Here is a 47,958-nt window from a genome sequence, read left to right as displayed (position 1 = left end):
AGGCGTGCGGCCAGCGCTAATCAGGGCGGACCTCCTGAATGAGGTGGGTCTGAGCGGGAGAAATGTGGCGCTAACCTTCCTCAAATTCTACCCATGAGAGATTCCGTGGGGGTATTATGCGCTCACAAGATGATTTCCTGGCTCGAAAATCTATTATTGACATGTTGTATTTCGGCCCACCCCACCGGGGGTTGTGCAGTCGGAGAGTGAAAAATTCCTCAATAAAATCAATATCCCGGCCAGGGTTTGTTCAAATATTTTTGTGGTGAAATCAGGAAGGCAACTCCAGCGAGCGCTGCATATTGACGGTGATTCGGCAATTGGTTAATAAATTGTTAATGTAAGCGAAACAATTGGCTCTACCGGTCCAAGACCCGCCGGTTTGCCGTGTTAAAAGGTGACAGAGGCAGTGCTACAATCCTTAGATATCTCCGCGGATGACACTTCCCCATCTCCCGCTACTGCCAGACCCGTTAAACTGAACGCAGTGGTGACCAAAGGGAAAATTCGCGTGGTTCCCAAACCCAGATTGCAGGTGGTTGAACCCGTCACGATCGAGGGTGAAGATCGCGCGCCGCCAATGCCGGAAGACTGCCAGGCCGCGCCTGAACGCACTGACCCAGATGAAGCTGCGCCTGGTGTGCAGCCTGCCGCCCCGGCACCGTGGAACCAAGGGTTCTCTGAAGCCCGCAATGACCCTCAAACGATCGATTCTGAACTTTTGCCGCCGCAGGGACCACCTATGAAAATGATCAAACTTATCGCTGCGGCAGCCGTTTTGGGTATCGCTGCCATCGCCCTGACCTTTTTGCAGTTTTCCGGATCAGATACTGCGGGCCAGAATGACGCTTTGGCAGCGGACCAGGGCTTTAGTCCGGTTATCGCTGCAGCTGATGCCAGCACCCTGCCGACCGCCTCTGCTTTGTTGACCGCGCCACAGGCAGCCGGGGACAATGCAGATATCGTGGCTCAGATCACGGCTGGCACACTCCAAGCGCTGCGCAATGGCTCCGAAACGGTCGCCACTACGACGGCAAGCTCTGCTCCGACGCAGCCCGCCGCCGCCACAGGGGAGGCCAATGGGCTCTATGCAATGGTGTTAACTGCGCTGCAGCAGGGGCAATCACGACAATACATCGATCAGATGGTCAACGAGGCGCACCGCGCACAACAAGTGACGGTGCCTGCGGTGCTGCTGACAAATTCGGGCGAGGTCAATACCAGCGCCTTGCTAACACTGTTCGGCGGCCAGTAGGTCACCGGCAGTTCCTGCGCATCCTCCCTGGTGGAGGCGCTGACACCGCGCGGCGCAGACCAATCAACATCCAATAAAAATATGACAGATTTGACCGGGCTCACACCAAAAGCGTGACACTGATGGCAGGGACCGGGACCTTTGCATCCCTGGGGGGGAACCACATGAAGAATATGCTTTTGGTCGCAACTCTTGCAGTTGCCGGCCTATTTTCAGCACAGACAACCGCCGCCGAGACCTGTGGTGGGTATTACACCGTGAAGTCCGGAGACAGCCTGTCCCTGATTGCTGATCGTCTGTACAAAGATGTCGGCACCTGGAGTACGATCCATTCGCAGAACATCGATGCAATCGGTCCCAAGCCCAATGCAATCCGCGTTGGCATGAAGCTGCGAATGCCTTGCCTCAATGGTCTGCCAACTGGGCTGGAGGGCGGTACTGAAGCCTCCCGTGCGGTTCCGGTTGCGGCCGCCCCTGTGAAAGTGACCCCAGGCAATGCCTCGGTGCGGCAAAAAATCAACCTGCTTACTGGTGACGACTATGCGCCTTTCACCTCCAAGGCTTCGCATAACGGTGGGTTGATTACGGATGTCATGGATGCGGTGATGACATCGGCGGCACCGCAGGAAGGCTATGCCATCCATTGGGTCAACGACTGGGGTTCACATTTTGATCCACTGCTCTCCAATGCCCTGCTGGATGTGGGCTTTCCCTGGTACCGACCCGATTGTGACAGTATGCCCGACAGCTATCGCTGTGTGAATTTCCTGTTCTCGGAGTCGATGTTTGAAACGCTGATGCTGTTGTTTGTCGACAAGGACCGCCCCTTCACCTTTGAAGATGATGCCGACATCCTGGGCAAAACCCTATGCCGTCCCAATGGCTATCTGACCTTTGATCTGGATGGATCTGGCCGCCGCTGGATTGCAGATAACAAGATCACACTAAAGTCCCCCCACACCGTCAAAGACTGTTTTGACATGGTGGCCAAGGGTGAGGCCGACGCCGTGGCGATCAACGAATTCACCGGCCGTAGCGTGATGAAGGAGCATGATCTGGCTGGTCAGTTCAACGTTCTGCCGCAACCTCTTTCGGTGCTCGGCATTCATGCGGTGGTGCACAAAACCCACCCCCGCGCCGAAGAAATGATGGCGCTGGTTAGCGAGGGCCTGAAGAACGTGCGCGACGATGGCACCTATCAGCGCATCATCGAAGACCATCTTTCCCGTATCTGGGCTGAGTTCTAGGAGGGGATGTCATGCTGAAGAAGCTATCAATCTATCTGACCCTGGTTCTGAGCGTGATGAGCCCGGCAGCGGCCTGGGCCATCTGCGACGTAGACTACCGGGTGCAGCCCGGTGATACCCTGTTCTCTATTGCCGAGCATCACTATGGTGATCGAGGCCGGTGGACCCTGATCTACTACGGCAACCAAAGCCGTCTGACAGGGCCGGTCGCTGAACCAGGCAAGGTGCTGCACATTCCCTGCGCCAAGGGAGTTTCGGCCCCCGATGCAACACCTCTGCGCCGCGATGATGCTGAAATGAAGCTGCTGACCGGTGGCGGTTTTGCTCCTTTTACGGATCAGAACCTGCCGGGCCAGGGCTTGATTACTGAGCTGGTCAATGCCGCGATGGAGCTGACGCCCTCGCCAGTGTCATACTCCATCACCTGGGAGAACGACTGGTCCAAGCATTTGTTTCCAAAGCTCAATGACAAAGAGTTCGATATGGGCTTTCCCTGGTTCAAACCGGATTGCGACACCACACCTCAGGACGACCGCTGTGTGAATTTTCATTTCTCCGAACCGTTGATCACCATCCCGATCATGCTGTTTGCCCGCGCCGATGCGGGTTTCGTCTTTACGCAGGACAGCGATCTGGAAGGCAAGACTCTGTGTCGCCCCAAGGGCTATTTCACCCATGACCTGGATCGTCCCGGCCGTCGTTGGCTCAGCGAAGACAAGATCACATTGGTTCAGGCCGAAACCCCTGCAGCCTGTTTTCATCTGGTGAACGAAGGGCGGGTAGATGCGGCCTCAGTAAATCTGTTCCTGGGCGCCAACACCTTGATTGCAGAAGGTCTGCGCGACGCCATCCTGCCTGTAGAACGCCCGCTGTCCGAAGAGGGGCTCCATGTGGTGATTTCCAAGCGTCACTGGCGCGGCACCTCGCATCTCTATCGCATCAATGCAGGGCTGAAGGCGCTCAAGAAGGAGGGGCGGTTTGAAGAAATCGTTGCCCGCCACCTGGAGCTGTTCTGGGCGCAGCTGCAATAGCAGCGAGTGGCACACAGGTGCCACGGGAAGACACTAGACCGCATTTTGAGCCCCCGCTTGCTTCTGTTGGGGGCTCGAATTGATAACAAACCTGCTCTCGTATCTCAGATAGATGAGCCGCCAATCAAGCCTTTGGGTCTAAGATGGGTCCGTGTCCCAGATGCGCTAGGCCTCTGTTTGGGGGGTGCCGCTGACATCGCTGCGGGCAATGGCTACGGATTTGACCACAGCGTAACAGGCAGCGCCTGGGGCAAGATCCAGCGCCTGGGCTGAACGACGGGTGATCCGGGCAAGCACCCGGCCGGCCTCCGTTTTTAGCGACACCATTGCGCCAGGTCCGGTGCCGCTGCGGATCTGTTCGACCTCGGCGGGCAGGATGTTCAGGGCCGACAACCCCTCGGGCTTTTGCCGGGACAGGATCACATCCTGTGCAAGGATACGGACTCTGAGCAGGCTGCCGGGATCTTGTTGGACCCTTGGCAGGAACAGGGAGAGACCCCCGGCGTCCAATTCGCTAAGCCCATCCAAATGGTGGCGCAGCACACGGGCCTCCAACAATGCGCCCGCGGCGCGAACCCCCGTCGGCATGACCCGGTCATCGCCGAGAACCTCGGTGGCGCTCCCCTGTCTTTGCACCTTGCCGTCTTTTAGCACCACTACCGATGTGGCCAGCCTTGCGACTTCGGCCGCCGAGTGACTGACGTAAAGCATCGGGATCTTTAGTTCGTCTCGCAGGCGCTCAAAATACGGCAGGATCTCTTCTTTGCGCGCCTCATCCAAAGCGGCAAGCGGCTCATCCGCCAGGATCAGATCGGGGCTGGATAAAAGCGCTCGACCGATGGCAACCCGCTGTTTTTCGCCTCCCGACAGCGCCGCGGGATGGCGCTGCAACAAGGACCCGATGCCAAGCATGGAAATGATCCGATCCAAATCCTCACGCGCTGCGCCACGCGGGGCAAACCAGCGGCCAAACAACAGGTTTTGGCGCACCGTCATATGAGGAAACAAGCGCGCTTCCTGGAAAATATAGCCCAGCCGGCGGCGGTGGGGCGGCAGCCAGACACCCTGTTTCACATCAAACAGCAGCCGGTCCTGCAGCGCCACACGACCGGTTTCGGGACGCATTAACCCGGCGACAGCATTGATCACGGTGGTTTTGCCCGCGCCTGAGCCGCCAAACAGGACCGTCACCCCTGCCGGGGCTTCAAAGGACAGATCCAGCGTGAAGTCGGCCAGAGGTTGACGCAAAGCAACCTTGAGCATCACAGCCCCCCCAACCGCCGCGCAGCCCTGCGTGCCAACAGTTCTGAGAGGATTAGGGCGCCCATAGCAACGGCAACGGAAACCACCACCAGTCGAAGCGCCGGGGTTTCGCCGCCAGGCACCTGTAGAAAGGCATAGATTGCGGAGGGCAGAGTCTGGGTTTGACCGGGAATGTTGGAGACAAACGTGATGGTGGCGCCGAATTCCCCCATGGCTTTTGCAAAGGCGAGAATAGTCCCAGCAATGATCCCTGGCAGGATCAGGGGCAGAGTTACGCTGACAAAGCTCCAAAAGCGGTTGGCACCGAGGGTCGCGGCGGCGTCTTCCAATTTGGGATCCACAGCTTCGATGGACAGACGAATGGCGCGCACCATCAGGGGAAACCCCATGATTGCAGCCGCAAGGGCTGCGCCGGTCCAGCGAAAGGCAAAGCTAATGCCGAATTGCTGCAGCAGGCTGCCTAGACCAGCCTGCGGTCCAAAGGTGAGCAGCAAAAGATAGCCGGTGACAACCGGGGGCAGGATCAGTGGCAGATGAACCAGCCCGTTGACCAGTTGTTTGCCGGGAAAGTGCCAGCGCGCCAGAGCATAGGCCGTAAAGATTCCAAAGGGCAAAGTCAAAAGACTGGCCCAAAGCGACACCTTTAGCGAGAGTGCAACCGCTTGCCATTCTTCAGGTCCAAGCCAGCTCATTCGCCTTTACTCCGCAACCATGGAAAAACCAGCTGAGACAAAGGTTTCTCGGGCGTCTGGGCCTTGCAGATAGTCAAAAAACGCCTCGACTGCTCCGCCTCCTGCCCCCTGAATTTGCGCCATTGGATAGCGGATCGGGGTATGAGATTTGACCGGGAATTCGACCAGAACGGTCACACGCGGATCTGCCTGGGCGTCACTGGCATAGACCACCCCTAGCGGAGCCGCCCCGGAGGCGACCAAGGCCAAGGCGGCACGCACATTATCGGTTTGCGCAACATGCGGCGCCAGATCCTGCCAAAGCCCCAGAGCCTCGAGCGCGGACTTGCCGTAGATCCCTGCCGGCACCGCTTCGACTAGGGCCATGGACATTTTGCCCTGTCCCAACTGCGCAAACAGCGCCGGATCGTCAAAGCCGTCGATCGGCTGCGCGCTCTGATGGGGGGCCACAAGCACAAGCCTGTTGCCGAGAAGGTCACGGCGGCTGCCTGGCACCAAGCGGCCCTGCTCTTGCAGGTAATCCATCCATTCCGTACTGGCAGGTAGGTAAATATCTGCTGGTGCACCCAATGCGATTTGCCTTGCCAAAAGCGAAGATCCTGCCAGCGACAGGGAGACGCTATGGCCGGTGTCCCTCTCAAATTTTGTGGCAATGTCGTCCAGGGCGGTCTTGAGGCTGGCCGCAGCAAAGACCGTGACATCCACCGCCAAGGCGGCTGTAGCCCATGCCAGGCAACCAGCAAAGCTCAGCGCTGCCAGAAAACATCGGATGCAGGATAGGATATCAAAGCCTCCCCGGGCCTGTTGCGATTGGGTTCCTTTTGGGTAGCCTTGGCTCCCCCTGAGAGGCAAGTCAAATATATAGGGCGAGCTTGGCTCAAATCCGCGCGGAAATTGGCCCTAAGCCAGAGCAAAAAACCCACCCCGGACCGGAACCGGGGTGGGTTTTTTGCTCTGTAGGCAGGAATCAAAAGAGGGTCAGGCCACCTGGGTCGGCTGCGGCGGGTGCTGGCTTTGGTGCCGGACGTGCGGCAGCCATTTCCTGTTCACCCAAGCGCCGGTCATTTTCCACCCGGGTCTGCTGGGCACTGCCTGAAACTGCATGGAACCGCACCCGGCGGGCAGAGGTGCCACCAACACTGGAGGAGATCACGGGAATGCCTTCATCATAGAGAAACTGCTGTACAAAAGCGGAGTTGGAGGCACCAATATCGGACAGGTTTGCGGACATTTTGGCACCGCCGAACACCTTGGCCTTCAGGTTCCGCCTTTGGGCCCCCTTTTTCATAATGCCGTTGATCAAAAGCTCCATTGCATGGATCCCATAACGCGCACTGACACCCCCGCCGCTGGCGTTGGCCAGTAGGAAATGATTCATCCCACCGACACCATTTTCAGCGTCATAAATACAGGCCGCAATACAGGAGCCAAGAACTGTGGAAAATACCACTTTGGGATCTGTCGAAACCCTGTACTCACCCTGCAAAACCGTGACCGATGTGGTATTGGCAAAAACTGTTGTCACAGTACACTCCTTATCAAAAAATCAGACTTTTGCAGCCTGTAGTATCGCCCCGGCCATCCGGGCCAGGGAAACTTGTTTTTCTGCAGCCCCGGTTTCCCAGGCAACACGCGGCATGCCATACACAACCGAGGATTTTTCATCCTGGGCAAATGTTGTTGCCCCTGCATTGCGCAGGGCCAAAAGCCCCTTGGCTCCGTCCTGGCCCATACCGGTTAGAATGGTTGCAACTACCTCTTTTCCATATGGCACGGCAGAGGTGAACAATGCGTCAACAGAGGGAATATGACCGGAAATTGGTGGCCCTTCTTTTAACCGCAAGCGCATGGGTTTGCGTTGTGTCATACCCATATGGCGCCGTTGTCCCGCAGCGACATAGACATGGCCGGGCTCCAGCTTCACGTTGTCCTCGGCCGGCACAACTTTGGCCGCACAGATTCGGTCCAAAAGAGAAACCAGTCCCTGGCCAAAGTTCTTGCCGGTATGCTGCACGATCAAGGTCGGTGGACACATGGCAGGGAAGCCGACCAACACACTGCGAAGGGCCTCTACCCCGCCGGTGGAAGAGCCGATCAGGATGATCTTCTTGAAGTCCGAGGCCGAGCCACTTGCGGCGGCCCCGCGCCTGCCAGCCCCGGTTTGGTCGCGTCTGGGGGCTTTGACCATCATATCGAAATACTGCGAGAATTGCTGCGGTGTATCCGTCTTGGTCAGTTCAAAGATCCCGGCGCCGACGTCCAGCAGGGGCGAAGATTTACGGGCAGGTGTTGCCCCGAGGCTGTCCATGACGGCAACCCAGCGGGTGTCCAGCGCCGAGAATAGCGCCAGCATCATTTCGAATTCCGGCAGTTTGGTAAAACCGTCCTCAACAAAGGCAAAAACCGGTTGTGCTGCCTCTGCCTGATTGTAGGCCATCATCAAATTGTTGGCCAAAAGCACTTTCATACCAGGGTAGCTGGCTTCCATGTGGCTTTGAATGGAGCGGGCAAAGGCCCGGTCAGTTGTAATGATCAATATGTTCTGAGACGGCAATGTGTCACCCTGTCAGGTTGATCGGTAAAAACCGAAGATTACGGTTGCCTCGGGGCAGTGCCTGCCCCGAGAAGGGCTACTCAAAAGTCCTGCCACAGATCCTTGGCGGCATTGCCATCCGTGGCGCCAGTCGCGCCAGAGGGAGCAGGAGTGATCTCGTCGAGATCCCAATCGTCAGTTCCATGGGCGGAGGCTGGTTGGACCTCTGCGGCGGGCGCCGCAACATCCGTTGACATCTGCGTCAGGCCTGCGCCATCCTTGATGCTAAAGCCTGAAACCAGTTGCGCCAGCTGCGTGGAATCGGTCTTGAGCAAATGGCCAGCGGCCGTTGCCTCTTCGACCATCGCCGCGTTTTGCTGGGTTACCTGATCCAGTTGCATCACGCCGGTATTGATTTCGTTGAGACCAGTGGATTGCTCCACAGCCCCTTCGGCAATGCCCGACACCAGTTGTGAGATATGGCTAACCCGCGAGACGATGTTGTTGAGGGCCTCGCCTGCTTTGCCAACCAGATCAACACCGCGTTCAACCTGTTTGGAACTGTCGCTGATCAGGGTCTTGATCTCCATCGCCGCATCCGAGGACCGCTGAGCCAGGGCCCGGACCTCTGAGGCCACAACCGCAAAGCCTTTGCCTGCTTCACCTGCACGAGCCGCTTCGACCCCCGCATTCAGAGCAAGAAGGTTGGTCTGGAAGGCAATATCATCGATCACCGAAATGATCTGACCAATGTGGTTCGAACTTTCTTCGATCTCGGTCATTGCCGAGACCGCGCTTTGAACAACTTCTCCAGTGTTTTCAGCTTCTTGCTTGGCCTCACCCATTGTCGATTCGACGCTGCGCGCACCATCCGCTGCGGATTTCACGCTGGCGGTCAGCTCGTCCAGGGCTGCGGCGGTTTCCTCGAGCGTTGCGGCCTGGCTTTCGGTCCGGGTGGACAGGTCATCCGACGCGCGGCTGATTTCCGTGGCCCCATTGCGAATGGAGCTGGAGGCATCAATCACTTGCGACACTGTCGCGCTGAGAGTCTCGATGGTCTGGTTGAAGTTTTGACGCAGCTTTTCATGCTCCCCCGAGAAGGCTTGGTCGATGGGCAGGGAGAAGTCCCCCTTAGACAGGCGCACCAGACCGGCACTCAGGTTTTCGACTACGATTTGCTGTTCATGCTGCAACTCTGCACGCTGTTCTTCGGCGATGCGAGCCTGTTGCAGGTCTTCCTGCATCGACACCAGAGTCTTGCCGATTTCGCCAATCTCGTCGCCGCGCTCGGCATCGGGGACCTCGGTTTCCAGGTCTCCGGAAGAGACAGCATCCATGTTCCGGCAAATCCGGTTCAGGGGATTGGTAATTCGGCGGGCGAACAGCCAGCCAAAAACGGACATGATGGCTGCACCCACAAGAGAGGCAATCAGCAGAACATTTAGGTCCCGGTACACCGGTGCCATCAGCTCTTCGAGATCCTGCTCGATTGCGATGACCCAGGTGCCATTGGTCAGTGGAATGTCTTCGGCATAGGAAGCGACAGGCTGCCCGCGCAGGCCGGTTGCCTCGGTGGTGAAGGTGCCATTGCCTTCCAAAGCCTGTGTCAGATATTCGCTGGGCGGCAGCTGATCCAAAACGGCATGACCATCTTCAAACCGAGAGCTCGACCGCGCCGTGAGGTCAGATGCGGCCAGGAAAATCTCAACCGAGTCGCCGATCCCCTGGGCGTCATTCATAATCGTGTTGATCATATGCATGGGGATCTGCAACGCCAGAACGCCCACCGTTTGGCCTGAAGGGGCAATCACCTTGGTCGCGGCAAAAGCAGCCGGGACATTGGCGCTTGGCGCATATGGGGTCACATTAGAAAAGATCACTTGGCCGGCTTCGGCTTCCAGCGCTTCTCTAAAAAGCAGCCCCAGATCACTATCCTTATAGGCGCCATTCATCAGATTGGTGCCAAAATCATCTTCTTTGTACACGCTGTAAATCACGTCACCGGGCATGCTGATCAGGAAGGCATCATAATAGCCCTTTGCCGTCAGCAGTGTGCGGAATGCAGGATGGAACTTAGAGTGATGAATATTGTAGGGAATCGTTTGCTTGCCACGATCCAAATTGTGCCTCTCACCCACAGGAAAGGGATTTTCCGTGATATAGGCCTTGCGCGTGACTTCGGGGGCGTCAGCTCCCAAATTGCTCCAGGCTGCAGACAACCGCTGAATTGCTGTTGAAGTCGATGGGGTGCTCGACAGGGTCAACAAGTCAGCATTCACCCCTCTCAGAAGCGACTGAAAGGCAGTTTTACGACCCGCGACCAGCGATTCGAAATGGTCTTCTGCTTGATGAAAGGCGCTTTTTTGGAAGTTGATCGTACTGATCGTGACAATTATGGCGGTCAGCAACACACCAAACCCCACCACAAATAGCGGAAGCTTGTAGGCAATCTTGAGAGATTTGAGACCCTGCATTTCTTTCTCCTGCGGTATTTTCGCGGCAAACCGCGTCGTGACTGGCGGCCAGATTGCAGAAGAGGGGTTAATTTGCCGCTTACGCAGCCCCTTGATACTTCCAATTTTAAAAATCTAAGGTCACTTTTTCACGGAAATTTTCTTGGCTGGGCGCGAGAGCACTTCCCAACAGACAGGTCATTTTCGTGACAGCAAAATGCGGCCTATATATACGGTCTCCTTGACCGCTCCTGTGCATCAGCGCTTTTTGACAGGTTCCTGATTTTTAAAGCTAGCTTGCCAGGTAAGCTGAAAACTTTAGGAAAATGCGCAGATTTCCCGTCTTTGCAAAAGTACAAAACCGCTTTTCCCATGGTTCGTGGCAATCAATTGTTAAGCCGAACGGCCTAACTATGGAGCTACCGAATACACACATGTCACCGACAATGGGGGTGAGAATCGCGGAAGATGACCACGGAAACGCAAAAACACCTTTTGGAATTGCCAAATGCATTTGCTGAATTGAGTCCGCTCACAGCATTTCTGAGAGGGGCTCGCTCCGCCACAGTGGAGATCGACTGTAGCAATGTCGCAGCCATGCCATCGCGCTGCCTGCAAATGTTGCTCAGCGCAGAACAGCAATGGCGCTCTGAAGAACTGGGGTTCGCGGTAACCCATATTAACGAATCCTGCCGCAAATCCCTTACGCTCTTGGGTCTTGAGCCCAACCGATTTGAAGACGAGGTACCAGCATGAAAACCAAAGTATTGGCAATCGACGATTCCCGCACCATCCGGAATCTGCTCGCCGCCACCCTAGAAGAGGCCGGCTTCGAGTATGTAAGTGCGGTCGACGGCCGTGAAGGCGTCGACATGTATGACGATGTCGCCCCCGATGTTGTCATCACCGACATCAACATGCCCAACCTCGATGGTTTTGGCGTAATCGAAGAGCTCCGCGGCACCGATATTAACTCTAAAGTGCCAATCCTGGTTCTGACCACGGAAAGCGCCCCGGAAATGAAAGCCCGTGCCCGCAATGCCGGCGCCACCGGTTGGATCACTAAGCCTTTTGACGACGCCTCGCTGATTTTCGCGCTCAAGCGCGTAACTGGAGCTGCGGCATAAAATGTCCGGATCTATCCAGGATACCTTCTTTGAGGAGTGCGAAGAACTCCTTGAAGCAACGGATGAGGGTCTGAGCGCCATCGAAGGAGGCGATCACGATCCAGAGGTAGTCAATGCCGTTTTCCGTGCAGTTCACTCGATTAAGGGTGGCGCGGGCGCATTTGGCTTGGACGAGTTGGTGGCCTTTGCCCACAGGTTCGAGACTGTTTTTGATGAAGTCCGAGCCAATCGGATGGAGTTGGATGAACCGCTGATCCAGCTGCTGCTGCGTTCTTGTGATCACCTGTACAATCTGGTCGCTGTCGCTCGTGACGGTGGCGAGACCGATCAGGCTCATCACAACATGCTGATTGAGGCACTGGACAAGTATATTCCTGAAGAGGAAGAGGATCTGACCTTTGAGCCCATGGGGCTTGGCGGCCCGATGGATGTCAGTGCGATTGATATTCCTCAGGCACCGACTGAGGAAACCTATCAGATCCATTTCCGTCCGCTCAAGGACATGTACAGCACCGGCAACGAGCCAATCTTCCTGTTCCAAGCGCTTCAGGAAATGGGTGAGCTGACAATCGTCTTGGACGATTCCGAGCTGCCTGGCTTTGATGGTATGGATCCAGAAGAAAGCTATCTGAGCTGGAACTTGACGCTTGTCACCACCGAGGCACGCGCCACAGTAGAAGCGGTTTTTGAATTTGTTGAAGGCCTCTGCGAACTTTCGATCGAAGGTGCCGGTGACGCTGATGCGGATGCTGCAGCCCTTGCTGCACTAGAAGCCGCGTTTGGTGGTGCCCCAGCCGCAGAGTCACCGCCCATAGTGGAGCCAGCAGCCATGGTTGAAGAGACCCCCCCAGCCCCTTTTGAACAGCCGGCCCCCGCACCAACACCGGAGGTAAAACCGGACGCTTCCGGCAGTAAGCCTGCGGCCCCAAAAGCCGAGAATTCAAAAACGGAGCAGCGTGGGCCAAATCCAACACTGCGAGTGGATCTCGAGCGGGTGGACCGGCTTATCAACGCTGTTGGGGAGCTTATTATCAACCATTCGATGCTGGCGCAGCAAATTGCCAATCTCGATGTGGCCGATGTGCGGGACGTTGAAACCGAACTGGAGGGCTTTAAGAACCTGGCCCGTGATATCCAGGAAGGTGTCATGTCCATTCGTGCGCAGCCGGTCAAGCCGCTGTTTCAGCGGATGGCCCGGATTGTCCGCGAGGCTTCCAGCGCCACGGGCAAATCCTGTAAGCTGGTGACCGAGGGCGAAAACACCGAAGTCGATAAAACGGTGATCGAACGCTTGGCAGATCCTCTGACGCATATTCTGCGCAATGCGGTCGACCACGGCATCGAAAAGCCCGAAGATCGTGAAGGGACAAACAAGGACAAAGTAGGCGAGATCCGCCTCACTGCCTCGCACCGCTCTGGCTCGGTCTGTATCGAAGTCAAAGATGATGGCGCAGGAGTCAATCGTCCCCGCGTGAAACAGATTGCGATCGAAAAAGGTCTGATCCCTGAGAATGCCGAACTGACGGACGCCGAGATCGACAACCTCTTGTTTGCGCCCGGCTTTTCCACTGCTAAAGAGGTCTCTAACCTCTCAGGCCGCGGCGTCGGCATGGATGTGGTGAAAAATGCTGTGACTGGCCTGGGTGGCCGGATCAACATTTCCTCGTCGCCTGGCAAAGGCTCGACCTTCACGATCATTCTGCCCCTCACCCTTGCGGTTATGGATGGTATGGTTGTTTCGGTCGCAGATCAGACAATGGTGGTTCCGATCACCTCGATTGTCGAAACAATGCGTGGCAACGACGACATGATCAACAACCTGGGCGCAGATGGCACGTTGCTGTCGATCCGCGGCAGTTTTGTCCCGATCTGTGATGTCGCCGGCGCCCTGGGCCTCGAAAAGAAAGATGACCAACCACCCGGTGTCTATCTTTTGGTGGAAACCGAAACGGGCCAGCGCAGTGCCCTGGCAGTGGATGACATCCATGACCAACGACAGGTTGTGATCAAAAGTCTGGATGGTGTCTGCGGGGAAATTGCCGGCGTCGCAGCCGCCACCATCCTGGGGGACGGCAAGATCGCGATGATCCTTGACCCTGAAAGCATCCTGGCAGCCTCGCCTGCGGTGGGAGCCTTTGATACCGAGCGGAGAATGAGCAATGCAAGCTGAAGTAAAAAGTAATGACCAAGAAGTTAAGCACGCTCAGTTTAGCGAGTTTGTCAGCTTCACCGTCGCCGGACAGGCCTTCTGTCTGAAAATCACTCAGATCCGGGAAATCCGGCGCTGGTCCCCAGTCACCATCCTGCCCCATGCGCCTTCGGACGTTTTGGGAGTGATGAACCTGCGGGGCGCGGTGATCCCAATCTACGATCTGTCGGCTCGTTTTGGCCTGGAAACAACCGAAGCCAGCGAGCGCAACGTTGTGATCGTGGTTTCCTCTGCTGGTAAACCTGTCGGACTTCTAGCGGAATCTGTTTCTGAGATCATTTCGATCAATCCCGAAGAGATCCAGGAAACGCCACCGGTCGATAGTCGCAACACCATGGAATATATCCAAGGTATCATCTCACATGATGAAACTATGGTGCGGATCATCAATCTTGATGCTGTGATCTCAGTTCCGGAGCAAGTACTGTAATGATGGCTGCTGGCTCTATTGAACCCAATAGCGACGGGTTTACCCTGACCGACCAGGATTTCGAGGCAATCGCTGATTTTGCCTACAAGCACTTTGGGCTGGCGATGTCGAGCAGTAAGAAGCCTCTGGTTTCTGCTCGGCTTGCCCGACAATTGAGACAGCAGAAAGTCGTCAACTTCAAAGAGTATCTGGCACGTTTGAATGGCAAAGACAGTGACCAGGAGCGCAGCAAGCTGCTGTCGCTTCTGACAACAAATGTCACTCATTTCTTTCGTGAGCCACATCACTTTGAAACCCTGCGCAAGGATGTGCTGCCTCCGCTGATTGAAAAAGCACGCAATGGTGGGCGGGTTCGAATCTGGTCTGCCGGTTGTTCCAAAGGGCCAGAACCCTTCACCATGGCGATGATCATACACAATATGTGCCCCGACATTGGGCGCTATGACTTTAAGATCTTGGGCACGGATATCGACCCGCAGGTGGTCCAATTCGCCAAAGCGGCAAAATATCCGCAGGAAGAGCTCGATCAGATCCCCTCTGAGTACCGCAGCTTGGTTCCAAAGATGGAAGCTGGTGGGCGCATGCCTGAACACCTGAGATCGATGATCACCTTTGGGGTATTGAATTTGATCGAACCTTTCCCGTTCAAGGGCAAGTTTGATGCAATTTTCTGCCGCAACGTGGCCATCTACTTTGACACGCCCACCCAACAAAAGGTCTGGCAAGCCTTTCAACAGAATTTGAACCCAGGTGGCTATTTGTTCATCGGTCATTCCGAACGCATGTCCGGGCCAGCCGAAGCAAAGCTGACAACATCTGGGATCACGACCTACATCAACACTCCCCCAGGAGGCGGTGCTCAGTAAAGGGCACCATGAGCAACACGAGGAAAAAGACATGAGCCTTAAAGACTCTCTACGCGTCATGGTTGTTGACGATATGTCCACAAGCCGCGGTATCATTACCCAGTGTTTGGACGAGCTCGGCATCAAGAACTACATGGTGGAAAACAACGGCCAGTCGGCCTTTCAGAAACTGACCACCACCCCGGTTCACCTGGTACTGTCGGACTATAACATGCCTGGCATGGATGGTCTGGGCCTACTGCAGGCCGTGCGCGGCCATCAGGTTACCCAACGGCTCGGCTTCATTCTGGTGACCGGCAAACCGACACCAGAAATCATCGAAGTGGGCAAGAAGCTTGGGTTGAACAATATCATTCGCAAACCCTTTACCGTGGCAACAATGAAACAGGCGATCGAACAGGTCGTCGGGCGGCTGTAATCATGCAGGGACAGCACGAAACCATTTCAGGGCTTAGTGCCATTTCTGCGCGGGAGATGCGTCAACTGTATTCCAAGGTACAAACCCTGGAAGACGTGGTGCATGACATCTTTGATCGTGGGACCAAGCCAACCCGTCAGGAAACGCAGTCTCTGCAAGATTTTGATCTGGTCATGCAGACACTTGCCGGGATGGCGAGTTTTTATGAACGGGTTGAAGCACAGGTCATGGACACGGGTGAGGCCGATATCCAAGCCGCGACAGACACCGTCACGCTGCAAAAACTGCGGGAACGTCTGCGCGAAATTGGCAGCTTTGTTCCAAACTAAGCTTCCTGCTGCGGCGCGTATGTGATCCAACTCGCTCCCTTAAGCCGTTCAAGCAAAATGCTTGAGCGGCTTTTTCTCTTTCTTTGCTGTCGCAGCGCGTTAGATTACCAATAGTTTTGGTTTGTTCCCAATGGTATTGGCATGGTTCGTTTTGTAAAAATCCTGACAGCCCTAGTCTGTCTCACTCTCCCCCAGATCGCAGAAGCGGCACGGGATCGCATTGCCTTGGTTATCGGCATGGCTGAGTATCAATATTTGCCCCCCTTGGAAAACACCCATAACGACGCCAATGGCATGGCGCAAACTCTTGAAACCATTGGTTTTGATGTCACTCTCTCACTGGATGCAACCACTCAGGATATGGTTGGACTTCTGGAGGATTTTGCCTTCCGCTCCGAGGTGGCAGACCTGGCTTTGATCTATTTCGCCGGCCACGGAATCGAAGTGCAGGGCGAGAACTTTCTCATCCCTGTGGATGCCAATGTTACCAGCAACCGGGATGTGCAGCGCCAATCCGCTTCGTTGAAACAATTGCTTTCAGCGGTGGACAGAGCCCGAAAGATGCGGGTTGTCATCCTCGACAGCTGCCGGGACAACCCATTGGGAGACTCCATCGCGCTAGACCAAAGCTCGACCTCGAATGCCAGCTCGGAGCAGACCCGCAGCAGTGGCGACGGCGGGCTGGCCGCCGTGGATCCTGACCGCGGAACCCTGGTGGCCTTTGCCGCTCGCGACGGACAGGTTGCGCTGGACGGCAGCGGGTCAAACAGTCCCTATGCGCAGGCCTTGATGCAGAAAATGGTGCAACCAGGTCTGGAGATCAGCCTGATGTTCCGTCAGGTCCGCGATCTGGTTCTGGAAAAAACGGGCAATCTGCAAGAACCCCATACCTATGGATCCCTGACCGGGGTCCCCTATTATTTTGCATCAACCGAGGTTACCGGCGCCGATGCCATCCCTGCAGGCACCTCTGAGGCTTGGTCTGCGGTAAAGCCTGATCAAGAAGAACAGCTATTGGCGCTGGCGGAGCTCGGTGATACCCGTTCGATGCTGGGCCTGGCCTATATGCGGCTCAACCCAAGTGGCGGACGGTTTGATCCTGCCGAAGCCGTTGATTTCCTGCAACGTGCGGCGGATGCAGGCGCCCCGGAAGCCCAGTTTGAACTGGCCAAACTCTATGAGCGCGGCACCGGCGTCGCCCCAAATCCACAAAGGGCGCTTCAGCTCTATGAGGCCGCCGCAGGGCAGAACTTTGCCGATGCCATCAATGATCTGGGTTTCCTTCACCATCAGGGCGGCCTAGGCCTGCCTGCCAACCCACAAAAAGCCTATGGGTTCTTCCAGCGTGCGGCTGAACTCAGGCATCCGCAGGCCCAGTTCAATTTTGCCGCCTTGATAGACGATGGCCTGGTCCCAGGCAAAGGCCCCCAGGATGCGGCCCATTTTCTTTACGCAGCATTGCGTTCCGGCAGTGCGGATGTGTTGGACCTGCTGAGCAAACGCCCGACAATGTTCACATTGGACACTCGCAGAGCGCTGCAGGATAAACTCAAGGAAAACAAGTTTTACCAAGGCTCAATTGACGGTGATTTTGGACCCGGTACGCAGCGCGGTATTCGCCGTGCTTATGGGCTAGATGGATAGGTAGCCAGGAGCGCTATCATTAGGTTTTAGGGGGTATTAATGTTTCAAATTTCTAGGAACTTGTTTGGTTGGGGTCTGGCTATTTTGCTCACTGTAACAGTCCCAGCATCAGCACAGGAGACAGGCGGCACCGGAAGTTATGGGGGCGACACCGGCCCGTCGGACCACGGGTCGCCTACAGGGAGATCACCGACGACCCAAGTCACGACCGTACCCCAGCTGTCGACACGGCTGGCGCAGATGAAAACTATGTGCGCAGCGGCCGGAAGCTATGTCGCAGACTGTCTGGCAGAACGTCTTGCTACACTGAGCCAGGACGCCGCAAGGTTGGACGGTCACAGCGAAATGAAGCAAATCTTACGCGAAACCGCTGAAGAACTGCGCCTTTTGGTGCGTAAAAACAGCGACCCCGAAGCGCCACGCGCTCGCATCAACAGCGCTGATGGTCAGCGCTCCGCCCGCCCGTTGGTGGCTGTTCCCGCGAGCCGACGCCCCAGCGTTCATAGGCAGGCCATTGCCATTCTCGAGGAAGCTGAAACCCAACTGCTGCGCTCCTCAACACAGTCTGCGGCGCGCGCCAGCCAGTACCAGCAGGTGGCCGAGGCTTTGGGCTCAAACAAGGTCTTGCTCCGCTCCTAGAACAAGGGCGCAGGTTTTCCAGGAGGCCCGCCTATAGGCGGCCTTCCGAGATCCAAGCATCCAACTGGCGGCGGCTGATTTCAAAATGCATGCTGTCTTCGCGCCGAAACCCGGCGCCCCATACCCAGCCTTCATCATAGAAAAAATCTGCCATGATAGTCAGACCCAGTTGCGTCTTCCCATCGGTGAAATTATCCAGCTGACCGTCGATATTCAGATCAACCGCCAAGCCATAACTATGGGTGGACAGGGAATTGGTTGTGCCGCGAATGCGCCGCACACAAAGCGCCCCGGCGGTATTGATGCGGTTGTAAAGATCCGGGTCGGCCTGACGGATGTTTTCAAACACCACTTTCAGACTTTCGATTGCCGGGCGCAGCATGCTCACCCGGATTGGCCCAACCTGTTCCGTCACCAGTTTTTCCTTTAACTCGGGATTGGTCATCGGCTGACAGGTATCGTTCAAAGTCTCGCGTGGGCGACCCAAGCGCTCGGTCAGGTATTTGCCACCTGTCACCCGAAGGCCGCGATTGACATTCAGACGGTCGGCAATCAGCACGACCTGCGCATAGTCGAGATCCGCGCCTTCGGTCTGATCCCAAATTTCCCGCTCTGCCTCGGCGGTAGAGGCCTCTGGAGCCAGTTGCCCCGCATTGGCAAGAGGTAGGCGCGCGACCTCGTTTTGAACATCCGATAAGCGCAGTTGCAGATCCTCGATCTGTTGGCGCAGCATTTCGATTTCGATTCGGGCCGTCGAATCAACCGAAGCCCCCTGGAAATCCTCTTCGGACAGCAGCCATTTCAGGCCAATCCAGACCGCAGGCGCCAAAAGCAACCCAACACAGATAATAATCGCCGGTAGAACCCGCATAACACCCTCAACTCAATACCAGACCATTCAAGTCCCAGCCGCGCTGCGAGTAAAGTCTTTTATCCAGAAATTATACTTCGATCCACAACGCTCTTGGGCCCATCCTGCCCATTGGCAGAACCAATCATGTGGTATAGTCTTTTTGGGTAATGTTTTTAGTATAAGGGGACAAGTTATGGTCCGCGACAGTATTATTGCCGCCTTTATGTGTTCTGCTCTGTTCCTGTCCACCTCCCAAGGCCACGCCCAGGAGAGCGGTGGAGGACAGTCGGTAGAAGAGATAACCAAAATTTTGCAACAGCAAAAAACCCGCGGCTTGGTGATAGCGCCAAGCAGCGCGGCCACCGCGCCTCAGGCTTCCGATTCTCTGGAAACTGCAACAGTCGCCACCGCCAACGCCGATTACGCGCCTGTTGACCGCCAATCACAAATTAATCTGCAGATTTCCTTTGATTTCGACAGCGCCACACTGCGGGCGGACCAATCGCCAAAACTGGTAAATATGTGCACCTCGATGCAGGCCCTGCAGGGGACCGTTTTCCAGATCATCGGCCACACCGATAGCTCAGGTTCCGCCAGCTATAACGAGCGTTTGTCTTTGTTGCGGGCCCAGGAAGTGCGCCGTCATCTGATCACCACCTGTGGCATTCCCGAGACCATGCTCAAGGCAATCGGTATGGGAGAGGCCGCGCCATATAATGCTGCCAACCCCCGCGCCGATGAAAATCGGCGGGTAGAATTCCAGGCTCTGGGCTAACCTGATGCCGCTCACGCCGGGCCCAACACGGCCGAAAAATCTATACTCGCTGCGGTTCTGCGCAGCGGAGCGTGATGAGTATTGGCCCACCGGGGATGCAGCAGTTTTGGACAAGGATAGGCTGCGATGATCACCTCTCAGCCCAGTGATCTGTTTCAACCTGGCGACCTTCTGAACAATACCTATAGAATTGAAAAGCTTCTGGGACGGGGCGGCACTTCAAACGTCTATAAGGCGCGGTCAGAAATCTCCGGAAACCTGGTGGCCATCAAGGTTCTGAAACAAGAGTTTTCAGGCAATGAGGATTTCACCGTCCTGATGGCCCGCGAAGAAAATATCCGTGAAATTCGCCATGATGCGGTTGTCCGCTATTCGGAGAACCACCGAACACCGGATGGCCATATCTATCTGTTGATGGATTACATTGACGGGCCAGGTCTTGATTCCAAGCTCAAACAGGGCCCAATGGATGCAGCCGATCTATTGATCATCTGCCGCCGTGTGGCCGAGGGTCTTAAGGCTGCCCACGCCCGCAACATCGTCCACCGCGACCTGAGCCCGGACAATATCATCCTGCGTGATGGCGACCCAGCAAAGGCCGTGATCATTGATTTTGGCATAGCCAAGGATACCAATCCTGGCGCTGAAACCATTGTGGGCAATGAATTTGCCGGGAAATACTCCTACGCCGCCCCAGAGCAATTAGGCGGTAATACCGACGCCCGGGCCGATATCTATTCGCTTGGAGCGCTCTTGTTAGCCAATTTCCGCGGGGCCTCCCCGTCATTGGGGGCCAACCCGATGGAAGTGGTGGAAAACAAGCAAAAGCCCCTAGATACAAGCGGCGTACCGGCGCCGCTCAAACAGTTGATTGATCGAATGTGCGATCCGGACCCAAATGACCGACTTGGCAGTGCGACAGAGGTTCTGAATTTTCTGGACCGCGTCGAACAGGACCCTGAGGCTGAAAAAGAGCCCTCTGCTCTGCTGGATACGGCAGAGGCCACGATCATTGTCCAGACCCCCAAGGCTTCCAAGCCCCCCAGACAAGCACCTATAACTGACCCGGGCAAATCTGACAGCAAGGGGTTGGTTTTGGCCTTGGTTGCCGTGCTTGTGCTGGTTGGTGGCGGTGCTGGCGCCTTTTTTGCCGGGTTGCTGGATCCGCTGTTGGGGCCAAGCTATCCGGTGGCGCAGCCCTATACCCTGATTGTTGAGAAACCCAAAGACGGCCCCGCCCGCGCAACCGGGCATATGCCTTCGGAAGAAAGCCGTGAGGCACTGACCGCTCTGGTTGACCAAACTGATATCACCCTTGCCAGCGGTGCCATTGGCGAAGACTGGGCTGCTGGTATACTGGCCACCATCAAGCCCCTGTCGGATCTGCAACAGTGGCGCCTGGTGGTCAGCGACAATCAGGCAAAGCTGAGCGGTCTCACCAGCGACTCGGATCTTGCTTCTGCGCTCGCCGCGGCGTTCAAAGACGGATTGCCTGGCGATTTGGAAGGGGTTGCTGAAATCACCTATCGTCTGCCCGTTTTGGCAATTGCTGATGTGCGTGGCCTGGTTGGTGGTTTTGAAGACTGCGGTGCATTACATGTTGCCCCTGGCACAGCTGGCGGAGGCTTTGGTCCCAAGGATGCCATCACAGTCACCGGTCGTCTGGCCGGGTCGGAAGCCCGCATTCGGATGTTTGACGCCCTGCGTTCCCTCGCCGGAGACCGCAAAATCTCGTTTGATATCGAGATACTAAACCCCGCCCTCTGCGTGGTTGAAACTGCGCTGCCCAGAGCGCCTGTCGGGAATATTGACATCGCGTTCAGTACTGGAAATGACAATGCGCCCAATCCTTCGGGGCGGTTCTTTGTCGGCGAAAACCCGGTTATTGATGTGAAACTCCCCGCAACGATCACCTCAGGCTTTCTCACTGTGTCCATTCTGGATGTCTCTGGCAATGTCTTCCATCTGTTGCCCAACCTGTCCCGCCAAGAGAACTCAATTGCAGGTCTGAGAGAGGGCACAACAGGGCCCCTGAATGTGCGGGTTGCCTATACTTTGGCGGAATCCGCCCTCAATGGCGGCCTGGCTTTTCGGGTTGATGACAGCACCCTGGGCAAAAGTCGGGTACTGGTGCTACACTCTTCGGAACCGCTGTTTGCAGGGCTGCGCCCGACCTCCGAAAGCGCGGTTGGTTTTGCCGAGGCTCTCAAGGAGAACAGCGCCAGAGACGCCAATCTGATCCTGTCCATGGACAGTAAGATCCTGGAAACTGCCCTGCCTTAGCAATCAAAGCCATCTGTTTTGGCGTCTTAAAGCCCCCCAGGACAGAGGGTGCTGAGCGCGCTTCGCCAAACTATTGGGTCCGGCTAGGGTCTGTCCCGGGCCTGGCCTCAGACCACATCCACGATGATATGGGAGATATTGTCTGTTCCGCCGCCATCCAGCGCGATCTGCAACAGCTGATCTCCAACAGTTTCCAGTGGGGCCGACGACAGCACCTGCTGCAGTTTAGGAAATGTTGCGTATTTGGTCAGCCCATCCGAACAGACCAAAAAACGATCCCCGGGTTCCACCGCGCCCCGGATCTTATCCAGCTCCAATTCCTCGCCCACCCCGACCGCGCGGGTGATGGCATTGGAATGCGGGTGTTGCTCTGCCTCGTCCCAGTCCATTTTGCCCGCAAGAACATAGTCGGCCACGGCGGAGTGATCGCTGGTCAACAGCTCGATCACGCCATTTCGCAGCCGATAGAGTCGACTGTCCCCGGCCCAGAGGCCCAGAAAATGGCCATTGGCCAGAATAAGCGCCACCACCGTCGCGCCAATGGTACTGCCGCCACGGGCTTGAGACTCAGCCTGGATCGCCCTGTGTGCCTCTTGCAGCTTTTCCCGCAAGCCATGCATTTTTGCGGTCGGGTCCAGCCCAATTGGTAGCGTAGCAACCGCATCGACGATCAAAGCGCTGGCAAAATCGCCAGCCTGATGCCCCCCCATCCCATCGGAAACCATCCAGATATTGTGATCCGGCAGAGCCAGGATTGCATCCTCGTTTACCCGGCGTTTCAGCCCGACATGGGTCTGCGCCACATAGCGGTATGTCCTGCCATTTGTCATATCGGTTGGGCCTCCCGCCAAATTGGTGCTGCCAAATCAAACAATCCGGCGCCTGCCCGTCCCAGGGGCAGATCTGCTGTGATCATCATTCTTGGACCACTCTCAAGATAAGTGCTCCAGACGCCGCCGCCTGGCACCTCTTTGGCCAAGAGGGCACCGGCGAGTTGCGGCGCAAGCTCTGCGACGTCATTGCCGCCGCCCGTCAGAACCAACACCCCTGTTTCTTGCCTCAATGGCACCGAAGCTTTCAGCCCCGGCACCTCCAGCGCCTGTAACTCCGCCTCTAGACGATCTATGGACATGCCATTCTCCAGCGTCGAAAGAGCGATATCCTCCAGTCTTTCAAACAGGGCACCTTCACGCAGATGGTCCAGCGCTACGGGGCCCGGCGTCTCCAAGGGCAAAACCAGTGTCAGTGGAAAGCGTCGCCCGACACGATCCACCGAGGGCATCAAGACCCCCATGATCTTACTTGGGCCTGCCTTGCCCGCGGGTAGGGCAAACCGCCAAAGCGGCGCCGACATGTAATGGGTGTCAAAGCCCGCCCCATACCCAGCCTGCCCCTCCATCAGCAATTGCTGGAGCCAGTTATCCCAGACCCTCACAAAACCACCCGTCACATTGAGCCGGAAGAAATCTCCGACATCGGGCATCTTGCCAAAGGCTCCAAACCCGCCCGCCATTACATCGACTTCGGGCAGCGGAATTTTGCCATGGCGGGCAGGGCAAAGGGATTGACCACCGATCCGGATTGCAGCTCAAACAGGGCCAATCGGCCACCTACCCGGAAATTCACCCGGCGCCGATCGCTGACATTGGTGCGCCGCACCTCAGCGGCGTCCAGCAAACGGAACCAGGCCCAGGGTCCATCCCGCGACATGCTGTTCTCATTGCCGCGCCGCTGCGGAAGTAGCGTAATCCGAGCCAGGCCAACCGATCCGGGCCAGTTTACAGAAACTGGCGTGGGTTGCCCCATCCGATGGTTATAGCTGACTTTTGTTCCGTCGATTTCCAGCAGCACCTCCTTGGCCTTGGGGTCCAGCGCCTTAGGTGTGATTTGAAATTTTACCGAGGGATTGGTCGCGCCATTGAAAAAGGCATCGCGGATTTCAGCGGCATATTGCATCTGCTGCAAGACCGCCTGACTGATCCCCAGATCCACATCATTCACCCGCTTCCAAGTCCAAGGGCGGCTCCGGGTATCGACGTATTTCAGCAGGTTTTCATCAAAGAACCCATCAATCAGCCCGCCAGGAGCAAAGAGTTTGGAAAAGTCGGCCATCGCCACATCTGCACGGGCACGCCGGTTGAACGGATAGCGGTTGTCCAGGGCCTTTTGACAAAACGGCAGCACAGCGGATTGCCAACGCGCGTTGATCGAGGCCCGTGTGCCTTCGGAGGTGATCCCCGACGATCCGGTTGAGATCTGCGTGGCCCAACGTTGGATTGGACCGTCAATTCGCGAAGCCGTCTGCTGGAACTGCAGCAACGCCTGACCGCTTTCCCCCGAAGCAACGCCACTGAACGACATCTTGTTCAGTTCTTGATAGACCTGCTGCAGGGAGCCCATCAGATCGTCCAGCCGCGAGGGCTGACCTTCGATCCGAACCACCAGATCATGCAACCACTGGAAGCGTTCCTGCACATAGGCCCCGGGCGGCTTAGGAGCCTCTCCTGGTGCATTGGCTGCAGATTTCATCAGGGCTTCCAGCAGGATCTGCCCCTGAATTGACAGGCCCGAACGCGTCTCAATGCCAACGATTTGCGAAACGCCTTCGTTCAGGGATTCAGAATCCAAAGCAGAGCGATCCTCGGCCAGACGGGTCTCGCGGCTGATCTCGGTCAGGATGTTCATGATGGGTGAAGTTGGACCCGATAGAACATTTGTCACCTCAACCGCATGGCTGAGCGACTCCAGAGGGATGATATCCACGTCACCGAGCACCTGATCGTAACGGCTGATATAATCGTTGTAATAGAGATCCAGCACATCACGGCTCAGTGCCAATAGCGCCGCCTCGCTCTGACCGTCCCCCGCGCGTTCACCCAAGACCCAAGCTTCATTTTGCACCCGTTCGGACACGCTGACCGCTTCAGGCAGGAAGACATTGTGGAAGCCGTCATAGGTGAAAATTCCCTCGACGCCTTCGTTCAGCGGCTTGCCCGAGCTGCGCACCAGAACCCGTTTCACCGAAGGGCCGCCGATTTCCGTCAGACGCCATTTTGGCAAGCTCGTCGCCTGGTTGGAATTGACGATACCGTTATAGACCCGCTGGGCCAGCGGCATTTCCGACAGGATATTCTGCGCCTGGGCGACCAAAGGTCCATTCAGAGCAATTTCTTCCATCGGCTGCGAGAGCAGCGCCGACACATGATCCATCAGATCGCTGCGCAACTGCGTCCGCGCCGCGCCAGGATAGGCGACCAATTCCCAATCCAGTCGCATCCATTCCTTGATCAGGTCCGGATTCATCGGCCCCTGCAGCCCCAGCATCAGATAGATCTTCAGCGCTTCATACAGCACATCGGGATTATTCACATTGCCTTCAATCTGCTCTTCGAGACGCACTAACAGACGCGGCAACAGCCGTTGATTGAGCGCTGCGCGATAGGTCTGCGCTGTTTGTGTGCCAATAATCTCCCCCTGATACAGCCCATAGGTCATGGCGCGTTCCGGGCTTGGATCTGACAGCACAGGATTCCCCGGCATATCGCGCAGCAGATTGAGAGCCTCAGCAACTGGCACCAGATCGGTATCGCCCACCGGACTGGATGGCAGGGTCGCTGCCCGAGCCTGATACTCAACCACACTTGCCTCGGCGGTGCGGATGAACTCGGCATTCTTGAGGTAGGAGTTCACCCAGAGCCCACCCATGGCCACGGCCACCAGAACTGTGGCCGCAATCGCCAGTCGTCGCGTCCAGCGATACCGGCGCTCCACCTTGTCATCCGCGGAAACCAGTCCAGCTTCGGGGAACATGACCCCCTCAAACAGACGGGTGAGGAAAAAGGAGCGTCCCGTCCCCTGCCCCGTCCCGATCGCCTGCCGCCCAATGCCAAAGGTCTGGGCCATGCCCAGCATCAAACGGTCAATTGGGGTGCCCTCCTGAGTGCCCGAGGTGAAATAGACCCCACGCAGCATCTGGCGTTGCTCATAGCGATTGTCCTGAAATACCTCGGTCAGGAACTCTTTGGCGACCGCCCGCATCGAGGCAACCTGAGAGGGGAACCCCGCAACCAGCGCCCTGCGCTGGTGATCGGTCTCTGTCTGCATCTTTTCCAGAAGCTGCGCGTTCATCTGCCCCAGGAGCGCGGCAAACTCATCGTCAAAATGCTCGATCGCAGCTGGGTCTTTCTTGCCTTTGATCAGTGGGAGGGTAAAACCCCAAACCTGCTCGCGGTCTTCTTTGCCAAGGGCGTCAAAATATTCCTGGAAACCGGCAATCAGATCCGCTTTGGTGAACAAGACATAGACAGGAAAGCGCACCCCAAGCCGCTCACGCAGCTCGGACAGACGGCGGCGCACGGCCTGGGCATGGGACTTTTGCGTAACTTCGTCCTGAAGCGAAAGATCCGACAAGGAAATCGCAACCATGGCCCCATTGATCGGCTGACGCTTGCGATATTTTTTCAGCAATCCCAAAAAGCCGAGCCAAGCGGCATTGTCAGCCTCGGCATCGCTCTCCTGTGTGGTATAGCGCCCGGCCGTGTCGATCAGCACTGCCTCGTTGGTGAACCACCAATCGCAATTGCGCGTCCCGCCGACACCGCCAATGGCCGCCTTTCCCAGCTTATCCGCCAGAGGAAACTGCAGGCCAGAATTGACAATCGCCGTGGTCTTTCCCGATCCAGGCGGACCAATAATCACATACCAGGGCAGGACATTGAGATGGCGGCGGCCGTTTTTGGACTTGCGTAGCTCTGCCATGGCCTGCTTGAACTTGCCGCGTAGCTCGCCAATTTCCTCAAGCGTCACATCGTCATCATTACCGGTATCGACGGCCTCTACCATGTCGTCAGCCATGGCACGGTCACGTCGCCGTCTGAGCCAGAACACCAGCCCAATAATAAACAGGATTATCACCCAGATCACCACGATGGTGATCACCCGCGCCTGAATACTGTCAAAGGGGCGCCAGTCGGCACTGCCGATATAGGGCGCAAAGAACCAGGTGCAGGCGGAGAGCGCGATTGCCAGAAGGATCAGCGCCGAATAAAGCGACCGGAACAGCGGTAAAAAGTAACGGCGGATCATTGGTCAACCTCCTGCACCAGCAAGATCTCGATACGGCGGTTCTTGGCCCGCCCGGCTTTGGTGCCATTGTCTGCAATGGGTTCTTTTTCAGCGCGCCCCTCGGCAGAAAGACGGCTTGGATCGTCAAAGACCTGGGCCATACCCGTCATCACTGATTTGGCCCGCGCCAAGGACAGCGCCATGTTGGAGGGAAAGCGCGAAGACCGGATCGGAATATTATCAGAGTGACCCGCCACAATAACTTGGCCTTTTTCACCATTCAATGCCTCAGCAACGCGGGCAACGGGTGTCTTGAAATCCGTGCTCAACTGGTCTGATCCAGATCCAAACATCCCCGATCCCGCCAGTCGGATGATCAGCGTATTGCCCTTCTGGAAAACCTGAACAATGCCTTCTGCGATCTCTGGTTCCAGAAAACCCGCGACCTTTGCCACTTGTTCTTCCAGGGTTTGTATTGGCGGCGGCGGAGGTGGCGGCGGTGCCCGACGCTCCAGCTCCACCCGCGGCCCGGAATCAACGATGCTCAGCTGGCCCACCACATTTCCGGTCTGGTTGGACAGTACCCAGCTGAGTCCCAGAAACTCGGCCAGCAACAGGGCCGATGTAACCACCAGGGCAATCCAAACCAGACGCCAGGCTGAAAGCACCTTGAAGGGCTTCACCACCCCTTCCCAATGTGGGGAGAGATCCCGTTCTACCGGCCCCCGCTGATTGCGCAGGATTCGCGCCAGAGCCGCACGAATTTGCAGATGCTTTTCAGAGCCGCCCTGCTCAATGCGCAGACGTCCTTCAAACCCCAGCGACATGCACATATAGAGAAACTCTAACATATCGATATTTGCGCCCGGCTCTTTTTCGAGCCGCGCCAGCAGATCGTAAAACCGATCACCCCCCACAGTTTCCCGGTGAAAAGTCCCCACCATGGACTGTAGCCCCCAGCTGGATTGCCCGCCCCAGGGGGTGTTCAGCACCACGTCATCCAATGTCGCGCAGAGCGCGTAGCGGGCGACTTTGACGGTCTGGGCGGCAATACCCGCCTGCAAAGCCCGGTTTTCAAAGGCGCGCACCTCGGCAACCACGTTTTTGCGCAACCCGTCCGGATCCATATGCTGGGCGCGATTGCGAATGCGGCTGATCAATGCAAACAGAGTTGAGGCGCAGGCGGCCAGAGGATTCATTCCGGTCAACGCCATCGGCGTGGCTTGTCCACCTGCAGATCCGGCGGATTGGCTGCGTTGGGCTACTGCCTGCGGCACGCCAAAGGCATCCTGGCCTGTACCGGTAGGCGCCTCTGGGCCACCTGTGGGCACGGCGCCGGGCATTGGTGTCGCCGCCGGGGAAGACGCAGGGCGGCGGCCACCGGGATTGGGGCGGATCACCGTTTTATCGGTATCGCCCGGTTCCGCAAAGGGATCGTCATAATCACCCATGATCTCTTACCCACTCACAAAATTACTAAAATCCCCCACCCGGGTGGAGGACGAATAGATCACTTGGCCTCAACTGTTGCGAATGGCCCAAAGCTCCATTTTCAACCCCGGATATTGCCCGGACACATGCACAGCCACACCACCCGAGGTGGTCATCTTACGCCAATAGGGACTGTCGGCATCCATCTCGAAGTAAACCACCCCTGAATGATAGGGGATCTGGCGCGGCGCCACTGGTAGGGGCCGCAGTGTAATCCCCGGCAGGGCTGAATTGACCAGCTGGCGGATCTCTTCTACCGGGCCGATTTTCGCCTGGCCCGCAAAATGCCGCCGCACATCTTCGGCCGGCAGGTCAGCGCTCACCGCCAGGACAAATCCGGCACTGCCCAGCAGTTTACGATCGGCAATCACCCCGACCGAAATACCAAATTTGCGCTCCTCCAGTTTGATGGCGATGGCCGTCTGTTCCAGAACCGAGCTGAGATACTGGCGCAACACACGAATGAGCGGTGCAAAACACCCCATCAGATCGTCATGCGTATAAGAGGGAAGTTCGGGCGCACGCTTATCTGTCGACATAAAGCCAGACAACTCTCCGGCCAGACCCGCACAAAGCATATAGAGCCGCTCGGGGTGCAGGTTCTCGATCTGGCGCAGATGGCGGATCATCGGCAACATCCGGTTCACCACTGACAACAGCATGAAATCAGAAACATCCGCCGCGCCCCGCGCGGTCCCTGCCTCTGCCAGACGTCCTGACAGAGCCTCCATCCGATGCGCCAGCAAACCTTCAAGTTCGCGCAGGAAGTCCCGCAGAACCGAGGCCGCGCGCACATCCAGGCAGGAGGGGATAAAAGCCTGATCCAGCACGATCTCTTTATCCGAGCGCACCTCGATGATACGCGCAACCGGAATCGCCAAAAGATCCGCCATATCATCAACGCCAAGCGCAAACTGGAGCCGCATTTTGCCGACGCTTAACGGCACCGGCTTGCGCTCGGTACTGGTGACATCTGTCACTTCCTGGGTTTCAGGCCGCAGACGGCTCGCCGATCGTTCTGCACCGCTGAGATCCACCTCGACCGCCCCCTGTCGGCGTTGCGGCACCGTCAGATAGACAACGCAGTCCTTTATGGTGGTGGGCACCTCCAGTGCTGGAGGATGCGGATCGGCCATTGGCACCCGAAAAATGCAACCATCATGGGTCAATCCTTCGCAGGATTTGAGCGCGAACTGGCCAATTTTCAACGCCTCATGGTCAATTTCCAAGGCGTTGACCCCCCAGGCATAGGGGGCAAGACGACGGGCCAGGCCTGCCACCAGGCCTTCGGTATAGCGATCTGATTGCTGGAAATGATGCGGCTGTAAAAATAGCCCCTCAGTCCAAAGCACCTTGCTGTCCCAGGACACCTGGTTCTCCCTTCAATTAGCCCATGCAAAACAGCACGGATCAGTCTTTTAATTTGTCCAGCTGCGCCTTGTAGGCCCGCGCAAATTCGCGGCTGAACAAGTCATGAAAATCATTCTCGGCCTGATCCGAAATCTCGGAAAACAACCGCTCATAAACATCCCAATAGCGGGCTTTCTTGCCGCGCAAGAGACCGCTTAGCCCACCCTTGTCTTCGATCTGAGCTTCCAGCGCCTTTGGATCGAGCCGCGCCAAGACGCCTTTGAGCGCCGCCTCCATGCCAGTGACCATGGCAACCTCATGCGCCTTGATATCCTTCAGCGCCTCTTCCGCAGCGGTTTCAGGGCTCAGATACCCCTTGGTGGCAGGTTTCAGCATCGCCTCCACCGCCTGCTCTGGGGTGATTGAAAACTTCAGCGGGTTATTGCCCCCGGCCGAGATCATTGTCTGTTCGATGCGGAATTCCGATTTGATCGAGGTGCGGGTCATCAGAATTTCCCGCAACCCCGTGACCAGAGTTTTCAGCACCCGCCCCATACGGCCCATAGATTTGGAGGGGTCCTCATCGCCCAACAGCGCCTCTTCCATGCCAAGACCACGCAAAAAGGAAGAGACCGAATCTGATGTCGGCTCCGCAGGGGGCGCAGGGGGCGTCTTGCTGGGTTTTGGCGCGTCTTTGGTTGCCGGTTGTTCTGCCGCCATTTCCGTACGCGTATCCAATGCAGTAGCTGCAGTATCGGAAGGTTCGGCAAATGGATCCGCGGCCTCCACCGGACTGGCTGCGGACGCAACAGGCGCGGGTTCCGGGCGCGCCGCAACCGGTTCCGCCGGGTGAGGCACAGGTTCAGCAGCCGGTTCAGGCGTCGCAGGGTCTGCGATACCCGAGAAGAAATCATCATCCCAGTCATCCGGGATTATCGGTGCATGCGCTGCAGGCGCGGCAAAGCTGTCTGCGGTCGAGGCAGAATGACTGGACAGGCTTGCCCCTTCGCCTTCCCGCCCGTCGCTGGGTTTTTGAAAAAACGGATCTTCCTCTTCACCCAAAGGCGGCAACAGGTCATCAATCGGGTCAACCGGGTTGAGCTGCGATGGTCCGGTGGGATTGGACGAGCCCAGCAAATCATCCAGGAAGTCCCCCGCAGGGCCAGCATCCTCCAATAGCGCAAGCGGATCGGGCGCATTCCCCGCCACACCAGGAGAGACCGGAGCATCCGCCAAGGCCTCCGGAATCATCTGAGCAGTCGACGTACTGGTGATTTCGACCACCAGCTCATAGCTGCCAATACAGAGCACGTCGCCACTGTTCAGAGGGGTCGGTGTGCGCCCCAGCGGAATTTTGGAATAATTCAGAAAGGTGCCATTGGCGCTGAGATCAACCACCACCACATTGCCGTTATGATCTTCGATGGCACAGTGGTTTCGCGACAACAGCTGATCCGGATCCGGCAGAACCATATCATTGCTGTCGCCCCGCCCTATTGTGAGACTGGGACCCAACATGGAAACAGGGGCCGCGTTGCCTGGCATCGCGCCGGAGTTCTGAAACTTAAGTGTCACCCCCATGGGTCGCTTATCCTCCCACCAGCACAGTGAACTCACCCTTGACGATCAAACCGCCACAGGCGGCGTTATCCGTGATACGCGCCGCGGGCAGCTTGTTGATCAATACTGTCGCAGACCCTTTGATAATGGGATGTGGCGGCGCTGCGGTACACATATCGCTGAGCCGGGCTGCGGGCAGTTTGCCCACCAGAACCGTAACCGCACAGGGAGGCATAATAGGTGTGGGAACCGGCAAAGCCGGCGGCGGTGGGATCGAGGGTAACATGCACGCATGCAGATCCGACAACCGCGCCTGTGGCATACCCATTTCAGGCCTCCTTCTCGTTACCCGGATCAGGGGCGGCTGCTTTGGCCTTCCCCTGTCCATTACCACCACGTGCAATATCCAATGCACGTGCGACCAAAACACGGCCGTGTTCTTCAAACTTATCAGACAATTGGCTCAATGCTACCATATTCATTGCAAAGGCCGCTGCTTCCGAAGCCCCCGCGGGTGCCGGATATTGGTTAAGATCCCCCGGCCCCAATGTGCCCGGGGCATAGAGCACTGAAAGCGCACAGTGCACGGTGTCATCATCGACATAGGCGTGATCCAGCGTCAGACGCGCCGCATCCCTGTTTTCCTCACTCGGATCACGTACCCAGGCCTCTGAACAGCTCAGCGATGCCGGGTCCTTGTCCGAGCGCGGCCCGATATAATCTCGCGCGGCCATACAGGCCCACCAGACCCGCTCACGCGGGGGCAACAACACGCCCAGCAAACGTAGCAGATCAACCAAGGCCTCTTTTTCGTAAAGCTCCTGAAGTACCACTCCGGCTTTGGCCGTTGGCGGCGATTGCAGCGGCGTTTTCAGCAGGACATTGGCATGCGACAGCAGTTTTGCGACAGGGTCGGCGGGGAGCTTGACCAGGTTTTCAAAATTCTCTGACATATTTCCCACCTAGTTGATCATCGTCAGGCCGCCTTTGAGGGTCAGCATGGCGTCCCCCTTGACGGTTGTCATTGGAGCTTTGGCTTCCACCATGGCGCTGCCTTCAACTTTGATCATGGGCCCTTTGATCGTCACCCCCGAATTGTCGATCTTTACCGACGTGGGCCCCACCTGAAGCAGGATTTCCTGACCAGCAGTCATCTTGATTTTGCCTGCCGTGGCATCCACCGAGATATTGCCCAGGCTGACTGTTTCGTCATGATTGCCCTTGGCAATGGTTTCGGTCAAGTTTCCGGTATTCACATCCAGGGTCATATTTCCCTTCTCGATGGTCTCTGCCTTGTCACCCGTCTCGACCACTTCGGTGCGGTTGCCGCTTTTGACCACCTCATCCATGTGCTGCTTAACGGTCATGGCATAGCTTTTTTCATCCGTTCCCGGTGCGTCCGGTTCCGGCGCATCCAGACCGATGGTCACGGCAGAGCGGTCCTTGATCAGCATCTGGTGATCTTTTTCGGCCTGCACTCGCATCAGTTCTTCGCCCTTCTTGTCGTCGAACATCAGCTCATTGTAGCCGCCGCCCCCTTTAGAGGAGTTGGTCTTGATCCCCAACTGTGTCTGGTCGTCCGGATAGTTATAGGGCGGCATGGTATCGGCGTTATACAGCATGCCTGTGCAGATTGGGCGGTCCGGATTGCCATCTTCAAATTGCACAACGACCTCCTGGCCAATGCGCGGCACCGCAACCATGCCCCAGTTTTTCCCGGACCAGGGCGTCACGACGCGCACAAAGCAAGAAGATTTTTCATCGGCCTTGCCTTCTCGGTCCCAATGGAACTCGATCTTGATCCGCCCATGTTTGTCGGTGAGGATCTCTTCGCCACTTGGGCCCACAACAGTGGCCGTTTGCAGACCCGGCACCTGTGGCCATTTGGTTGTAAGAGGCGCGCGGTATTGTTCGTGCTTTTCTATGGCGCCAAAGGTGGTGGCATAGGCATCACCTTTGATTTCTTCTGGAAAATCCATGTTGCGCGGCTTGATATCATGGCGCATTTCGCCCGCCTCTGCCGCCTGCGTGGTACGTTTTTCGCGCTCATTGTAATCCCCAGCCACCTGCAGGTAATGCACTGCATCCACCACCAGATATTCGCCATTGGCTGGCTTATCCGGGTGGTTTTTCAACTGAAAGGTATAGCCGGTTCCCAGGGTCCGCAGACTGGCGGCGCCGCGCCAGCGCTTGTGGCGAATGGCCTCTGCCTCCATCTGCACCCGCGCGCGTTTGTTGCCCAGGCCAGTGTCCTTGCGATAATGGCCCTGATAGTCGTAGTGCTCAAAGTCCTTGTGACTGTGGCTGCCTTTGGGAATGGCGTTTTTGACTTTCAGATCCGCCGCAGGAGACAAGAAGTCAAAATCATTCAGGGTCACCTTGCCAGTAGTGATCACCTCTTCCTGTGCCCATTCCGAGATATGATCTTCGCGCCGCCGATCCCGATCATCTCGGGCGTGGAACTCGACCTGTGACTTGCCATTCACCGGCGAGTGACCACTCATGCCATCGCAGAGCACCAGCTTCTCGGCGGCGTTTTTATCCGTGGAGCTGTCGAAATAGAAGTAAATCCCCTCCTCCTCCATGAGGCGGCAAATGAAGTCATAATCAGTTTCGCGATACTGCAGGCAATAGTCGCGCGGCTCATAGCTTTCGCTCAACCGGTCACGAAAATCGCTAAAACCGTTTTCGCTAAAGATCTGCTTGATGATCTCCACCGCAGAAAGCTCTTGGAACACACGGCTGTCCGTGGTGCGCGTCAACAGCCAGAACCAGGGGCGCACCTCTGCCACATAGAGCCCATAGCCATCCCGAAACCCCATATTTTCAACTGAAATGCACAACCCGGAAAATTTCTGATCCGTCTGGTCCTCGGTCTGGACATGCAGGTTCATCGTCTGACCAACGATATCTTCCAGTTTGATTGCTTTGTTCTTTGACTGAAACTCAACAGTGGTTTCGGTCAATTTGCTCAGGCCTTCGCGCACGATGGCGCGTTTCAGCAAAAGATCCCGGACAGAATAGCTGCCGGACATCCACACCATGTCACTGTCATGTGCTTTGCTCTCAACCATGGCTCCTCCTTTTCCCGGTCAGGACCGGGCTAAAAACTGGGTGAAAATACACCGCTGCCAAATCAAATCTCGTCATTACAAATCTGCCAATAGGGCCGCCAATTCGGCGTCCATCTCTTCCTCATCGTCCTCATCACTTGGCGTGTCCTCAGAAAACCCCGCCAATAGGGCATCCAGATCATCCAAGTCTCCGTCATCCGCCACCGCATCACCACCGCCCGAAGCGGGGTCTTCCAGTCCCAAATCATCAAGCCCCAGATCGCTCAGGTCCAGATCATCCGGTTCCGAGTCGGAGGTCTCTGCTGGCGCGTCCTCGGTTGGTGCAGAGGGCGCGATTCCAGTTTTCGCGCGCGGGTCTGCAGGCGAAGGCGCTGGCGCTGGAACCCCGCTCCAGGGTCCCAGAACCTCGCTCCCGGCCACTGATAAAAACGAAGTCAGGCGCAATTCGTCGCGGCCCTTGACCGCGCTCACCGCCATGAGGCCACGTTCATTGGCCAGAGCGATTTTATCCAAATCAATGTTGCGTTCGGTGCAGGGCAGTGCCACCTGATCCCCAAAACGGTCTTTGACCGTGTGATAGGGCATGCCCCCCAGCGACATAATTGAACCCAGTTGCATCGACGCGCCATTTTCCTTGAAAGAGCGCCCCAACAGGATTGTCACCAAGACCGCCGGATTGCCCCAGAGCATCCCCTTCAAGCCCTCACCTTCGGTGAATTCCTCAAACTCGAAGGCATCCACAGGATTGCTCTTGGCGCCATAGGGACGCCGCAGCAAGAATCGGGGACTGGCCAGCCCCAGATGCCCGGCCTCGGGCATCTGTTGCAGAGTATCCCAGGCCTTCCCCACTACCGCGGGGCGGTCCTTCTTGGCCGTTTTCAAAAATTCCGGCGACAGGCTGCTGAAGAAAGGCGCATCCACATGGGCAGCCACCCGCGCGATCCGGCCCAGCAATTCCGCATGGGGTGGGGTTTCCTCAAATCCATAGAGACCGATCAGAGCCGAATAGCCGCCGCGCCCCAGGTCGGGATCCATCGGTTCCTCGGTCAACAATCGGGTCAAACCAGAGCCCGTCAGATCATCCTGTGCCGCCAGATCCGCGGCCAGTTCTTCGGCAGAGACATCATAAAGCACCACTTCAAGACTATCGTCGACCTCGACTGAGCGGGCGATCAGATCCAGCGCACGCCACTGTGCCTCCAGCGCCTGAAACTCAGGGTGATGCAGGACCAGACGCATCGCATCCGACAGAGCAGCATCAACCGCCGCCTGCATCGCGGGCACCTCTGGACTGGGCAGAGCGCGGATATAGGGGCCGACGACACGGGCCAGCATCTCTTCAATTGGAGAGGCTTCGCGCAGGCTGTTGTCGCGATCTCCGATCAGCTGTTGAAAGGCACTCAATCGCCGGTCAGCCGGGATGGCATTGCTGGCTGAGCTGCGTTTGGGAGCCCGAACCGGGGTCCCATGTCTTTCGGCCCATGCCGCCAGCGTGCGGCTGGCATGGTCGACGGTCACCCCCGATTGCAGCTGATCACGCAGGCCCACCAGTTCCGAGAACAGAGCAACATTTTCAAACAGCTCATCCGGGTGCAGATCGTCAAAATCCTTGAGCTTGACCGAAATCCCCCCGTCCTCTCGGCCAATCGGCAGGATCAATTCACTGGCGAATCCTTCGATCACCTCTTCGAGGGTATCCGGGTCCAGCAGGATTGCGGGCCGCCGTGCCAAGGCCTCGCCAATCTCGATCTGACCACGGGCCGCACGACCAGAAAAATCGCCAAACAGAGCGATGCGAAACCGCTTGCGGATCAGCTCTGGGCGCGCTGCGCTGATCGTACCATAGGCAAACACAGGTTCCGCAAGACCCGCCTGCGTCTCAGTCTGGCTTTGCTGGGGTATCTCGGCAGTATCCACCAATGGCGCATCAGTTTCCAGATCCCCCAGCAAATCATCCAGATCAGACAGATCATCCTGAAGATCTAAACCGCCTGCACCCTCTGCCAGTTCAGACGCCATGTCGTCACCGTCCAGATTTGCCAAGAGATCATCTAGCGCATCGTTCTCGTCCGGCTCTACACCACCTGGGCTGTCATCGGGGCCTGCCGATAAGTCACCCAGGAGATCATCCAGGTCGAGCGCATCTTCGGAAGCGCCCGACCCCGTTTCGGAAGCGCCAAGCAAAGCGTCCAGATCTTCCTCTGAGCTATCCGACCCGCCCAAAAGCTCCGTCAAGCTCACCGCGCCACCCTCGGCCCGGTCACCATGATCCGCGTCACTTTCAAGATCGGCCAGAATACTGTCCACATCCGCAGCATCTGCAGAGCTATCCCCACCGTGATCCAGATCGGACAACAGTCCTTCAAGGCTGAGCTCATCTGAAGTATCGGTTGCGTCTTCAACAGGAACATCTGCAGCCAAACCTGACAGGACATCATCCAGAGCATTGCCGCCATCCGTTTGGATTTGCTCTGCGGTTGGCTCCAATCCTGCCAGCACATCGTCCAGCGCAACCGCATCATCCGAAGCGTCCTGTGGCGACGTCGACATCTCGCCCAGAAGGCCCTGAAGATCCGCATCTTCCGGAGTTTGCTCTGCCGCCTCATCCAGATCCAGCCCGCCCAAAATATCGGCAAGCGCGTCTTGCTCCCCGTCGGCTGTGGGGCTTTGGGGCACGCTGGCCAGTACATCAGCCAGAGCCTCTTCAACCTCTGCGGATGGCTCCGGCTCCGCCACCTCCAGGCTTCCCAGGATCTCCGCCAAATCGGAATCTTCGCCACTTTCATCCTCGGGTGCCGCCGCAGAAAGATCACCCAAAAGCGCGGCAAGGTCCTCCTCTTCGGGAGCGGGCGCAACCTCCTGCGCGGCCAGATCCGTTAGGACCTCGTCTGATCCATCCTCTTCTGCCGCCTGTTTCGGGGGGGCCGCCTGTTCCAGAGACCCAAGCACCTCTGTGAGATCGTCTTCTTTTTCCACAGGATCAGGGTCGGCGGTCTCCAAACCAGACAGAATATCCGCGACCTGATCAGATTCTGCGATTTCAGGAGCCGCAGTTTCTGCCAAATCCTGAAGGATCGCTTCATTGGATGGGCGCTCTTGATCCTGCAACGCGTCACCAAAGCGCGCGAGATCCTCCAAGGCATTCGCAGTCTCGTCAGGTCCCTCTTCGGCAACTGGTTCCAGATCACGCAATGCGGCCAAAGCAGCCTCCCCGTCATGCCCCGGAGCGGCTTCTTGAGACGCTGCCGAGGCAAGGGCAGCCAATGCTGCGTCGGTTGCGGCCTGCGGATCTACAGTTTCCCCCGGCGCATTTGCGGAAAGCGAGGCAAGCGCATCGCTCACGTCGTCATCCAGCACCTTGGGAGCCGGAGCGCTGGCCGACAGGGCCGCAAGCACATCAGAGCTTGGGTCTTCCTCCGCAGCTTCAGGCAGGGCCTGCCCACGCAGACTGTCCAGAGCACTGGCCTGATCTGTGTCAGAGGCAGCCGCCCCCTGCGCCAGCGTCGACAACAGTGCTGGGGTATGCAGGATCTTTTCGATCAGCTCTTCGGCCCCGGTTTTGCCATCCATATAGGCCATCAGATTCTGCAACTGGGTACGGGCTTCCAGCAAAGGCCGCAGGCTATCAACCCTGGAGGCAATAGCGCCGGGACTAAAATCCTTCAGGCTTTCAAAGGTGAGATCAATGGCGATATTGCCCTCGCCCGTCAGGGTATTTGGAACCGTAAAGGCCGCCCTTGGCGCCATGGCCTTCATGCGGCTGTCAAAACTATCGACGTCAATCTCTAGGAACTTGCGATCCGCGATGGGCGGTTGCGGTGCTTTGCTCTTGCCTGCAAGGTCGCTCATCACCCCCATGACAAAGGGCAGCTGCACCTTCTTTTCGGCGCCATAGAGTTCCACATCATATTCGATCTGCACCCGCGGCGCGCGGTTGCGACCGATGAATTTCTGCGCACTATCAACCATTGTCACCTCCCTTGAGCGCTGCCAGCTCCTGACGCAGCGCCTTTAGCTCGGCGTGCAATTCCAGAACATGGGCATCCACTACATCGGTTTCCTTGCGCACCAGATCCCGCAGCTGCTCAAATTCCGCTTCGGCCTCGGCCTCCACAGCCTGCTGCATGGTGTTGACCAGCAAACCAATAAAGAGGTTCAGGACCGAAAAGGCGGTGATCACGATGAAGGGCACAAAGAAAGACCAGGCCATGGGGTAGACCTCCATGACCGGGCGCACGATACCCATGGACCAGCTTTCCAGCGTCATGATCTGGAACAGCGAATACAAAGAGCGCCCCAGGGTGCCGAACCATTCGTCAAAGGTCGCGCCATACATCAAGGTGGCCATCACCCCAAAGACATAGAAGACGATTGAGATCATCACGATCACCGCGCCCATGCCCGGCAGCGCATCCAGCAAAGCCTGCACCACCTTGCGCATCTGCGGGATGACGGACAGCAGTCGCAGCGCCCGAATAACCCTGAGCCCGCGCAAAGCCGAGAGACCTTGCCGGTCCGGCAACAGCCCGACACTAACCACCAAGAGATCAAAGATGTTCCAGGCCGATGCAAAGAATTTGACCCGATAGGCAAAGAGTTTCAGCGCCAGCTCAGCAACAAAAATCGTGAGCACCAGCTTGTCGACCACGGCGAGCAGGCCGCCAACATGGGCATTCACCAGATCCGAAGTCCCCAGGCCCAGCGTCACGGCATTGAAGATAATGATCCCGAGAATGGAATTGGTCACCACGGGGCGCTCGACAAAGATGCGGGCGCGGTCTTGTAGGGTCCTTGGATGTTGCGCGCTCTCGTCCACAGTTCTTTCTCCGTCAGCTCAATGCGTTATGCCGGGCACCACGGGGGCGCCCGGGTTTCTTGGGAGCCCCGTCACGCAGCGTCAAAGACCGTCCCGTCCAGGGCCTTGCTGGTGATCTTGTCATAGGCATAGCCACCAACGGCACCGCCAACACCAAGCGCCAGATCCTTGGTGCCAGTGGCGATGGAGTTGCCGTCGATTGGCGACAGGCCAAGTGCTGCAAATTTCAGGGCCTCGCGAAAAACTTTCAGCGCCTTGGGATCTTTGATGGTCAGCGCCTTCACCCGCTTCATCAGATCCTTGATCTTATCCGCCCAGCTGCGGGTCTCTCCATACATGATCTGAATCCGGTCAATGGCGTTTTGCACCGTTTCATAATTCTTGGCCAACGCCGTATCCAAAGCCTTGCTAATCATCACCAGCTGCGCCCTCTTGTCCTTGATCGGGTGCTTCTTCAGCTTCTTGCCGACTTCGGTCAGAAACTCTTTCTTGAGCTTGTCCTGTTCCTTCAGGATCTTTGCCAGGGTTTTGGAGAGATCATGCATCTTGACGATCATCTGGGCGTATTTTGCCTTCAGCGTATCCGCGGCTTCCTCAACGGTTTTGACCGAAGGCTGCGACACCCCAAGAAATTCCTGAAACACCGCAGCTGAAACTTCATTGGTGGCATTCAGCGCCGGGTTGGAGGCGGCTTTTTCAACCACGGCGAGGTTTTTCACCAAGATCACCTTGGACTGCTCGATGTTGATTGCCAGCTTGCCCACATCCTTGGCCAGGGTCACACCGGATTTGATAAAGCCAATAATGGCAAAGGCCGCACCAGCGCCGCCAGAAAAGGGAGAAGTCGCCATAGCTGCGATACTGACCGCGAGACCGGCCAAAGTCCCGGCAATCGAGACCGCCACCTTGATCTTGAATTTGGACCATTCCTTTTTCTTTTTCTGCAGGTCGCTCCAGGCCTTTTGCGCCGCCAGTTCCGCGCCCTTCTCGGCCACCTTAACGTCATTCTTGATAGCGTCGTTCAGCCCTTTGAGCTGTTTTTGCATGTCCTTGTCAGAGGCACCTTTGTTCACCATCTGAACAAAGGCCTGATCAAACACCTTGCACTTTCTTTCGATGGTCGTCTTGGTCTGTTCCAGCACTTCGCTGGCGGCAGCGTGGAACTCCTGCTGCAACAGCGGGTCTTTTTCGGTGCCCTTCTCCATCTTTTTGTCGAGTTCAATCACCACCTTGAAAGACAGTTTTGGCGGCTCGACCAACTCCAAACCGGACACCTTGATATCCAGATTCTTCAGATCCATCACAACATGTTTAACCATGCCCTTTCCTCCCCTTCCTCGTTACATCACCCCGTCATTCAGACTGCACCTCAATCAAAACTATAAGAGAATTCCCCCTCAGTGACGTCGATGGCCACCGAAGCAACGTCCTGACCGGACATCAGGCGGCGCAGGAATTCATTGGAGATATCCGGCAGCATGGAATTGGTCACAATTGCGTCGATCATCCGACCACCGCTTTCCAATTCCTGACATTGCTCGACAATCTTGTCGACAACGGCTTCGGTGTAGGAAAATGGCACGTCGTGGGCTTCTTCCACCCGTTTTTTGATCCGACCCAATTGCAGTTTGGTGATCTTACCGATCATGTCTGGGCTCAGCGGATAGTAGGGAATGGTCACCATGCGCCCCAAAAGCGCAGGTGGGAAAACCTTGAGCAGCGGATCGCGCAGCGCCTTGGCCAAGCCGTCGGACTCTGGCAAGAGATCCGGATCCGAGCACATGTCCATCACCATGTCAGAGCCAGCATTGGTGGTGAGCAGGATCAAGGTGTTCTTGAAATCGATCTCCCGGCCTTCACCGTCTTCCATGACGCCTTTGTCAAAGACCTGAAAAAAGATCTCGTGCACATCTGGGTGTGCCTTTTCCACCTCATCCAGCAAAACCACCGAATAGGGTTTGCGCCGCACCGCCTCGGTCAGCACACCGCCCTCGCCATATCCGACATATCCAGGCGGTGCGCCCTTCAACGAGCTGACCGTATGGGCCTCTTGGTATTCGGACATATTGATTGTGATCACATTCTGCTCGCCGCCGTAAAGCACCTCGGCCAGAGCCAGGGCGGTTTCGGTCTTACCCACACCTGAGGTGCCCGCCAGCATAAAGACACCAATGGGTTTGTTGGGGTTATCGAGCCCGGCACGGCTGGTCTGGATGCGTTTGGCGATCATCTTCATCGCGTGATCCTGACCGATCACCCGCTTGGCCAGATGGTCCTCGAGATGCAAAATGGTGTCGATCTCATCCTTGACCATGCGCCCAACGGGAATACCGGTCCAATCGCCCACCACGCTGGCAATGGCCTGGTGATCCACGATGGGAAGAATGAGGGCGGAATCCCCCTGCAGAACCTCCAGCTCGGTGTTCTTTTCCTTTAGTTGCTGCATCAGTGCAGCGCGATCCTCCTCGCTGAGCGGGCTGTTCGATGCGCCCTCGGCACCCTCCTCCCCAGCATCCGGCGCGGCGTCCACGGGCGCGGCCCCCTCCCGGAGTTTGGCGCGCAGGTCGAGGATCTCCTGGACCACCGCTTTCTCCTTGTCCCAACGCTCTGTCAGGCCTGTAAGCCGGTCTTCTTCAGCGCTCTTTGCCAAGGTAACTGCCTCGCGCCGGTCCGCCACATCATAGCCCGCGCTTTCATCCCGGCCGATGATTTCCAGCTCGGTGGTCAGCGCTTCGATCCGTCGCTGGCTATCGTCAACCTCGGCTGGGACCGCGTGCTGGCTGACGGCGACGCGGGCGCAAGCCGTATCCAGCAGGCTCACGGATTTATCCGGCAGTTGCCTTGCCGGGATATAGCGCGCCGACAGGTTGACGGCCGCCTCGATCCCCTCGTCCAGAACCTGCACCCGGTGATGCTTTTCCAGCATCGAGGCAATGCCCCGCATCATCAGCACCGCCTTGGGCACCGAAGGTTCATCAATTTTCACCACCTGGAAACGGCGGGTCAGAGCCGGGTCCTTTTCGATGTATTTCTTGTATTCGGCCCAGGTGGTGGCTCCGATTGTGCGCAGTGTGCCGCGCGCCAAGGCCGGTTTCAAAAGATTGGCCGCATCACCAGTGCCCGCCGCACCGCCAGCCCCCACCAAGGTATGGGTCTCATCGACAAACATTACGATGGGGTCTGCACTGGCCTGAACTTCGTCAATCACCTGGCGCAGGCGGTTTTCAAACTCACCCTTCATCGAAGCGCCAGCCTGCAACAACCCAATATCGAGCGATAGCAGCCGCACGTTCTGCAAGGCAGGCGGCACGTCGCCACGGGCAATCCGCAGGGCAAAGCCCTCGACCACAGCAGTCTTGCCGACGCCTGCTTCGCCTGTGAGGATCGGGTTATTCTGACGCCGCCGCATCAGAATATCAACGATCTGGCGGATCTCTTCATCCCGCCCGACGATGGGGTCGATCTCGCCACTGCGGGCCTGTTCGGTCAGATCCGTACAGAACTGCTCCAGCGCCTCACCTTTGCCCATGGCCCCTGGCGCCATGGCTCCCGAAGCCTCTCCGGGTTCGGCACCGCCACCGGTGACATTGCTGCCGTCCTGCGCCGACATGCCCGCCTCGGGGGAGCCATCCGTGGCTTCGGCAAAGTTATCCGCCAAATCATCGGCGCCAATGCTAGCAAGTTCCGGCGAAATCGAGGCGAGGATATTGCGCAGGGCAGGCGTTTTCAGCATCCCCAACAGCAGATAGCCACTGCGCACCTGGCTTGCTGAGTAAAGCAGCGAGCCCCAGACCCAGCCGCGTTCCATCGCATCCATCAGATGATCGCTAAGGTCCGAAATCGCCGAAGCGCCACGCGGCAGCAGGTCCAAAGCACGGGTCATTTCGGTGGCGATCTTGCCAGTATCGAGACCGTAATGCGCAATGATCCGGTGCATATCGCTGTCTTGCTGCGCCAAAAGCTGATGCATCCAATGGACCAGTTCCACATAGGGGTTGCCCCGCATCTTGCAGAACACGGTTGCCCCTTCTACCGCTTGATAGCCCAGTTTGTTGAGCTTTCCGAATAGCGCCACACGGCTGATCTCGGTCATGGTACTTCACTCCCTAAAGGCACTCTTAAATCCCCGAGCTGAGGCCGGGGTATAAAAACAAATCATCGACATCCGCCGGGTCCTTGTCCGGATCCGGCCGACTGCGGATCCAGCTGGTGTGCCCCAGCCGGGTTGCACCACCAAGGCTAGACCTGGGCACGGCGTCTCCGGCCAGCACCAGGTTCACATCCCAATCCAGAAAGTCGCCGACATAGCTGCGCACAATCGAGCGCAGACGGTCCAGCGTTGCGCCTCCCGGCAGCAGCCGTTCATAGTCTTCCAGGGTCAGCGGGCCGATACGCAGGCGAAACTTGGAAGAGCGGCTCCAGACCTTTTCGCCCAGACTGGTGCTCTGGCCCAAGCCTCCCTGCCCGCGCCCCATTTGCCAGCGATCATCCGGTTCCAGCTGCAACCAGCTGCCGACAAATTCTTCAAGATGAACCGGCACCTGAACAAAATCGGACAGCATCGCCACCAGGCCCGCTGGGGTTTTGGTCCCCTGTCCCAGAATGCCGGTGAAATGCAGCTTGGCGAGATCAGGCATTTCGTCGCGATCTTTCAACCCTTTGCCATGATAACCCGCTAGAGCCGCGACACGATCAGCCAAAGGGTCATCGTCACGGTCAAAACTCACCGCCGGTGCACCCTCGGTCCAGGCACGGTAGAGCAGCGACATCATCCGGTGCGTTAACATATCGGCAAAACCCACCAGCGTCGGGTCGCGGTGGTTGCGTTTGCGATCGCGGGCAAATTCGGTCAGATGCAGCGGCAGCGGTCCCTGCGGCCCAAAGAGGCCAAAGAACCGATTGGTCAGCCGCGCGGGCCCTTCTTTGGTCGCGGGGGTGAAATCAGCAATCGAAGAGGGCGGAAAGGCGAGTTCTGCCTCTTGGCCCAGGCGCAGTGGATCCTGCCGCGGGCGACGACTCTCCCCGAGCCGGGGCGCATCAGAATAATGCGCCTCCAATACCCTGAGGGCCTGAAAAACATGGTGTTCCTCAGGGGCTTCGACCAAACGGTCAAAGAGGCTCAGATCATTCGGCCCAGGCCCTTTTGCGGTCGCCATCTGGCGATTTCCCCTCGTTTTTCGGTTGTCAGAACCGTTTCGGTAAATGAATTGATGCTGGCGTAACCGTGGAAGAACCGCTCCAACACGGCTCCCAGTGCATAGATATTGCTGCCTTCAAAAAAGCTCTCATCAAAGCCAATGGAGATCTCCATCCCGCGCACTGCCGTCGACAGGATCTCATCGCTCATGCGCCGCACGATCGGGCGGCTTGCGACCGAAACAATCCCTTCCAGCTGTTTTTCCGTCACCCGGTTGCCAAGAGGCGCATAAAGCCCGACCAGTTCGCGCAGAGCCTCGGCCGCATTGCCCCGCCCACTGTCGGCAATCGACACGTAATTGAGGCTAAGATGCGAAATCAGCCGCCAGGCCGTATCCCCCTGCGCGAGAGAGGGATGCGGGCGGGTGGGAGAAACCGGCAGGTTGATCTGTTTCACCGGCCCGCCTTCGGGCAGGTGAAATACATTCTCGTTGCCCGTCGCCAGCAAGAGCGGCAAGTCCCGGTTGGTACACAGAGCCTGAACTGCCAGTTGTTCCAGATCCGGCCCATAGGGGGCCTGGGTCCGGTCCACCAGGGTCAGATAGACTTCTGACCCGAGGTAAGAAGAGCGTACGCCACGCAGGCGCTCCTTTTCCGATCGTTCCCGCATGCGCCGTTTCAGAGTGTAATAGGCCGGGTGGGTTTCACCGGATGCCGTGAAATCATCTGCCGAATAAAAGGGGCGAAACTCCACATCATCGGCTCCCTCACCACTGATACCAGTGACTTTTTTCAGAGCGTAGATTTCAAAATCCAGACCAGCGGTTCGATTGGGAACAACCTGATGTTCAGTATCACGCACCGTCAGGCGCACCCGGTCACAGCGTTTTTCAAACAGGTTCACCGCAGGAATGGTATTGAGCTGAAATACCTCTGGCATCACCACGGGGGCGATGTCGCGCATCCCTTCCCGCAGTGGAATATACAGGTCCACTTCGGGTCCTTCGGCTTTGTCCAGCGCCGGGCGCAAGCCCTGCAGCTCGATAAACCGAAACCGCTCGGGCATGGCAAAGAATTCCTGCAACAAACGATAGCCATCAAAGACCCGCGCGGGCACCGGCAATAGTGCCTCTTCGCGCGAGAAGCCTTTTTGGACGATGCGCCCCTGGGGCAACGGCAGGTGCCAATCGGCCCGCCGGTCGGTTGAACGTGCGACGATCCCCTGAACCTGGGTGCACAGCAATTCAAGCAGCGGCCAGCTGTTGCCTGCAGCACTGCCCAGATAGATCTGCAGGTGATCCATATCGAGATCCCGCAGCGGCTCCCCGTCCGAGCGTTTCAGACGGAGCCGGATACCCGCCCGGGCCTCGTAGCCAGCAGCCACCCCTGCGGCCACCAATTCGCCGCGCCCATCAATATACTGCGCTTCGGAAATCTCGAGCGGCCAAAGCGTCAGGTCGGCGGCGGTGCGAAACTCGCAGGGCGTTTGCCCGCCCTCATCAAGGCGCGAGCGTAGAACCGAACCGCGCGGCATCACATAGCCGCTTTTGACCGCCGAGTTGCTGGGGTCCGGTTCAAAATGCGCAATCATCATCGACGGCGTCGGAGCCAGATAATGCGGATAGATGATTTCCAACAGGTTAGAGGTGAAATTCGGATACTGGAGCTCCAGCTCCAGCTGGACACGCGCGGACAAAAAGGCCACGCCTTCAAGCAAGCGTTCCACATAGGGGTCAAGGACCTCGACGCCTTCCATGCCCAAGCGCGAGGCAATCTTAGGGTAGGCCGCCGCAAACTCTGCGCCCATGTCGCGCAGGTAATTCAGCTCGTTCTCATAGTGGCCCAGCAGGCGGGTATCCATGGTCAGAGCCCCCTTTCCATCTTGACCTCGCCAGTGGTGACATCAACTTTGCTACGCAGATAAAGCTCCAGCGGCAGCGGCTGAGCCCACATGTCGGCGCGAATATCCAGCCCTATGGTAATATCTGCCACCTCGACATCTCCGGTCAGCTGCACATCCACCGTGCCTTCGATAATACGAGGTTCAAAATGAGTGATCGCCTGTTCGATGGAACGGCGGATCTTTTCGGCCTTTTCGGTGGTGCTGAATTCGCCGGTGACCTCGCTCAAGCCAAAATTCAGCACCGAAGCAGAGGCCATCGGATACCGATCTGCATCAATCTGAGAGCCGGCGTTTTGCGTATTGAGCAACCAGGACAAGTCCCGCTGGATAATCTCCCGCAGCCGGTTCAAATCAATCACCCGGCTATCACGTGTTTCCTTTTGATCCGTTGGGCTGTTGTCAGTCAGCCGGTCCAAAAGCGAAGGTTGCAGGCGTTCGGCAAGCATTTTGTCAGCCATCAGGACCGTCCTGTTGTGCGCCGATTTTCAACATGCGGATATCCATCAGTGGGAAATCCTGATCTCCAATGGTCAACAAGCGCTGACCAGTGCCGACATAGGTGTCGGCCCCCATATCTGTCCAACTGGTCAGCCGCGCCAGCCTGGCCCCAGCTTCGGCGGCCTCCCTGTTCGGGTAGCGGGTCGGGATCAGCACTGCCATGGCCCCTTCGTTGGCCAGGGTCAGCGTGCCAGCCATCCAGACCGTATCGCGCAGGTCCGAGGGCTCATCGATTTCTAGACTCTGAATCTGCGAAAAAGGCAGCCAGAAATAGCGCCCATTGAGGATCACTTCCAGCACCGGACCCAGACGCATATCCGCATCGGCAATCCAGTCGAAGGCCGTGCCATTCACCGTGCCCGCTGTCGCAGGCGCAGCATCATAGGCGGCGTCCCGTAGAGCGACGGCCTGGTCAACTTCTCCACGCGCCAACAGGTTCTGCGCCTCTATCAACTGTGCAAGCCAGACCTCCGGTTCGCCCAGGACCATAGGATCCTTTTCACCCTTAAAAACTTTCTCGCGATAGACCTCGCACAGGATCGCCTCGCGGTAGGCCTGGGCCATGACAGTGGCACCTGCATCCAGTTCGGCGCTCAGCCGCAATTGTGCGACCGCCCGTTTCCAATCCCCCAGAATGCACAGCAGCTGGAACAGGAAAATTCGCAGTTTGGCATTGGACGGATCCGCGCGGACCTGGTCTTGCAGCGCAGCAAGAGCCTGCTCCGGATCACCAGCACGCAAATGCTCTTCGGGGGTCATGGTCAAAACTCCGCCATGTCAAAACAGAAAACAATAAAAACCCCGGGCGTGGCCGCACGCCCGGGGTGGTGCAAATCAATACTCGAATTTGCCAGTCTGAACGTTCCATTGGAAAACAATCGGGCTTTCCAACTTGCCCGTTTTTTGGTTGGTGGATTTATAGGTGTGCTCAATCGCAGCATAGGCCAGAGACCAGGTCTCTTCCGGAATGCCATCCTCGCTGGCGGAGATCGAATAGCTGTCGATCACCACATCCTTCA

Annotated in this window: 39 protein-coding genes and 1 pseudogene (1 of these 40 cut by a window edge); 14 read left to right on the top strand and 26 right to left on the bottom strand. The window is 57.2% G+C overall.

All coding sequences use genetic code 11. The annotated features are described in order from the left end of the window. The first annotated feature begins 490 nt into the window (after window positions 1–490). The 3 genes from AN476_RS13800 to AN476_RS13790 all read left to right on the top strand — a co-directional run bounded on the left by AN476_RS13800 (window position 491) and on the right by AN476_RS13790 (window position 3,533). Window positions 491–1,255 (top strand): hypothetical protein, encoded by a 765-nt coding sequence (locus AN476_RS13800; protein ID WP_157063759.1) that lies wholly within the window; start codon window positions 491–493, stop codon window positions 1,253–1,255. 164 nt (window positions 1,256–1,419) lie between these two features. Next, window positions 1,420–2,502 carry a LysM peptidoglycan-binding domain-containing protein gene (locus tag AN476_RS13795; protein ID WP_054462180.1) on the top strand — a complete coding sequence of 361 codons (1,083 nt, stop codon included), beginning with the start codon at window positions 1,420–1,422 and terminating at the stop codon, window positions 2,500–2,502. A gap of 11 nt (window positions 2,503–2,513) precedes the next feature. Next, a complete protein-coding gene (locus AN476_RS13790) occupies window positions 2,514–3,533 on the top strand; it encodes a LysM peptidoglycan-binding domain-containing protein (protein WP_054462179.1) in 1,020 nt (339 codons plus the stop codon). A 165-nt stretch (window positions 3,534–3,698) separates the two neighbouring features. Here the strand turns inward: AN476_RS13790 and modC are convergent, their stop codons facing one another. From modC to AN476_RS13760, 6 genes are all read right to left on the bottom strand, one after another. Further along, window positions 3,699–4,796: a molybdenum ABC transporter ATP-binding protein gene (gene modC / locus AN476_RS13785; RefSeq protein WP_054462178.1), complete on the bottom strand. Its 1,098-nt coding sequence runs from the start codon at window positions 4,794–4,796 to the stop codon at window positions 3,699–3,701. Next, window positions 4,796–5,488: a molybdate ABC transporter permease subunit gene (gene modB / locus AN476_RS13780; protein ID WP_054462177.1), complete on the bottom strand. Its 693-nt coding sequence runs from the start codon at window positions 5,486–5,488 to the stop codon at window positions 4,796–4,798. Before modB ends, modC begins: the two co-directional genes overlap by 1 nt. A gap of 6 nt (window positions 5,489–5,494) precedes the next feature. Then, window positions 5,495–6,193 (bottom strand): molybdate ABC transporter substrate-binding protein, encoded by a 699-nt coding sequence (modA, locus tag AN476_RS13775; RefSeq protein ID WP_371257353.1) that lies wholly within the window; start codon window positions 6,191–6,193, stop codon window positions 5,495–5,497. A gap of 262 nt (window positions 6,194–6,455) precedes the next feature. Then, window positions 6,456–7,013, bottom strand: a complete 558-nt coding sequence (locus AN476_RS13770) for a chemotaxis protein CheD (RefSeq protein ID WP_054462176.1) — start codon at window positions 7,011–7,013, stop codon at window positions 6,456–6,458. A gap of 21 nt (window positions 7,014–7,034) precedes the next feature. Next, window positions 7,035–7,976 (bottom strand): CheB methylesterase domain-containing protein, encoded by a 942-nt coding sequence (locus tag AN476_RS13765; protein ID WP_054462175.1) that lies wholly within the window; start codon window positions 7,974–7,976, stop codon window positions 7,035–7,037. Between the two features lie 146 nt (window positions 7,977–8,122). Continuing rightward, the gene (locus AN476_RS13760) at window positions 8,123–10,495 is read right to left on the bottom strand and encodes a methyl-accepting chemotaxis protein (protein WP_054462174.1); all 2,373 of its coding nucleotides are present in this window, start codon (window positions 10,493–10,495) and stop codon (window positions 8,123–8,125) included. 447 nt (window positions 10,496–10,942) lie between these two features. Between AN476_RS13760 and AN476_RS13755 the strand changes: the two genes are divergently transcribed. The 9 genes from AN476_RS13755 (at window position 10,943) to AN476_RS13715 (ending at window position 18,136) form a co-directional block, all read left to right on the top strand. Next, window positions 10,943–11,230, top strand: a complete 288-nt coding sequence (locus AN476_RS13755; RefSeq protein ID WP_054462173.1) for an STAS domain-containing protein — start codon at window positions 10,943–10,945, stop codon at window positions 11,228–11,230. Then, window positions 11,227–11,601 (top strand): response regulator, encoded by a 375-nt coding sequence (locus tag AN476_RS13750; RefSeq protein WP_009807715.1) that lies wholly within the window; start codon window positions 11,227–11,229, stop codon window positions 11,599–11,601. The genes AN476_RS13755 and AN476_RS13750 overlap by 4 nt, the downstream gene beginning before the upstream one ends. A 1-nt stretch (window position 11,602) precedes the next feature. Next, entirely contained in the window at window positions 11,603–13,771 is a 2,169-nt protein-coding gene (locus AN476_RS13745) for a chemotaxis protein CheA (protein WP_054462172.1), read from the top strand. Next, on the top strand, window positions 13,761–14,240 hold the full coding sequence (locus AN476_RS13740) for a chemotaxis protein CheW (RefSeq protein WP_054462171.1): 480 nt from the start codon (window positions 13,761–13,763) through the stop codon (window positions 14,238–14,240). Before AN476_RS13745 ends, AN476_RS13740 begins: the two co-directional genes overlap by 11 nt. Beyond that, on the top strand, window positions 14,240–15,106 hold the full coding sequence (locus AN476_RS13735; protein WP_054462170.1) for a protein-glutamate O-methyltransferase CheR: 867 nt from the start codon (window positions 14,240–14,242) through the stop codon (window positions 15,104–15,106). Before AN476_RS13740 ends, AN476_RS13735 begins: the two co-directional genes overlap by 1 nt. A 31-nt stretch (window positions 15,107–15,137) precedes the next feature. Beyond that, complete coding sequence (locus tag AN476_RS13730) at window positions 15,138–15,524, top strand: response regulator (protein WP_039965623.1); 387 nt, start codon at window positions 15,138–15,140, stop codon at window positions 15,522–15,524. A gap of 2 nt (window positions 15,525–15,526) precedes the next feature. Further along, window positions 15,527–15,853 carry a hypothetical protein gene (locus AN476_RS13725; protein ID WP_054462169.1) on the top strand — a complete coding sequence of 109 codons (327 nt, stop codon included), beginning with the start codon at window positions 15,527–15,529 and terminating at the stop codon, window positions 15,851–15,853. A gap of 141 nt (window positions 15,854–15,994) precedes the next feature. Beyond that, window positions 15,995–17,497: a caspase family protein gene (locus tag AN476_RS13720; protein ID WP_054462168.1), complete on the top strand. Its 1,503-nt coding sequence runs from the start codon at window positions 15,995–15,997 to the stop codon at window positions 17,495–17,497. 240 nt (window positions 17,498–17,737) lie between these two features. Then, window positions 17,738–18,136, top strand: a complete 399-nt coding sequence (locus AN476_RS13715; protein ID WP_157063758.1) for a hypothetical protein — start codon at window positions 17,738–17,740, stop codon at window positions 18,134–18,136. Window positions 18,137–18,167: 31 nt separating this feature from the next. Here the strand turns inward: AN476_RS13715 and AN476_RS13710 are convergent, their stop codons facing one another. Next, window positions 18,168–19,007, bottom strand: a complete 840-nt coding sequence (locus AN476_RS13710; RefSeq protein ID WP_054462166.1) for a M15 family metallopeptidase — start codon at window positions 19,005–19,007, stop codon at window positions 18,168–18,170. Window positions 19,008–19,182: 175 nt separating this feature from the next. Here AN476_RS13710 and AN476_RS13705 point away from each other — a divergent pair, with 175 nt between their 5' ends. Both AN476_RS13705 and AN476_RS13700 read left to right on the top strand, forming a co-directional pair. Then, a complete protein-coding gene (locus AN476_RS13705) occupies window positions 19,183–19,764 on the top strand; it encodes an OmpA family protein (RefSeq protein ID WP_054462165.1) in 582 nt (193 codons plus the stop codon). Window positions 19,765–19,890: 126 nt separating this feature from the next. Next, the gene (locus AN476_RS13700) at window positions 19,891–22,047 is read left to right on the top strand and encodes a serine/threonine-protein kinase (RefSeq protein ID WP_054462164.1); all 2,157 of its coding nucleotides are present in this window, start codon (window positions 19,891–19,893) and stop codon (window positions 22,045–22,047) included. A gap of 107 nt (window positions 22,048–22,154) precedes the next feature. Here AN476_RS13700 and AN476_RS13695 read toward each other — a convergent pair whose 3' ends face one another. The 19 genes and pseudogenes from AN476_RS13695 to AN476_RS13610 all read right to left on the bottom strand — a co-directional run. Beyond that, window positions 22,155–22,877 (bottom strand): PP2C family serine/threonine-protein phosphatase, encoded by a 723-nt coding sequence (locus AN476_RS13695; RefSeq protein WP_054462163.1) that lies wholly within the window; start codon window positions 22,875–22,877, stop codon window positions 22,155–22,157. Further along, a complete protein-coding gene (gene tagF / locus AN476_RS13690; RefSeq protein ID WP_054462162.1) occupies window positions 22,874–23,560 on the bottom strand; it encodes a type VI secretion system-associated protein TagF in 687 nt (228 codons plus the stop codon). The genes AN476_RS13695 and tagF overlap by 4 nt, the downstream gene beginning before the upstream one ends. Beyond that, the gene (tssM, locus tag AN476_RS13685; protein WP_054462161.1) at window positions 23,560–27,132 is read right to left on the bottom strand and encodes a type VI secretion system membrane subunit TssM; all 3,573 of its coding nucleotides are present in this window, start codon (window positions 27,130–27,132) and stop codon (window positions 23,560–23,562) included. The genes tagF and tssM overlap by 1 nt, the downstream gene beginning before the upstream one ends. Continuing rightward, window positions 27,129–28,562: a type VI secretion system protein TssL, long form gene (gene tssL, locus AN476_RS13680; RefSeq protein ID WP_054462160.1), complete on the bottom strand. Its 1,434-nt coding sequence runs from the start codon at window positions 28,560–28,562 to the stop codon at window positions 27,129–27,131. The genes tssM and tssL overlap by 4 nt, the downstream gene beginning before the upstream one ends. A gap of 69 nt (window positions 28,563–28,631) precedes the next feature. Continuing rightward, a complete protein-coding gene (tssK, locus tag AN476_RS13675; RefSeq protein WP_054462159.1) occupies window positions 28,632–29,972 on the bottom strand; it encodes a type VI secretion system baseplate subunit TssK in 1,341 nt (446 codons plus the stop codon). A gap of 40 nt (window positions 29,973–30,012) precedes the next feature. Beyond that, window positions 30,013–31,533, bottom strand: a complete 1,521-nt coding sequence (tagH, locus tag AN476_RS13670; protein ID WP_054462158.1) for a type VI secretion system-associated FHA domain protein TagH — start codon at window positions 31,531–31,533, stop codon at window positions 30,013–30,015. A gap of 7 nt (window positions 31,534–31,540) precedes the next feature. Beyond that, on the bottom strand, window positions 31,541–31,840 hold the full coding sequence (locus AN476_RS13665) for a PAAR domain-containing protein (RefSeq protein WP_054462157.1): 300 nt from the start codon (window positions 31,838–31,840) through the stop codon (window positions 31,541–31,543). 1 nt (window position 31,841) lies between these two features. Then, window positions 31,842–32,465, bottom strand: coding sequence for a hypothetical protein (locus AN476_RS13660; RefSeq protein ID WP_054462156.1), 624 nt, complete (start codon window positions 32,463–32,465; stop codon window positions 31,842–31,844). 9 nt (window positions 32,466–32,474) lie between these two features. Beyond that, window positions 32,475–34,586 carry a type VI secretion system Vgr family protein gene (locus AN476_RS13655; protein ID WP_054462155.1) on the bottom strand — a complete coding sequence of 704 codons (2,112 nt, stop codon included), beginning with the start codon at window positions 34,584–34,586 and terminating at the stop codon, window positions 32,475–32,477. Between the two features lie 75 nt (window positions 34,587–34,661). Continuing rightward, window positions 34,662–37,535, bottom strand: a complete 2,874-nt coding sequence (locus tag AN476_RS23570; protein WP_371257352.1) for a type VI secretion system contractile sheath domain-containing protein — start codon at window positions 37,533–37,535, stop codon at window positions 34,662–34,664. Window positions 37,536–38,081: 546 nt separating this feature from the next. Further along, a pseudogene (gene tssB, locus AN476_RS23390) lies at window positions 38,082–38,555 on the bottom strand (type VI secretion system contractile sheath small subunit); the annotation flags it as partial. Beyond that, complete coding sequence (locus tag AN476_RS13645; RefSeq protein WP_054462154.1) at window positions 38,548–39,402, bottom strand: ion transporter; 855 nt, start codon at window positions 39,400–39,402, stop codon at window positions 38,548–38,550. The gene AN476_RS13645 and the pseudogene tssB, both read right to left, overlap by 8 nt. 71 nt (window positions 39,403–39,473) lie before the next feature. Further along, entirely contained in the window at window positions 39,474–40,721 is a 1,248-nt protein-coding gene (locus AN476_RS13640) for a hypothetical protein (RefSeq protein ID WP_253279899.1), read from the bottom strand. A 50-nt stretch (window positions 40,722–40,771) separates the two neighbouring features. After that, window positions 40,772–43,495, bottom strand: a complete 2,724-nt coding sequence (gene tssH, locus AN476_RS13635) for a type VI secretion system ATPase TssH (RefSeq protein ID WP_054462153.1) — start codon at window positions 43,493–43,495, stop codon at window positions 40,772–40,774. A 25-nt stretch (window positions 43,496–43,520) separates the two neighbouring features. Beyond that, entirely contained in the window at window positions 43,521–44,558 is a 1,038-nt protein-coding gene (gene tssG, locus AN476_RS13630; protein WP_054462152.1) for a type VI secretion system baseplate subunit TssG, read from the bottom strand. After that, complete coding sequence (gene tssF / locus AN476_RS13625; RefSeq protein WP_054462151.1) at window positions 44,522–46,399, bottom strand: type VI secretion system baseplate subunit TssF; 1,878 nt, start codon at window positions 46,397–46,399, stop codon at window positions 44,522–44,524. The genes tssG and tssF overlap by 37 nt, the downstream gene beginning before the upstream one ends. Before the next feature lie 2 nt (window positions 46,400–46,401). Then, window positions 46,402–46,899 (bottom strand): type VI secretion system baseplate subunit TssE, encoded by a 498-nt coding sequence (gene tssE / locus AN476_RS13620; protein ID WP_054462150.1) that lies wholly within the window; start codon window positions 46,897–46,899, stop codon window positions 46,402–46,404. Next, window positions 46,892–47,698 (bottom strand): type VI secretion system accessory protein TagJ, encoded by an 807-nt coding sequence (locus AN476_RS13615; RefSeq protein ID WP_054462149.1) that lies wholly within the window; start codon window positions 47,696–47,698, stop codon window positions 46,892–46,894. The genes tssE and AN476_RS13615 overlap by 8 nt, the downstream gene beginning before the upstream one ends. A gap of 75 nt (window positions 47,699–47,773) precedes the next feature. Beyond that, window positions 47,774–47,958, bottom strand: partial view of a type VI secretion system tube protein Hcp gene (locus AN476_RS13610; RefSeq protein ID WP_054462148.1) — the end only. It continues 319 nt past the right edge of the window; the window shows 185 of its 504 coding nt (coding positions 320–504); its start codon lies off the right edge, out of view; its stop codon occupies window positions 47,774–47,776.

Source organism: Phaeobacter sp. 11ANDIMAR09 (genome assembly GCF_001294455.1).
In the GTDB taxonomy this organism is placed as follows: domain Bacteria; phylum Pseudomonadota; class Alphaproteobacteria; order Rhodobacterales; family Rhodobacteraceae; genus Pseudophaeobacter.
This window is presented reverse-complemented; position numbering and strand designations above follow the sequence as displayed.

Excerpts from the sequence above, each read along its gene's own strand:
- AN476_RS13795 (WP_054462180.1), top strand. The coding sequence starts at position 1,420 with ATGAAGAATATGCTTTTGGTCGCAACTCTTGCAGTTGCCGGCCTATTT.
- AN476_RS13790 (WP_054462179.1), top strand. The coding sequence starts at position 2,514 with ATGCTGAAGAAGCTATCAATCTATCTGACCCTGGTTCTGAGCGTGATG.
- modC (WP_054462178.1), bottom strand. The coding sequence starts at position 4,796 with ATGCTCAAGGTTGCTTTGCGTCAACCTCTGGCCGACTTCACGCTGGAT.
- modB (WP_054462177.1), bottom strand. The coding sequence starts at position 5,488 with ATGAGCTGGCTTGGACCTGAAGAATGGCAAGCGGTTGCACTCTCGCTA.
- AN476_RS13765 (WP_054462175.1), bottom strand. The coding sequence starts at position 7,976 with ATGGAAGCCAGCTACCCTGGTATGAAAGTGCTTTTGGCCAACAATTTG.
- AN476_RS13760 (WP_054462174.1), bottom strand. The coding sequence starts at position 10,495 with ATGCAGGGTCTCAAATCTCTCAAGATTGCCTACAAGCTTCCGCTATTT.
- AN476_RS13755 (WP_054462173.1), top strand. The coding sequence starts at position 10,943 with ATGACCACGGAAACGCAAAAACACCTTTTGGAATTGCCAAATGCATTT.
- AN476_RS13750 (WP_009807715.1), top strand. The coding sequence starts at position 11,227 with ATGAAAACCAAAGTATTGGCAATCGACGATTCCCGCACCATCCGGAAT.
- AN476_RS13745 (WP_054462172.1), top strand. The coding sequence starts at position 11,603 with ATGTCCGGATCTATCCAGGATACCTTCTTTGAGGAGTGCGAAGAACTC.
- AN476_RS13740 (WP_054462171.1), top strand. The coding sequence starts at position 13,761 with ATGCAAGCTGAAGTAAAAAGTAATGACCAAGAAGTTAAGCACGCTCAG.
- AN476_RS13735 (WP_054462170.1), top strand. The coding sequence starts at position 14,240 with ATGATGGCTGCTGGCTCTATTGAACCCAATAGCGACGGGTTTACCCTG.
- AN476_RS13730 (WP_039965623.1), top strand. The coding sequence starts at position 15,138 with ATGAGCCTTAAAGACTCTCTACGCGTCATGGTTGTTGACGATATGTCC.
- AN476_RS13725 (WP_054462169.1), top strand. The coding sequence starts at position 15,527 with ATGCAGGGACAGCACGAAACCATTTCAGGGCTTAGTGCCATTTCTGCG.
- AN476_RS13720 (WP_054462168.1), top strand. The coding sequence starts at position 15,995 with ATGGTTCGTTTTGTAAAAATCCTGACAGCCCTAGTCTGTCTCACTCTC.
- AN476_RS13715 (WP_157063758.1), top strand. The coding sequence starts at position 17,738 with ATGAAAACTATGTGCGCAGCGGCCGGAAGCTATGTCGCAGACTGTCTG.
- AN476_RS13710 (WP_054462166.1), bottom strand. The coding sequence starts at position 19,007 with ATGCGGGTTCTACCGGCGATTATTATCTGTGTTGGGTTGCTTTTGGCG.
- AN476_RS13705 (WP_054462165.1), top strand. The coding sequence starts at position 19,183 with ATGGTCCGCGACAGTATTATTGCCGCCTTTATGTGTTCTGCTCTGTTC.
- AN476_RS13700 (WP_054462164.1), top strand. The coding sequence starts at position 19,891 with ATGATCACCTCTCAGCCCAGTGATCTGTTTCAACCTGGCGACCTTCTG.
- AN476_RS13695 (WP_054462163.1), bottom strand. The coding sequence starts at position 22,877 with ATGACAAATGGCAGGACATACCGCTATGTGGCGCAGACCCATGTCGGG.
- tagF (WP_054462162.1), bottom strand. The coding sequence starts at position 23,560 with ATGGCGGGCGGGTTTGGAGCCTTTGGCAAGATGCCCGATGTCGGAGAT.
- tssM (WP_054462161.1), bottom strand. The coding sequence starts at position 27,132 with ATGATCCGCCGTTACTTTTTACCGCTGTTCCGGTCGCTTTATTCGGCG.
- tssL (WP_054462160.1), bottom strand. The coding sequence starts at position 28,562 with ATGGGTGATTATGACGATCCCTTTGCGGAACCGGGCGATACCGATAAA.
- tagH (WP_054462158.1), bottom strand. The coding sequence starts at position 31,533 with ATGGGGGTGACACTTAAGTTTCAGAACTCCGGCGCGATGCCAGGCAAC.
- AN476_RS13665 (WP_054462157.1), bottom strand. The coding sequence starts at position 31,840 with ATGGGTATGCCACAGGCGCGGTTGTCGGATCTGCATGCGTGCATGTTA.
- AN476_RS13660 (WP_054462156.1), bottom strand. The coding sequence starts at position 32,465 with ATGTCAGAGAATTTTGAAAACCTGGTCAAGCTCCCCGCCGACCCTGTC.
- AN476_RS13655 (WP_054462155.1), bottom strand. The coding sequence starts at position 34,586 with ATGGTTGAGAGCAAAGCACATGACAGTGACATGGTGTGGATGTCCGGC.
- AN476_RS13640 (WP_253279899.1), bottom strand. The coding sequence starts at position 40,721 with ATGGTTAAACATGTTGTGATGGATCTGAAGAATCTGGATATCAAGGTG.
- tssH (WP_054462153.1), bottom strand. The coding sequence starts at position 43,495 with ATGACCGAGATCAGCCGTGTGGCGCTATTCGGAAAGCTCAACAAACTG.
- tssG (WP_054462152.1), bottom strand. The coding sequence starts at position 44,558 with ATGGCGACCGCAAAAGGGCCTGGGCCGAATGATCTGAGCCTCTTTGAC.
- tssF (WP_054462151.1), bottom strand. The coding sequence starts at position 46,399 with ATGGATACCCGCCTGCTGGGCCACTATGAGAACGAGCTGAATTACCTG.
- tssE (WP_054462150.1), bottom strand. The coding sequence starts at position 46,899 with ATGGCTGACAAAATGCTTGCCGAACGCCTGCAACCTTCGCTTTTGGAC.
- AN476_RS13615 (WP_054462149.1), bottom strand. The coding sequence starts at position 47,698 with ATGACCCCCGAAGAGCATTTGCGTGCTGGTGATCCGGAGCAGGCTCTT.